The 54,157-nt window shown below is 69.1% G+C and carries 57 protein-coding genes and 1 other RNA gene (2 of these 58 running past the window's edge); 26 read left to right on the plus strand and 32 right to left on the minus strand.

Annotated elements, in window-relative coordinates; all coding sequences use genetic code 11:
- From C0481_RS04935 to C0481_RS04945, 3 genes are all read left to right on the plus strand, one after another.
- On the plus strand, positions 1 to 207 hold the 3' end of the coding sequence (locus C0481_RS04935; protein WP_293401252.1) for a molecular chaperone HscC. Its footprint begins 1,497 nt before the window's first position; 207 of the gene's 1,704 nt are visible here — the last part of the coding sequence; its start codon lies beyond the left edge, outside the window; it ends in the stop codon at positions 205 to 207.
- Complete coding sequence (locus tag C0481_RS04940) at positions 204 to 1,073, plus strand: J domain-containing protein (protein WP_293401254.1); 870 nt, start codon at positions 204 to 206, stop codon at positions 1,071 to 1,073. Before C0481_RS04935 ends, C0481_RS04940 begins: the two co-directional genes overlap by 4 nt.
- 107 nt (positions 1,074 to 1,180) lie before the next feature.
- Positions 1,181 to 2,911: an alpha/beta fold hydrolase gene (locus C0481_RS04945; RefSeq protein WP_293401256.1), complete on the plus strand. Its 1,731-nt coding sequence runs from the start codon at positions 1,181 to 1,183 to the stop codon at positions 2,909 to 2,911.
- Here C0481_RS04945 and C0481_RS04950 read toward each other — a convergent pair.
- Both C0481_RS04950 and C0481_RS04955 read right to left on the minus strand, forming a co-directional pair.
- On the minus strand, positions 2,908 to 3,456 hold the full coding sequence (locus C0481_RS04950) for a GNAT family N-acetyltransferase (protein ID WP_293401258.1): 549 nt from the start codon (positions 3,454 to 3,456) through the stop codon (positions 2,908 to 2,910). The genes C0481_RS04945 and C0481_RS04950 overlap by 4 nt on opposite strands.
- Positions 3,429 to 4,070 carry a metalloregulator ArsR/SmtB family transcription factor gene (locus C0481_RS04955; protein WP_293401260.1) on the minus strand — a complete coding sequence of 214 codons (642 nt, stop codon included), beginning with the start codon at positions 4,068 to 4,070 and terminating at the stop codon, positions 3,429 to 3,431. The genes C0481_RS04950 and C0481_RS04955 overlap by 28 nt, the downstream gene beginning before the upstream one ends.
- A gap of 71 nt (positions 4,071 to 4,141) precedes the next feature.
- Between C0481_RS04955 and C0481_RS04960 the strand changes: the two genes are divergently transcribed.
- Positions 4,142 to 5,554 (plus strand): MFS transporter, encoded by a 1,413-nt coding sequence (locus C0481_RS04960; protein WP_293401262.1) that lies wholly within the window; start codon positions 4,142 to 4,144, stop codon positions 5,552 to 5,554.
- On the opposite strand, the gene C0481_RS04965 is transcribed toward C0481_RS04960, so the two are convergent.
- The gene (locus C0481_RS04965) at positions 5,526 to 6,089 is read right to left on the minus strand and encodes a TetR/AcrR family transcriptional regulator (RefSeq protein ID WP_293401264.1); all 564 of its coding nucleotides are present in this window, start codon (positions 6,087 to 6,089) and stop codon (positions 5,526 to 5,528) included. The two genes, C0481_RS04960 and C0481_RS04965, sit on opposite strands and share 29 nt — an antisense overlap.
- A gap of 110 nt (positions 6,090 to 6,199) precedes the next feature.
- Between C0481_RS04965 and C0481_RS04970 the strand changes: the two genes are divergently transcribed.
- Genes C0481_RS04970 through C0481_RS04980 form a run of 3 tightly spaced genes read left to right on the plus strand, consistent with a single transcriptional unit; the run spans position 6,200 to position 8,759 of the window.
- Positions 6,200 to 6,847, plus strand: coding sequence for a GNAT family N-acetyltransferase (locus C0481_RS04970; protein ID WP_293401266.1), 648 nt, complete (start codon positions 6,200 to 6,202; stop codon positions 6,845 to 6,847).
- Entirely contained in the window at positions 6,844 to 7,824 is a 981-nt protein-coding gene (locus tag C0481_RS04975; protein ID WP_293401268.1) for a hypothetical protein, read from the plus strand. The genes C0481_RS04970 and C0481_RS04975 overlap by 4 nt, the downstream gene beginning before the upstream one ends.
- Positions 7,824 to 8,759: a zinc-binding dehydrogenase gene (locus C0481_RS04980; protein WP_293401270.1), complete on the plus strand. Its 936-nt coding sequence runs from the start codon at positions 7,824 to 7,826 to the stop codon at positions 8,757 to 8,759. Before C0481_RS04975 ends, C0481_RS04980 begins: the two co-directional genes overlap by 1 nt.
- On the opposite strand, the gene C0481_RS04985 is transcribed toward C0481_RS04980, so the two are convergent.
- Complete coding sequence (locus C0481_RS04985) at positions 8,756 to 10,006, minus strand: aspartate kinase (protein ID WP_293401517.1); 1,251 nt, start codon at positions 10,004 to 10,006, stop codon at positions 8,756 to 8,758. The two genes, C0481_RS04980 and C0481_RS04985, sit on opposite strands and share 4 nt — an antisense overlap.
- Before the next feature lie 176 nt (positions 10,007 to 10,182).
- On the opposite strand from C0481_RS04985, the gene ubiG reads away from it, so the two are divergent.
- From ubiG to C0481_RS05020, 7 genes are all read left to right on the plus strand, one after another.
- Positions 10,183 to 10,935: a bifunctional 2-polyprenyl-6-hydroxyphenol methylase/3-demethylubiquinol 3-O-methyltransferase UbiG gene (gene ubiG / locus C0481_RS04990; RefSeq protein ID WP_293401272.1), complete on the plus strand. Its 753-nt coding sequence runs from the start codon at positions 10,183 to 10,185 to the stop codon at positions 10,933 to 10,935.
- Positions 10,936 to 10,960: 25 nt separating this feature from the next.
- A complete protein-coding gene (locus tag C0481_RS04995; protein ID WP_293401274.1) occupies positions 10,961 to 11,764 on the plus strand; it encodes an FkbM family methyltransferase in 804 nt (267 codons plus the stop codon).
- A 151-nt stretch (positions 11,765 to 11,915) separates the two neighbouring features.
- Entirely contained in the window at positions 11,916 to 12,836 is a 921-nt protein-coding gene (locus C0481_RS05000) for an alpha/beta hydrolase (protein ID WP_293401276.1), read from the plus strand.
- 79 nt (positions 12,837 to 12,915) lie between these two features.
- Positions 12,916 to 13,314 carry a hypothetical protein gene (locus C0481_RS05005; protein ID WP_293401278.1) on the plus strand — a complete coding sequence of 133 codons (399 nt, stop codon included), beginning with the start codon at positions 12,916 to 12,918 and terminating at the stop codon, positions 13,312 to 13,314.
- 162 nt (positions 13,315 to 13,476) lie between these two features.
- Positions 13,477 to 14,559, plus strand: a complete 1,083-nt coding sequence (locus C0481_RS05010; RefSeq protein WP_293401280.1) for a Zn-dependent alcohol dehydrogenase — start codon at positions 13,477 to 13,479, stop codon at positions 14,557 to 14,559.
- A 164-nt stretch (positions 14,560 to 14,723) separates the two neighbouring features.
- Positions 14,724 to 14,918, plus strand: a complete 195-nt coding sequence (locus C0481_RS05015) for a hypothetical protein (RefSeq protein ID WP_293401282.1) — start codon at positions 14,724 to 14,726, stop codon at positions 14,916 to 14,918.
- Between the two features lie 25 nt (positions 14,919 to 14,943).
- A complete protein-coding gene (locus C0481_RS05020; protein WP_293401284.1) occupies positions 14,944 to 15,192 on the plus strand; it encodes a hypothetical protein in 249 nt (82 codons plus the stop codon).
- Positions 15,193 to 15,234: 42 nt separating this feature from the next.
- Here C0481_RS05020 and C0481_RS05025 read toward each other — a convergent pair whose 3' ends face one another.
- The 3 genes from C0481_RS05025 to arsC form a co-directional block, all read right to left on the minus strand.
- The gene (locus C0481_RS05025; RefSeq protein ID WP_293401286.1) at positions 15,235 to 16,464 is read right to left on the minus strand and encodes a TetR/AcrR family transcriptional regulator; all 1,230 of its coding nucleotides are present in this window, start codon (positions 16,462 to 16,464) and stop codon (positions 15,235 to 15,237) included.
- Between the two features lie 91 nt (positions 16,465 to 16,555).
- Positions 16,556 to 17,914: a M23 family metallopeptidase gene (locus C0481_RS05030; protein WP_293401288.1), complete on the minus strand. Its 1,359-nt coding sequence runs from the start codon at positions 17,912 to 17,914 to the stop codon at positions 16,556 to 16,558.
- 135 nt (positions 17,915 to 18,049) lie between these two features.
- On the minus strand, positions 18,050 to 18,409 hold the full coding sequence (arsC, locus tag C0481_RS05035; protein WP_293401290.1) for an arsenate reductase (glutaredoxin): 360 nt from the start codon (positions 18,407 to 18,409) through the stop codon (positions 18,050 to 18,052).
- Positions 18,410 to 18,583: 174 nt separating this feature from the next.
- Here arsC and C0481_RS05040 point away from each other — a divergent pair, with 174 nt between their 5' ends.
- The gene (locus C0481_RS05040; protein ID WP_293401292.1) at positions 18,584 to 19,183 is read left to right on the plus strand and encodes a YceI family protein; all 600 of its coding nucleotides are present in this window, start codon (positions 18,584 to 18,586) and stop codon (positions 19,181 to 19,183) included.
- A 6-nt stretch (positions 19,184 to 19,189) separates the two neighbouring features.
- Here C0481_RS05040 and C0481_RS05045 read toward each other — a convergent pair whose 3' ends face one another.
- Both C0481_RS05045 and ctrA read right to left on the minus strand, forming a co-directional pair.
- A complete protein-coding gene (locus tag C0481_RS05045; protein WP_293401294.1) occupies positions 19,190 to 21,565 on the minus strand; it encodes a M20/M25/M40 family metallo-hydrolase in 2,376 nt (791 codons plus the stop codon).
- A 115-nt stretch (positions 21,566 to 21,680) separates the two neighbouring features.
- Complete coding sequence (gene ctrA / locus C0481_RS05050; protein ID WP_056021847.1) at positions 21,681 to 22,376, minus strand: response regulator transcription factor CtrA; 696 nt, start codon at positions 22,374 to 22,376, stop codon at positions 21,681 to 21,683.
- Between the two features lie 321 nt (positions 22,377 to 22,697).
- On the opposite strand from ctrA, the gene C0481_RS05055 reads away from it, so the two are divergent.
- From C0481_RS05055 to C0481_RS05065, 3 genes are all read left to right on the plus strand, one after another.
- Positions 22,698 to 23,840 (plus strand): SDR family oxidoreductase, encoded by a 1,143-nt coding sequence (locus C0481_RS05055; RefSeq protein WP_293401297.1) that lies wholly within the window; start codon positions 22,698 to 22,700, stop codon positions 23,838 to 23,840.
- Between the two features lie 82 nt (positions 23,841 to 23,922).
- Entirely contained in the window at positions 23,923 to 25,260 is a 1,338-nt protein-coding gene (gene fliI / locus C0481_RS05060) for a flagellar protein export ATPase FliI (RefSeq protein ID WP_293401299.1), read from the plus strand.
- Positions 25,257 to 25,670, plus strand: a complete 414-nt coding sequence (locus tag C0481_RS05065; protein WP_293401301.1) for a flagellar export protein FliJ — start codon at positions 25,257 to 25,259, stop codon at positions 25,668 to 25,670. Before fliI ends, C0481_RS05065 begins: the two co-directional genes overlap by 4 nt.
- Positions 25,671 to 25,689: 19 nt before the next feature.
- On the opposite strand, the gene C0481_RS05070 is transcribed toward C0481_RS05065, so the two are convergent.
- Entirely contained in the window at positions 25,690 to 26,091 is a 402-nt protein-coding gene (locus C0481_RS05070; RefSeq protein WP_293401303.1) for a DUF4282 domain-containing protein, read from the minus strand.
- Between the two features lie 196 nt (positions 26,092 to 26,287).
- On the opposite strand from C0481_RS05070, the gene C0481_RS05075 reads away from it, so the two are divergent.
- Positions 26,288 to 26,794, plus strand: a complete 507-nt coding sequence (locus C0481_RS05075) for a GNAT family N-acetyltransferase (protein ID WP_293401305.1) — start codon at positions 26,288 to 26,290, stop codon at positions 26,792 to 26,794.
- A 7-nt stretch (positions 26,795 to 26,801) separates the two neighbouring features.
- Here C0481_RS05075 and flhA read toward each other — a convergent pair whose 3' ends face one another.
- The 11 genes from flhA to ssrA all read right to left on the minus strand — a co-directional run bounded on the left by flhA (position 26,802) and on the right by ssrA (position 38,673).
- Positions 26,802 to 28,901 carry a flagellar biosynthesis protein FlhA gene (gene flhA, locus C0481_RS05080; RefSeq protein ID WP_293401307.1) on the minus strand — a complete coding sequence of 700 codons (2,100 nt, stop codon included), beginning with the start codon at positions 28,899 to 28,901 and terminating at the stop codon, positions 26,802 to 26,804.
- An 11-nt stretch (positions 28,902 to 28,912) separates the two neighbouring features.
- Positions 28,913 to 30,280 (minus strand): sigma-54 dependent transcriptional regulator, encoded by a 1,368-nt coding sequence (locus tag C0481_RS05085; RefSeq protein WP_293401309.1) that lies wholly within the window; start codon positions 30,278 to 30,280, stop codon positions 28,913 to 28,915.
- Positions 30,281 to 30,309: 29 nt separating this feature from the next.
- On the minus strand, positions 30,310 to 30,648 hold the full coding sequence (gene fliN, locus C0481_RS05090) for a flagellar motor switch protein FliN (protein ID WP_183773317.1): 339 nt from the start codon (positions 30,646 to 30,648) through the stop codon (positions 30,310 to 30,312).
- A gap of 5 nt (positions 30,649 to 30,653) precedes the next feature.
- Positions 30,654 to 31,304, minus strand: a complete 651-nt coding sequence (locus C0481_RS05095) for a flagellar assembly protein FliH (RefSeq protein ID WP_293401312.1) — start codon at positions 31,302 to 31,304, stop codon at positions 30,654 to 30,656.
- The gene (fliG, locus tag C0481_RS05100) at positions 31,304 to 32,329 is read right to left on the minus strand and encodes a flagellar motor switch protein FliG (protein WP_293401314.1); all 1,026 of its coding nucleotides are present in this window, start codon (positions 32,327 to 32,329) and stop codon (positions 31,304 to 31,306) included. Before fliG ends, C0481_RS05095 begins: the two co-directional genes overlap by 1 nt.
- Positions 32,326 to 33,969, minus strand: a complete 1,644-nt coding sequence (fliF, locus tag C0481_RS05105; protein ID WP_293401316.1) for a flagellar basal-body MS-ring/collar protein FliF — start codon at positions 33,967 to 33,969, stop codon at positions 32,326 to 32,328. The genes fliG and fliF overlap by 4 nt, the downstream gene beginning before the upstream one ends.
- A 151-nt stretch (positions 33,970 to 34,120) precedes the next feature.
- Positions 34,121 to 36,337, minus strand: coding sequence for a serine hydrolase domain-containing protein (locus C0481_RS05110; RefSeq protein ID WP_293401318.1), 2,217 nt, complete (start codon positions 36,335 to 36,337; stop codon positions 34,121 to 34,123).
- Positions 36,338 to 36,447: 110 nt separating this feature from the next.
- A complete protein-coding gene (locus C0481_RS05115) occupies positions 36,448 to 37,230 on the minus strand; it encodes a C13 family peptidase (RefSeq protein WP_293401320.1) in 783 nt (260 codons plus the stop codon).
- Between the two features lies 1 nt (position 37,231).
- Positions 37,232 to 37,699, minus strand: coding sequence for a PaaI family thioesterase (locus C0481_RS05120; RefSeq protein WP_293401322.1), 468 nt, complete (start codon positions 37,697 to 37,699; stop codon positions 37,232 to 37,234).
- Positions 37,700 to 37,709: 10 nt separating this feature from the next.
- The gene (locus C0481_RS05125; RefSeq protein ID WP_293401324.1) at positions 37,710 to 38,201 is read right to left on the minus strand and encodes an SspB family protein; all 492 of its coding nucleotides are present in this window, start codon (positions 38,199 to 38,201) and stop codon (positions 37,710 to 37,712) included.
- Between the two features lie 108 nt (positions 38,202 to 38,309).
- Positions 38,310 to 38,673: a transfer-messenger RNA gene (gene ssrA, locus C0481_RS05130) on the minus strand.
- Positions 38,674 to 38,826: 153 nt separating this feature from the next.
- On the opposite strand from ssrA, the gene C0481_RS05135 reads away from it, so the two are divergent.
- Entirely contained in the window at positions 38,827 to 39,393 is a 567-nt protein-coding gene (locus tag C0481_RS05135; RefSeq protein ID WP_293401326.1) for a septation protein IspZ, read from the plus strand.
- Here C0481_RS05135 and C0481_RS05140 read toward each other — a convergent pair.
- Positions 39,390 to 39,830 (minus strand): universal stress protein, encoded by a 441-nt coding sequence (locus C0481_RS05140; protein WP_293401328.1) that lies wholly within the window; start codon positions 39,828 to 39,830, stop codon positions 39,390 to 39,392. The two genes, C0481_RS05135 and C0481_RS05140, sit on opposite strands and share 4 nt — an antisense overlap.
- A 244-nt stretch (positions 39,831 to 40,074) precedes the next feature.
- On the opposite strand from C0481_RS05140, the gene C0481_RS05145 reads away from it, so the two are divergent.
- A complete protein-coding gene (locus C0481_RS05145; RefSeq protein WP_293401330.1) occupies positions 40,075 to 40,728 on the plus strand; it encodes an aquaporin in 654 nt (217 codons plus the stop codon).
- On the opposite strand, the gene C0481_RS05150 is transcribed toward C0481_RS05145, so the two are convergent.
- Positions 40,712 to 41,614, minus strand: a complete 903-nt coding sequence (locus C0481_RS05150) for a hypothetical protein (protein ID WP_293401332.1) — start codon at positions 41,612 to 41,614, stop codon at positions 40,712 to 40,714. The two genes, C0481_RS05145 and C0481_RS05150, sit on opposite strands and share 17 nt — an antisense overlap.
- Positions 41,615 to 41,627: 13 nt before the next feature.
- Complete coding sequence (gene ilvN / locus C0481_RS05155; RefSeq protein WP_293401334.1) at positions 41,628 to 42,176, minus strand: acetolactate synthase small subunit; 549 nt, start codon at positions 42,174 to 42,176, stop codon at positions 41,628 to 41,630.
- 175 nt (positions 42,177 to 42,351) lie between these two features.
- Here ilvN and C0481_RS05160 point away from each other — a divergent pair, with 175 nt between their 5' ends.
- Complete coding sequence (locus tag C0481_RS05160; protein ID WP_293401336.1) at positions 42,352 to 42,711, plus strand: nuclear transport factor 2 family protein; 360 nt, start codon at positions 42,352 to 42,354, stop codon at positions 42,709 to 42,711.
- 43 nt (positions 42,712 to 42,754) lie between these two features.
- On the opposite strand, the gene C0481_RS05165 is transcribed toward C0481_RS05160, so the two are convergent.
- Together C0481_RS05165 and miaA are read right to left on the minus strand one after the other, a co-directional pair.
- Positions 42,755 to 44,551 carry an acetolactate synthase 3 large subunit gene (locus C0481_RS05165; RefSeq protein ID WP_293401338.1) on the minus strand — a complete coding sequence of 599 codons (1,797 nt, stop codon included), beginning with the start codon at positions 44,549 to 44,551 and terminating at the stop codon, positions 42,755 to 42,757.
- Between the two features lie 170 nt (positions 44,552 to 44,721).
- On the minus strand, positions 44,722 to 45,651 hold the full coding sequence (miaA, locus tag C0481_RS05170) for a tRNA (adenosine(37)-N6)-dimethylallyltransferase MiaA (protein WP_293401340.1): 930 nt from the start codon (positions 45,649 to 45,651) through the stop codon (positions 44,722 to 44,724).
- Here miaA and serB point away from each other — a divergent pair.
- Together serB and C0481_RS05180 are read left to right on the plus strand one after the other, a co-directional pair.
- Positions 45,650 to 46,543, plus strand: coding sequence for a phosphoserine phosphatase SerB (gene serB, locus C0481_RS05175; protein WP_293401342.1), 894 nt, complete (start codon positions 45,650 to 45,652; stop codon positions 46,541 to 46,543). The genes miaA and serB overlap by 2 nt on opposite strands.
- A 49-nt stretch (positions 46,544 to 46,592) precedes the next feature.
- On the plus strand, positions 46,593 to 47,258 hold the full coding sequence (locus C0481_RS05180) for an HAD family phosphatase (protein WP_293401344.1): 666 nt from the start codon (positions 46,593 to 46,595) through the stop codon (positions 47,256 to 47,258).
- Here C0481_RS05180 and C0481_RS05185 read toward each other — a convergent pair.
- Positions 47,242 to 47,991 (minus strand): trypsin-like peptidase domain-containing protein, encoded by a 750-nt coding sequence (locus C0481_RS05185; protein ID WP_293401346.1) that lies wholly within the window; start codon positions 47,989 to 47,991, stop codon positions 47,242 to 47,244. The genes C0481_RS05180 and C0481_RS05185 overlap by 17 nt on opposite strands.
- Positions 47,992 to 48,324: 333 nt before the next feature.
- Here C0481_RS05185 and C0481_RS05190 point away from each other — a divergent pair, with 333 nt between their 5' ends.
- On the plus strand, positions 48,325 to 49,167 hold the full coding sequence (locus C0481_RS05190) for a class I SAM-dependent methyltransferase (protein WP_293401348.1): 843 nt from the start codon (positions 48,325 to 48,327) through the stop codon (positions 49,165 to 49,167).
- A gap of 3 nt (positions 49,168 to 49,170) precedes the next feature.
- On the opposite strand, the gene C0481_RS05195 is transcribed toward C0481_RS05190, so the two are convergent.
- The 5 genes from C0481_RS05195 to hflK all read right to left on the minus strand — a co-directional run bounded on the left by C0481_RS05195 (position 49,171) and on the right by hflK (position 53,282).
- Positions 49,171 to 50,061 (minus strand): sulfatase-like hydrolase/transferase, encoded by an 891-nt coding sequence (locus C0481_RS05195; RefSeq protein WP_293401350.1) that lies wholly within the window; start codon positions 50,059 to 50,061, stop codon positions 49,171 to 49,173.
- A gap of 81 nt (positions 50,062 to 50,142) precedes the next feature.
- Positions 50,143 to 50,529, minus strand: a complete 387-nt coding sequence (locus C0481_RS05200; RefSeq protein ID WP_293401352.1) for a sulfatase-like hydrolase/transferase — start codon at positions 50,527 to 50,529, stop codon at positions 50,143 to 50,145.
- A 145-nt stretch (positions 50,530 to 50,674) separates the two neighbouring features.
- The gene (locus tag C0481_RS05205) at positions 50,675 to 51,217 is read right to left on the minus strand and encodes a GNAT family N-acetyltransferase (protein WP_293401354.1); all 543 of its coding nucleotides are present in this window, start codon (positions 51,215 to 51,217) and stop codon (positions 50,675 to 50,677) included.
- Positions 51,217 to 52,107, minus strand: coding sequence for a protease modulator HflC (gene hflC, locus C0481_RS05210; protein ID WP_293401356.1), 891 nt, complete (start codon positions 52,105 to 52,107; stop codon positions 51,217 to 51,219). The genes C0481_RS05205 and hflC overlap by 1 nt, the downstream gene beginning before the upstream one ends.
- Complete coding sequence (gene hflK, locus C0481_RS05215) at positions 52,104 to 53,282, minus strand: FtsH protease activity modulator HflK (RefSeq protein WP_293401358.1); 1,179 nt, start codon at positions 53,280 to 53,282, stop codon at positions 52,104 to 52,106. Before hflK ends, hflC begins: the two co-directional genes overlap by 4 nt.
- Before the next feature lie 123 nt (positions 53,283 to 53,405).
- Between hflK and C0481_RS05220 the strand changes: the two genes are divergently transcribed.
- A protein-coding gene (locus tag C0481_RS05220) for an Mrp/NBP35 family ATP-binding protein (protein WP_293401360.1) crosses the window boundary here: on the plus strand, positions 53,406 to 54,157 show its 5' portion. 361 nt of this gene lie beyond the right edge of the window; only the first 752 of its 1,113 coding nucleotides appear in the window; it begins with the start codon at positions 53,406 to 53,408; its stop codon lies beyond the right edge, outside the window.

A 54,157-nucleotide genomic window follows, 5' to 3' on the forward strand; every position in this document is an offset into this window, starting at 1 on the left:
CCGCGGGACGAAGCCTCCAACCGTGCGGCGATGGCGCGGGCCGGCCGCTGCTACGAAGACTTCATCGGCGAACGTCGCGACTACGTCGCGCGGCTGATCGGCCAGTTCGAAAGTGTACTGGACCGCCAGGATCCGCGGTCGGCGATCCTGGCGCGCAGCGAACTGCTGGCGGCGCTGGACCAGCTGGAAGGCGAAAGCTTCCTGTGAGCGGACTGTCGATCTGGGAGGTCCTCGGCCAGCCTCCGACCGACGACCAGCGGGCCATCAAGCGCGCCTACGCCCAACAGCTGAAGCGCACGCATCCGGAGGACGACGCCGCCGGTTTCCAGCTCCTGCGACAAGCATACGAGCGGGCGACGTCGATCGCCGCGCACGCGGCGGCTCGCGCGCACGCGGCCGAGCCCGCCCAGGAGTCGCATCCCGAGCCGCAAGCCGAGGTCGTCGAAGCGTGCGCGCCCGAGAAGGATCCCCACGAGGCGCACTGGCGCATCTGCGGACGGCTTGAGCAGCTGCTGGCCATGGAGCACGTCGATCCCGCCGCGATGACGGCGGCGCTCGAGGCGGTGCTGCAGACTGAGTCGATGGAGAACCTGGAGATCTTCGCCGACACCGAGGTGGGACTGGCGCGGGTGCTGCTGCATTTCGCCCCGCGCGGCGACCTGTTGCTGCCAAGGGCGATCGAGCACTTCGGCTGGTACGATCAGGAGGACCGCTGGGATCTGTCGCCCGAGATCCGGGGCGTGTTGTCGCGCGAGCGGGCGCTGGCCGTCATGACGCGGCTGAGCGACCGCCGCCACCAGCATCATGTCGGCTACATGACCTTGTGCGCCGGACCGTTGGAGACGATGGGGTTCTGGCGCCGGCTGCGGCTGGGCCGCCGCCATCGTCCGGTAGCCGCCTTTCTCAACTTCGCCGTCGGTCAGGCGCCCGGCGTGCTGCACATGCTCGACCAGGATGTGGTCGAGGCCTGGGATCGGCGGATCGCCCGGCGCGAGAAGACGCGGCAGGCCCGCACGACGTTCTGGGTGTTCGGCGCCTTCCTTGCGGTGGTGCTGCTGATGGCGCGCTGGTGACGATCCCGGTCACCTTTTCAAAGCCTGAAGGTTGACGCTCGGCAGGCGATTGCCTGATCGCCGCGGTCGCGCCCATAGTCGTCGCATAACAATGTTCGGGGTGGGCGATGGGTAAGGCATGGCTGGGGCTGGTCGGCGGCCTGGCGGTGATCCTGACGGGCGCGCTGCTGGCCTGGCTGGTGCAGACGGCGGGCGGGGTGAGCGTGCGCGACGTGCGCTTCGCCGGCGACCGCGGAACCACGCTGTCGGCCCTGGTCTACACGCCGAAGTCCGCCACGCCGGAGCGCCCGGCGCCTGGGGTGCTGCTGAGCCATGGCTACATCAACACCCGCGAAATGCAGTCGGCCTTCGCCATTGAGCTGGCGCGGCGCGGCTTCGTCGTGGTGGCGATCGACCAGCCGGGCCACGGCTATTCCGACGCCATCGTCGGGGCCAACGACTTCGGCGGGCCGGCGGCGCTGCGCTACCTGGAGAGCCTGCCGCAGGTCGACAGGGCCAATATCGGCTTGGCCGGACACAGTCTTGGCGGTGGGCCGGTGGTCGGCGCGGCGGCGTCCGATCCTGACGGCTATCGCGCGGCGGTGCTGGTCGGATCGACCCCGGCGATCGGGGCGGTGTTCGGCTCCAAGGCCAAGGCCGACCTGCGCAACCTGGCGCTGGTGTTCGGCGGGTACGACGAGTTCGCCGAGTTGATGTGGCAGGTCCCGCGCGGCTTCGACGTTCCGCGCTCGCGGGCCCTGCAGGCGCTGTTCAGGACCGCCGAACCCATCGTTCCTGGCCGGGTCTATGGCGACATCGGCGCAGGGACGGCGCATGTGCTGCACGTGCCGCCGGTCACCCATCCTTGGGAGCATTTCTCGTCGGGGGGCGTCGCGCCGACCGTCGACTGGTTCCAGCGCACGCTGGACGGCGAGGCGCGGCCGTTGCCGCCGGGCGACCAGATCTGGTTCTGGAAGGAGCTGGGAACCCTCATCGCCTTCGCCGGGATGGCGGCGGTGCTGCTGGCGACCTTCGAGATCCTGCTCAGCGTGCGCTGGCTGCATCGGCTGGACCGCCGCCCGCAGCCGTTGGCGCCGCTCGCGTCCGGCCGGGACGGACGCTGGTGGCTGTTCTTCGCAGTGACCGCCGCCCTGCCGGCGATCACCTACTTCCCGCTGATGAAGCTCGGCATGCTGTTCCTGCCGATGCCGCTCTATCCGCAGTGGATCACCAATCAACTGCTGGTCTGGGCGCTGGGCGGAGCGGCCCTGACCCTGGCGATCGGGCTGGCGACCAAGGCGCCGAAGCCGGCCGTCGCAGCCGACTGGCCGCGGTCGGCGGCGATCGCGCTGCTGACGGTCGCAGCGGGCTATCTGACGCTCGCGGTCGTGGCGCGGGTGCTGAACGTCGACTACCGCTTCTGGGTCGTGGGGCTGAAGCCGCTGGACCTGCGCCATCTGGGCTTCGCCCTGGCCTACTTGCCGCTGTGGACCGTGTTCTTCGTGATCGCGCTGCGCGGGCTGCATGGACGGCTGGCGGTGGCGGGCGAGGGGCGCTGGACGCATTACATCGCCGGCATGGCCGCGATGTCGCTCGGCTTCGTGGTGCTGCTGGCGATCCAGTACGGGGCGCTGTTCCTGACCGGCCGGCTGGCCATGGCCGAACCGCTGAACACCATCATCGCCATCCAGTTCGTACCGCTGCTGGCGCTGGTCGGGGTGGTTTCGGTGTTCACCTGGCGGCGCACCGGCAGCCACCTGCCGGGCGCGCTGATCTGCGCCTTGCTGCTGGCCTGGTACGTCAGCGCCGGCACGGCGACCCACTGGTCGCCGAGCTTCCAGCTGCCGATGCCGGGCTAAGGCCGCGCGACCCGCTTGGCCATCAGCAGGTCGGGCCGGCCAAAGCCGTTGGCGTCGGGCACCACGCCTACCGCCTCGTAGCCGAGCTTTCGGTAGAAGAAGAACGGGTGGCCGCTGGTCGGGGTGATCTGGGCCAGCTTGGCCAGGGCGTCGGGGAAGATGTCGGCGCCGAACAGGCTGGTGCCGCCGAATTCGTCGTCGGTGCCGAGATAGACCGTCAGCTTGCCCATGGCCGCCGCGCGGGCCTCCAGCGCCGCGGTCAGCGCCGCGCCGACGCCCTTGCCGTGGTGGCGGGGATCGACGGCCAGCGGATGTAGTTCGGCCGCGTGGCTGTAGGTGTCGATGCCGCCGATCACGCCCAGCACGGCCTCGCCCTCCAACGCGGCGATGGCGAAGCGTTCCGGTACGGTGAGGAAGGTCTCGACCTCGGCCTCGGCCTCGCCGTCCTCCTGATAGGCCGGAATGTGGGCGAAGGCCTCGCGCAGGATACGCGCGCACTCGGCGCGCTGGGCGGCGTTCAGGTGTTCGAAGGCGACGAGGTCCATGGCGTGACACGGTACGCGCACCGCCGGGCTCCCGCCAGGATGTGGTCGGTGCGCTCGACGCCGGCCGGCGCGAGCATGGCCCGGAACAGCGCCAGCTCCGATCGGCAGAAGCCCTGGCAGGCGCTGGCCGCCGCGCAAATCGGGCAGTGGTTCTCGATCAGCAGGTAGCCGCCCTCGGCCAGCGGCGTCCACTCGGCCATGTAGCCCTCGGCGGCGCGCACCGCGGCCAGGCGTTCCAGCTTCTGCTCGAGGCTGTCGGCGGCGCCGAGCGCCCGGCGATATCCGACTTCGACGGCCCGTTCACGCCGGCTGACCAGGCGGTCCAGGCCTTCCTCGCCAAACTCGCTGCGGACCGCCTCCAGCAATTCGACGGTCAGTTGGGCGTGGGTGTTGGGGAAGCGCTCGTTGCCGAGGGCGCTGAGCGACCAGGAGCGTCGCGGCCGCCCCACGCCCATGCGTTCGGTGACATGCTCGACCAGCCCTTCGGACTGGAGTTTTTCCATTTGCAGACGGGCGGCCTGGCGGGTGACACCCATGGCCTCGGCGATCGCCTTGGTCTGGGCCGGGCCCTTGCTCTTCAGCAGCAGGAGGATCTGGTCGGATGTGCTGTGCATTTGACAAATAGATGATTGCAAAACCCGCGCGCCGGGTCTAGCGCCTAATATGTAAAGTTGGAGATTGTCAAATGGCTGCTGCGGCGCGCGCGGACGGAAGTTGGGCCGATGTGGTGGGTGAGGGGCGCCTGCCGCGCTTCGTTCTGATCTGCCTGGGCGTGTGGATCAGCGCCGCCGACTCGATGGTCACGGCCACGATTATGCCCAGCGTGGGGGCCGACCTTGGCGGCTACGCCTATTTCGGCTGGGCGACGGCGGGATTTCTGCTCGGATCGGTGCTGGCGGGGGCGAGCTCGGGTCTGCTCGGCCTGCGCTTTGGCCTGCGACGGGCGACGGCCGCCGCCGCGGTGCTTTACGCGGTCGGCTGCGCGCTCAGCGCCGGCGGCCCCGACATCGCCAGCTTCCTGATCGGCCGGGTGCTGCAGGGCCTGGGCGGCGGCTGGGTGGTCGGGTTCTGCTCGGTGGCCATCGGGCTGATGTTTCCCGACCGGCTGCTGCCGCGGGTCTATGCGACGATCACCGCGATCTGGGGCGTGGCCAGCCTGCTCGGCCCGCTGATCGGCGGGATCTTCGCCGACCTTGGCGCGTGGCGCTGGGTGTTCTGGCTGTTCGCCATCCAAGGCGCTGGGGTGGCCTGGGCCGCCTACGTGATGTTGCCCAGCGACCGCGGCGACGAGGGCGCCAAGGTCGCCTGGCCGCAACTGGGCCTGATCGCGGCCGGGGTGATGGCCATTGGCTTGGCCGACATGGCCCGCGACTTCCTTCGCTCGGGTCTGCTGACGGCGCTGGGCTGCGCCTTGCTGGCCTTCACGGTCTGGTTCGACGAGCGGGCGCGCACGCGGTTGCTGCCGAAAGGAGCGAGCGACATGACCACCATTCCGGGGGCGGGCTTCGCCGCGATGTTCCTGCTCACCGTCGCCTCGATGGGATTTGCGATCTACGGCCCGGCGATCCTGCAGAAGCTGGCTGGGCTGTCGGCGCTGGAAGCCGGCTACGTGATCGCTGGCGAGGCGGCGGCCTGGACGGTGATGGGCCTGATGGTGGCGCACCTGACCGGCGCCTGGCCGCAGCGGATGATCCGGCTGGGGGCGATCGTCGCCACCCTGGGCGTCGCGTTCGCGGCCTTGACCATGCCGTCGGCCTCGATCGTCGGCGTGGTGGTCGCCGGGCTGTTCCTGGGCGGCGGCTTTGGTCTGTCCTGGGCGTTCATGAGTCAGCGCATCCTGGCTTCGCTGCCGGAGGGCGACGAGCGGGCGATCGGGGCGGCGGCCATGACCACGGTGCGGCTGACCGGCTCGGCTGTGGGCGCGGCGGCGGCCGGGGCGGTCGCCAATCTGGTCGGCTTCTCGGAGGGGCTGAGCGAGGCCAGCGCCAGGTCGGCAGGGCTGTGGGTGTTCGTCGCGGTGCTGCCGCTGGCGGTCGCCGGCGTCTGGGCGGCGTTCGGCCTGACCTCGGCTAAGGCTGGCGAAGCGCGCCCAGCATGATGCGCGACAGGGCCGCGATCGCCTCGTCGCGGCTCATCCGCCCAGCGGCGGCGGCCTGCGATAGGATGTCCGCAGCGCCGATCACGCCCAGCAGGACGGCGCGTCCCGCGGGTCCGGGCAATGGCGCATAACGGGCGAGCGCGGCCAGGTATTGGTCGACATAGCCCTCGCGCAGGGCCTGGCGGAAATCGTCCATCTCCTCGCTGGCCGACAGGGCCGCGGCGATGGCGCCGAACTCCGGTCCGGCCTGCAGCACGCAATCGACATAGGCGGCGCTGAGGATCGCGACGACGTCCTCCAGCGTCCGCGTCTGGGCGGCGAGGGCGGCCTCGACCGCCTGCGCCTGGCGGGCGTCGAAATGGCGATAGAGCGCGATCAGCAGCCCGGCCCGGGTGCCGAAATGCTCGTAGGCGATGGGCTTGGTGACGCCGGCCTGTTCGGCCAGCCGGGCCAGGGTGAGCGCATCGGTGCCCTCGGCGCGGACGATCGCCGCCGCTGTCTCCAGAAGCTGGTTGCGCCGCTGATCGCGCGGCATCCGCCTGCTCGACACGCCTGTCCTTTCACGCCGCTTGACAGCGATCCTACGATCCGTAACTTACGATCAGTAACTTACGGATCGTAACAACAGATTTAGCGGAGGCGGACGTGACAGCCAATACCCTTCAGCTCGCGCCGGTCGGTGCGGATCAGGTCGCGCGCTTCGCGCCGCTGATCCCTGGCCTGATCCGGGCGACCGGACCGGTCAGCTACGACTATCAGTTCGGCGTCGATGGTCTGCTGGAGCAGGCGGTGGCCGCCTCCTGGACCACGCCGGACACGCTGTTCTGCGCAGCCTGCACGACCGCGGTGACGCAGGGCGACGAGTTGCTGGGGATCGAACTCGGCTTCGCCGGGCCGAACTTCTACGTCTTCAAGACCAATCTGGCGGCGCTCGCGCCCGAGCTGATGGCGCAGGGCAAGGCCAGCTACGAGCAGTTCGCGGGCTTGGCGGCGCGGGCCGAAACGGCGAGCTATCTCAACGCCCATGTTCCGGACGACGTCTACTATCTGCACGCCCTGTCGACGCCGCCGCAGCATCGCGGCAAGGGCGTGGGACGCGATCTTCTGAAGGCCGCAATCATGCGGGCCAAGGCGGCGGGGTACCGCGAGCTGCAGCTCGACGTGCTGGCCGACAATCCGGCCGTCGGTTTCTACCAGGCGATGGGACTGCGTATCCTGGCCGAGCTGCGCTCGCCTGAGCTTTCGCGGGACCACGGCTTTCCGTCCGAGTACCGCATGGCGGTGACGTTGTGAGCCCGCGGGTCGTCATCGCCGGGGGCTACGGTCTGGTCGGAGGCATGGTCGCACGGCATCTGCGGGCGGCGGGGCATCAGTTGGAATTGGTGCTGGCTGGGCGCAATCCCGGGCAGGGGGAGGCCCTGGCGGCCGAACTGGGCGCGCGGACGGCGCGGCTGGACGTGGCCGATCCTGCGGCGGCGCTCGCCGAACTGGGTCCTGTCGACCTGGTGATCGCCACGCTGCAGGACCCGGGCGACAATCTGCTGGCCGCTGCCTTGCGAGCGGGAGCCGCGCACATCGGGATCGTCCGAACCGCCGACAGCATGGCGTCCAGCGCCGTCGCGGCGACCAATCTGGCGCAGAAGCCGGCCCTGATGCTCGGGCACTGGCAGGCCGGGGTGCTGACCCTCGCGGCCATGGCGGCGGCGAAGGCCTTCGTGCGGATCGACCGCATCGAACTGGCGGCGCTCTACGACTACGCCGATCCGATCGGGCCGATGACCGCGTCGGATTCGGGCGGCTTCGTCGGCCGTGCCCTGGTCCGAGAGCACGGCGCCTGGGCCAATCTCGACGCCGCGGCCAGCGCTCGTCGGATCGAGCGGGGCGACCTGCCGGGCTTCGACGCCATGCCGATGGGCGTGCTCGACACGCCTGGCCTGGCGACGATGACGGGCGCGCGCGACGTGCGGTTCGACCTGGGGACGGGAACGTCGATCGGGACGGCTGGCGGCGGGGCGGCCTCGCACGATCTCTACATCGACATCACCGGCGCCACCGCGGCCGGAGAGACGACGCAGCGGACCCTGATGAGCGATCCGAAGGGCCAGGCGCACCTGACGGCGCTGGGCGTCCTGATCGGCGCCGAGCGCGTGCTGGGGCTGGACGGCCGCCCGCCGCCGTCCGCGGGGTTCAGGTTGCCGGAGACGACGGTCGATCCCGACTGGGCCGTCGAGCGTCTGCGCACGGTCGGCGTGCGGATCGAGGCGGCGTGATGCGAGCGCTGAGCGTGGACGTGGCGCGGGGCCGCACGAGCGTGGTCGAGGCGCCGGTCCCGAAGCCTGGCCGCCGGCAGATCCTGGTCGAGATCAAGGTGTCAGCGGTCAACGAGATGGATGTGCAGGTGCGCTCCGGCGGCTGGGCCAGCCAGGTGAAGCGGTTTCGTCGCGCGGGCCCTGTGCTGACCGGCTTCGAGTTCGTCGGCGTGGCGCGCAGCGACGGCGCGCGCATCCGCTCGGGCCAGCGGATCATCGGTTACAGCCATGTGCTGAGCGGCCCGCGCACCCATGCCGAGTTCGCGTGTCTCGACGAGCGCGACCTGCAGGTCATCCCCGACGACTTGCCCGACGAAGACGCCGCCGCCCTGGTGGTGATGGGACTGACGGCCATCGAAGTGCTGGAGCGCATCCGGCGGCTCGAGCCGGGCGAGCGCTGCCTGGTGATCGGGGCGGCCGGCGGCGTCGGCGCCTATGCCGTTCAGCTGGCGGCGAGCCAGGGCGGCCAAGTCACGGCGATCGCATCGGCCGCCAACGCCGGCTGGGTGCGGGCGCAGGGCGCGGGCGAGGTGCGGGCTTACGAGGGCGAGGATCGGTATCGGCCCGAGGACCGGTTCGACCTGGTGATCGACGCGCCGGGCAAGTCGTCGTTCGCGCAGGCCGGGCCCTATCTGGCGCCAGGCGGGACCTATGTGACGACCAATCCGACCGCCGACATGGGCGGTTTCGTTCGAGCGGCGCTCTCAGACAAGCGGGCCGGCTGGCTGATGATGCTGCGCACCGACCCGGCCAAGCTGTCGCGACTGGTCGAGCTCTGGCGGGAAGGGGCCGTGCGGCCGGCGATCGACAGCGTCTACGACCTCTCGGACGCAGACGCCGCCTTTGATCGGTTCGCCGCCCGCGGCAAGCAGGGGCGGGTGCTCTTGAAGATCTAGAGCTGGTCGAGGCCGAAGCCGGCGTGCAGCGCGCGCACGGCCAGTTCGGTGTAGGCGGCGTCGATCAAGACGCTGATCTTGATCTCCGAGGTCGAGATGACCTGGATGTTCACGCCCTTGTCGGCCAGGGCCTGGAACATGGTCTTGGCGACGCCGGTGTGGCTGCGCATGCCCACCCCGATGACCGAGACCTTGGCGACGTCCTCGTTGACCTGGACGTCGTCGAAGCCGATCTGCGGCTGGTGGGCGCGGACGATCTCGACTGCGCGCTGGGCGTCGCGCTTGCCGACCGTGAACTCCATGTTCGCGGTGTCGGCGGTGCGAGCATGGCTCTGCACGATCATGTCGACGTTGACGTTGGCGTCGGCCAGCGCGCCGAAGATCTCCGACGAGACGCCCGGATGGTCGGGCAGGCCGAACAGGCTGATCTTGGCTTCGTCACGGCTATAGGCGACGCCGCTCACGATGCGCTTTTCCATGATCTCTTCCTCGTCGCACACGATGGTGCCTTGGCCGGGCGCTTCGCCGGGCTCAACAAAACTGGACAACACCCGCACCGGCACGTTCTGGGCCATGGCGAGCTCGACGGAACGGGTCTGCAGGACCTTGGCGCCCAGCGAGGCCATCTCGAGCATCTCCTCGTAGGAGATCTTGCTGAGCTTGCGGGCCTTGCTCTCGATGCGCGGGTCGGTCGTGTAGACGCCGTCGACGTCGGTGTAGATATCGCAGCGGATCGCCTTCACCGCCGCGGCGACGGCCACCGCGCTGGTGTCGGAGCCGCCGCGGCCGAGGGTGGCGATGCGGCCGTCGCGGGTCACGCCCTGGAAGCCGGCGATCACGGCGACCTCGCCGGCGTCGAGCGCCGCGGCCAGCTTCTCGGGCGGAATGTCGTCGATGCGGGCGCGGCCGTGCGCGTCGTCGGCGATGATCGGGATCTGCCAACCGAGCCACGACTTGGCGGGCAGGCCCATGTTGCGCAGGGTCATGGCCAGCAGGCCGGCGGTGACCTGTTCGCCCGAGGCGACGACGGTGTCGTACTCGTCGTCCGAAGAGGGCAGGCCCTGGGCGGCGGCGCCCGCGCCATCCGTCCAGGCGACCAGCTCGTTGGTCTTGCCGGACATGGCCGACACCACGACGGCGACCTTGTGTCCGGCCGCGACTTCAGCCGCCACCAGGCGGCCGACGCGTCGGATACGCTCGAGGTCGGCGACGGACGTGCCGCCGAATTTCATCACTAGCCGAGACAGCGCAGGAGCTCCGCTTGAGAGGGAAGGCTGCGCCTAATAGCGGGGCCTGCCGTCAGGGGCAATGTCTGCCTTCGCAGGCGCGAAAAGGACGCGCCCCGCGCAAGATGGCGCCCATTAACGGCCTCGCCGGGCGATAGGGGCTGGCGTAGCGCGCCGCTCGGTAGGAAAAGGCTTTCATGTCGTCCGCGTCCGCATCTTCGATCGACCCGAAAGAGGTCGAACAATTCTCGCGCATCGCCGCCGAATGGTGGGATCCGAAGGGCAAGTTCGCCCCGCTGCACAAGTTCAACCCGGTGCGGCTGTCGTTCATCCGCGACCAGGTGCAGGCGCGGTTTGGCCGCGACGCCAAGGCGATCCGGCCGTTCGAGGGGCTGCGGCTGCTGGACATCGGCTGCGGCGGAGGGCTGCTCTGTGAGCCGATGACGCGGCTGGGCTTCCAGGTGACCGGCGTCGACGCCTCGGAGCGCAACATCGGCACCGCCAGCGCGCACGCCGCCGAGCAGGGCCTGGCCATCGACTACCGCGCCACCACCGCCGAGGACCTGCTGGCGGCCGGCGAGCGCCCGTTCGACGTGATCCTCAACATGGAGGTCATCGAGCACGTCGCCGATCCGGGGGCTTATCTGCGCGACTGTGCGCGGCTGCTGGCGCCGGGCGGTCTGATGATCGTGGCGACCCTCAACCGCACGCTGAAGGCGTTGGCCCTGGCCAAGATCGGGGCCGAGTACGTGCTGCGCTGGGTGCCGGCCGGAACCCACGACTGGAACAAGTTCCTGAAGCCCGAAGAGCTGCGTGGATTCCTCGACGGCGAGCCGGTCGCGGTGCAGGGGCCGTTCGGCGTGGCGTTCAATCCGCTGACCGACCGGTGGGTCCGCTCCTCGGACTGCGACATCAACTACATGGTGACGGTAACGCGGGACGCAGCGTAAAGAGGCCGGCCACGAGGAAGTACCCATGCCGTCTATCAGGGTGCTCGGTCACGCCTATCGCGCCTGGCGCCGTAACAGGGCATGGGCCAAGCACGAGCCCGAGACCCCGTATCTCGCCGACCTGCTCAGCGGTGCGCCGGTCTGCCTGCACGTGGGGGCCAGCGACGGGCGTCACTGCTACGTCATGACCCAGGTTGCGCCCGCCGCCCGGATTCACGCCTTTGAACCGTCGGCCTTCGCTTTCGAAGTTCTCAAGGTTTGTCTCGCCTGGCACGGGATCGCCGGGCATGTGACCCCGGTGCAGGCCGCGGTCGCCGACGTGCCCGGGGATCTGCTGCTGGTGACCCCGATCAAGACCTCGGGCCGCATGGCGCGAGGCTATGCCTATGTGGCCGCCCAGCGGCCGCAAAGCCCGGTGCGCCCGGACTTCGAGGACATGGGCGCAGAGGTCGAACCGACCGCGGTCACCACGCTCGACGGCTACTGCGAGGCCCAAGGCCTGAGCCGCGTCGACTTCATCCGCATGGACATCGAGGGCGCGGAACTGAAGGCGCTGAAGGGCGCTGAGCAGATCATCGACCGCGACCGGCCGCACGTGCTGATCGAGATCCACCCGCTGATGCTGGAGACCCACTTCGGCGGCACCGCCGGGGCGGTGCTCGAGGTCTTCCTGTCCCGCGGTTACCGAATGTTCGCGCTCAACGGCGACCGTCTGGAGGAGTGCGCCGACCTCGACGTCGAGGCGCCGTGGAAGGACTATTTCTTCGTGCACCCGGAGCGGGCGGCCGACCTGCCCGACGGCGTCTTCAAGGCGCGCATGGCGGCCTGACCATGGACTTCGCGGGCCTTGGCCCCTTCGTCTGACGCTTCGCGCGCCAGGCGAACCTGTCCCGCCCTGGTTGAGATGTTGCGACGCAACGAAACTGCCGTCGCTTCAAGGCGTTCAGCTCCTATCAGGTATCCGAGTTGGGAGCTGAACCTTGCATAAGAGACCCAAGGGCGTGTTGTCCGTGGGCTGGGCGTGCTTCACATCGGCCGCGAGCGGTCGCACCGAACACGTGCCGACGTCGGACGACTACCCCGACAGCGTCGTGCGACGCTTTCGCTTCGAGGCCGGCGGCGGCCTCGGTTGGAAAATTTCGGCGCTCACCACCCCGCGCGCGCGACCTGCCCCCTGGAAGATCGTGGTCGTGACCGGAGCGCCGTCCTGGGCCGAGTACTGGTCGCCGGTGCTGGCGGGACTGCCCCAGGACCGCGAGATGGTGGTCGTCGACCGCCCGGGCTACGCCGGGTCCGAGCCGGTCGAGTACGTCGGCGACATCCAGGTTCAGGCCCGAGCCTTGGCGCCGCTTCTGCAGGCGCGGCCGGGCCAGAGGGTGCTGCTGGTCGGCCAGTCTTATGGCGCGGCGATCGCTTCGATCATGGCCGAGCAGAATCCGCGCCGGGTGGCCGGCTTGGTGATGCTGTCGGGCTACTTCGGCGAATCCGGCCCGACCGCGCGCTGGCTGGTGCACCTGGGCACCAAGCTGCTGAAGATCATCCCGCGCGACCTGCGCCACGCGGTGCTGGAAGTGTCGAACCAGCCGAGCCAGCTGGAGCATCTGTACGCGGCGTTGGCCCGGCTGCGCATTCCGGTGCACGTGATCCACGGCGACAGGGACGACTTCGCGCCGATCGAGATCGCCGAGCGGCTCGCCGTCCAGACCCAGAGTTGGAAGCCCATCCGCTTCGAGCGCGTGGCCGGCGGCAACCATTTCATCAGCGACGGCCCGGTGGAGCCGCTACTTGCCTCGCTGGAGGCCTGCATCCCGGCCCGCAGCCCCTGGCGGCTGCAACTGCCGGCCTTGCCGCGCCCGGCTTGGCCGAAGCTACGCTTGAGCGGGCGGACGGCGCAGGCCTGATCACGATTAGCCCCTGGGCGGAACTTCACGCGGGGGCCAGGGTTGGGTCGCCGCTGGGCGGGCCTCTGGAGGACCCACGATGAACATCAAGCTCTTGCCAGCTCTTGCCGGCGTTGCGCTGGCGGCGCTCGCGGCTTCGGCGGCGGCGCAGCAACCGTCGGCCTACGACCAGGGCCGCGGGCTCTATCCGCCGATCGACACCCCGGCCAACCAGCCGGCCAGGGACTATGAGTCTCCTCCGGTCGCCGACACCGGGCGAGCGGTGAACACCGCCGCCACCACCTCCGACGTGCGGGCCGGCTCGCGCGTGAAGGACGCCGCCGGGGCCGAGATCGGCCGCGTGGTCAAGGTCGACGGCGGGATGGTGACGCTGTCCTCGCAAGGCAAGACGACCAAGGTGCCGATGTCGAGCCTCAGCACCTCGGGCTCGGACATCATCTCGTCGTCCAGCCGCGCCGACGTCTGGGCGCCGAAATAACCCCAGCGAGCTTTCCTGCGCCCGATCGGCCGCCTCGGGTCAAAAACGCCCTTGGCCGCGGCCATCTGAACAGCGATAAGGTTGGCGTGACGAGCGCCGCGGCCATACCGTGGCTTCGATAAACCGCGCCCGATCGGGCGTCGCTTGGGGAGATCGCCGTAGATGAAAGCCGCAGTGCTGCGCGAAGTGGGCAAGCCGCTTCAGATCGAAGACGTCCTGATCAACAAGCCGGGTCCGCACGAAGTGCTGATCCGCACCAAGGCCGCCGGCCTTTGCCACTCCGACCTGCACTTCATGCAAGGCTCCTATCCGACCGCGCTGCCGGCCGTGCTGGGCCATGAGAGCGCCGGCGTCGTCGAGCAGGTCGGATCGGAAGTGCGCACCGTGAAGGTGGGCGACCACGTCATCACCTGCCTCTCGGCCTATTGCGGCCACTGCGAATTCTGCCTGACCGGCCACCTGTCGCTGTGCGTGTCGCCCGACACCAAGCGTGACGCCGACGAAGAGCCGCGTCTGAAGGCCACCACCGGCCCGATGCAGCAGTACCTGAACCTGTCGTCCTTCGCCGAGCAGATGCTGATCCACGAGCATGCCTGCGTCGCGATCCGCAAGGACATGCCATTGGACCGCGCCGCCCTGATCGGCTGCTCGGTCATGACCGGCGTGGGCGCGGCGATCCATACGTCGAGCGTGCGTCCCGGCGAGACCGTGGCGGTCATCGGCTGCGGCGGCGTCGGCCTGGCGGCGATCAACGGTGCGGCGATCGCCGGCGCCGGCCGCATCATCGCCATCGACATGGTCGCTTCGAAGGGCAACCTGGCCCACCAGTTCGGCGCCACCGACTTCATCGACGCCTCCAAGACCGACGCAGTTAAGGAAGTGCTCGAGATGACCAAGGGCGGCGTGCACCACTCGTTCGAAGCCATCGGCCTGTCGAAGACCGCCGAGCAGGCGTTCGGCATGCTGCGCCGTGGCGGCACCGCCAACGTCATCGGCATGATCCCGATCGGCCAGTCGATCACCCTGCCGGGCTTCGCCCTGCTGGGCGAAAAGAAGCTGCAGGGCTCGATGATGGGCTCCAACCGCTTCCCGGTCGACATGCCGCGCCTGGTCGACATGTACATGAACGGCAAGCTGAAGCTGGACGAGATGATCTCGCAGCGCATCAAGCTGGAGCAGGTCAACGAAGGCTTCGAAGAAATGAAGAAGGGCGAATTGGCCCGCTCGGTCATCGTCTTCGACTGATAGATCCAAGCCGTCGCAAGACGCTGGAAGCCCTCCCCTCGGGGAGGGCTTTTTCGTGAGCCGAAGGTCGCTCAACTATTTGTAAGACGCGCGCCCGAACCGCGTCAGATGACGGGACGAGGCTTGCGGACAGGCGGATGTCCCCGCCGTTCGGAGCAAGTCCCATGAAGCCCACCCTCATCGTCGCCGGTTCGCTGGCCGCCTCGCTCGCCCTGGCCGGCGTCGCCATGGCCGCTGCGCCGACCGCCGCCCCCGCGACCCAGACCGCGCCGGCCAAGCCGGCTGCCCATCACAAGAAGCACAAGTCGCACCACAAGGCCGCCCCGACCGCGACCGCGACGACCCCGGCCGCCAAGTAGCCGGAGCCCGCTAGGGAGAAACGCCATGTCCCGCAGTCTGTCCTTGATGACGGCGCTGGCCCTGGTCGCCGGCCTCTCGGCCGGCGGCGCGGCCTCCGCCGCCACCCAATGCCGTGACGCCCAGGGGCACTTCGCCAAGTGCGCTTCCGCGCCGGCCAAGCCCGCCAAGTGTCGAGACGCCAAGGGCCACTACGCCAAGTGCTCGTCGGCCTCGGCGACGACGAGCGCGATGGCCGCCAAGACGCCTCCTGCCGCCAAGCCCCCGACCAAGTAGGAGGCTAGGAGCCCCCGGGCGGATCGCACCCGTCCGGGGGTTCTATTTCACGAAGTAGCCGAGCAGGGCTGGGCGGAGGTACTCCTCCATCACCCCGTCCGTGACCACCGGGCGCCGGCGCGGCTCGAGCGGCAGGCAGGCGTTGAAGGTCACCATCATCGCATGCGCCGCGAGCAGCGGGTCGACCGGACGGATCGAACCATCGGCCACCCCGTCGGCGATGATGCCGGCGAACGAATTGGTGGTCTGCATGAAGCGCACCAGCATCTGCCGGCGCATGGCGTGCGGCACCGCGGCCATGCAGTGGTGGCGCAGCAGTCGCCCGCCCGCGCTCTCGGCCTGCAGCATGCCGAGCGAGGTCACCGCCAGCCACAGCCGCGTCCAGTTGCTGCCGGCCTTGGCCGCCTCGCGCTTGGCCTGGTCAATCAGGTCGAAGGTGGCGCCGAAGCAGGCCACGGCCAGTTCGTCCTTGTCGGCGTTGTGGTGATAAAACGAGCCTTTAGTGACCTTGAGTTCGGCCGAGATCTTGTCGACCGAGGCGCCGCGATAACCCTCGCGGTTCATGAGCTTGGTGGCGGCCAGTAGAAACCGGTCGCGCGTGACCTCGTCGTTCTCTGCACTGGGCGTGCCGAGCGCCAGCAGCGGGCCATCGGGCCAGGGCTGCCCCGCGGCCGGCAGGCCGTTGATCATCAGGTCGCTGAGCCGGGCGGCGACCCGCGGATAGTCCTGCGGCTCGTACGTCGACAGCCAGGTGTCGGCCCAGGTCAGCTGGTTGACGACCAGTCGCGCCAGCCCCTGGCGGCGCGGAGTGCTGACCCAGGGCGTCTCGTCGGACTTCAGCAGCCGTCCGATACGGACATAGAGCGCCTCGAAGCTCTGGATCACCGGCTGCTTCTGCTCGCCCTCGATCAGATAGACCTCGCTGAACGGCGCGAGCACGTCCTCCTCGCCGACGGCGATGCGGCGGCGGGTCTCGAAATAGGCGGCGACGAAGGCGGTCAGACGCTCGGCCGGGGTGGCGTGGGTCTCGGCCTCGTCGAGCATCTTCGCGAAGCGGGCGATGGTGTCGTGTAGCACCGCCGCGGCGAGGTCTTCCTTGCGCTTGAAGTAGTAGGTCAGGCTGACCGGATGCAGGTCCATCCGCTTGGCCACGGCGGCCAGGGTGAACCCGCTCATCCCGTGATCGGCGAACACCTTGGTCGCGGCCGCCATGATGGCGTCGCGCTTGGCGGCGTACCGTGCGCGGGGCTTGGGTTTGACGGCTGCAGTCAAGGCGACTCTCCGCGCGGGCAGGGTTCGATCTGCCACATTAGTGCGCAGGAAGGCCGGTTGGAAGCCGCGTGGCGGCTTCCCCTAGGACAACCTAACGTCGCAGCGCGAGGGGCGGAGCGGTCTCGGCCACGGCCAGGCGGGCAGGGGCCTCGTCGGCGCCCTGGCTGCGGACCAGCGAGTCGATGCGGGACTTCTGGGCGCGGAACGCGGCCAGCTCGGCGCCGGCCAGGACCGTGCCCTGCGGCACCTTCGCGCCGATCGGGTTCACGCGCTTGCCGTGCTGCCAGATCTCGTAGTGCAGGTGCGGGCCGGTGGAGGCGCCGGTCGAGCCGACATAGGCCACAACCTGGCCCTGGCTGATGCGAGCGCCTGGCTTGATGCCTTTGCCGAACCGCGACAGGTGCGCGTAGCCGGTCTCGAAGCCGCCGGAGTGACGGACGCGGACCCAGTTGCCATAGCCGCCCCAGCGGCGGGCTTCGACGACCACGCCGTCGCCGGCGGCGAGAACCGGGGTGCCCGATCCGGCCCCAAAATCGATGCCTTGGTGCATGCGGTTGTAGCCGAGGATCGGATGGCGGCGCATGCCGAAGCGGCTGGTCATCCGAGCGTTGTCGACCGGGGTGCGCAGCAGGAAACCTTTGATGTTCTTGCCGGTTTCGTCGAAGTACTGGACGTCGCCGTTAGCGCGCTCGAAGCGGTAGAACTGCACGCCTTTGATCTGGGCGTATTCCAGGTCGCCGGTCTCGATGGTGCGGCCGCTTTCGGTGACCTTGCGGTCGAAGACCATGGTGAACTCGTCGCCGGCCTTCAGGTCGCGGTCGAAGTCGACCTTGTGCGAGAACAGCTTGACCATGCCGGCGACGATCGTCGGGTTGGCCCCGATGCGCGAGGCGCTCTCGTAGAGCGAGCCGGTGATCTCGCCGCGGGCGACCATCTGCTCGTCGCGGATCTTCTCTTCCATCTCACGCAGGCGCAGGGCGCCGTCGAAGGTGCGCGAGAGAGTGATGGACTGGGCCGGGCCGGTGCGCAGCGACAGGCCGACCAGGCGGGCAGGGCCGCGCTCGCCGCGCGGCATGGCGACCGCGGCGTCGAAGGCCATGCCGGCCTTGATGTGGACGGTGTCCATCGCCTCGGCCAGGGTCTCGACGGCGCGGCGGGCCTCGTCGCGCGGCACGCCGGCGCGCTCGACGGCGGATTCCAGGGTCTCGCCGGGCAGCACCTTGACCGGGACGCTCTGCGGTCGGCCGAAGCCGGGCTGGGCCTCGGACTGGGTGAAGGCGGCGTGTTGCAGGGCGGTGATCGCCGCCGGATCGAGCGGGGCCTTGGGCGGGGCGGCGGCCTGATCGGCGGTGAGCTTCCAGCCCACCGCCAGGGCGGCGACGCCGGCCATGCCGATGGCCAGGCGCGGTGTCAGCCGAAAGGTCGGACGTCGCGGATCGAACTCTTGCATCGTGCCCCCGTACTCGCGATGCCACACGGCCTACCGACCATGCGAAAGCGGCGTCGTAGCTGGTGAACGGCTTAACCGTTCTCTACCGATATGGTTAATCGCCGGTAACCATTCCGGCGACCCCCATAGCTCCGGTTAGAGCAGACCGAGGACCAGTTCGGCAGGACGGCACAGCGCCGCACCCTTCGATGTCGAGACGATAGGGCGATTCACCAGGATCGGATCGAGGATCATGGCCGCGATAATGGCCTCGTCCGAGGCGCCCGGATCGGTGAGGCCGAGCTCGACGGCCTTGGTGCCGCGCTCGCGCAGAATTTCGCGGGCGGGGACGCCCATCCGGGCTGTCAGGTCGAGCAGCTGGTCCTTGGTCCAGCCGGTTTTCAGATACTCCACGACCTTGGGCTCGAGGCCCTTTTCGCGCAGCAGGGCCAGGGTGTTGCGCGAGGTCCCGCAGGCGGGATTGTGATAAATGACGATGTCGTCCTGCGCGGTCATGCGGGGTCCTCCGGGCCTGGCTGGGCTAAGCGGGATCGGCATAGCGCGTTCGCCCGGCGGTGCGCCAGACCTGCGACGGTCTTGTGAAAACCAGCGCTTGTTCTTGACGGACGGCAGGAGCGGTTCGATCTAGGTCCGATCTGGGCCATTTCGATATTCGGAGAACTGCAGACGATGAAGAAGCTTCTCGCGGCCGCGAGCCTGGCGATGGTGATCGCCACCCCGGCCTTCGCCCAGATGCCCGGCGCGGCCGACACCTCGCGGATCGCCGCGGCGACCTACAAGGTCGACGGCCACCACACCCAAGTCGTCTGGTCGCTGAGCCACATGGGCTTCTCGGTGCTCTACGGCATGTTCGGCGAGATGACCGGCAGCCTGACCCTCGACCCGGCCAACCCCTCGGCCGCCAAGGTGGTGATCGACATCCCGATGTCGGGTTCGACCACGACCTCGCCGGGCTTCACCAAGCACCTGGCCAGCAAGGACCTGCTCGACGTCGAGAAGTTCCCGACCGCCAAGTTCGTCTCGACCTCGGTCGTCGTCGACGGCCAGACCGCCAAGATCAATGGCGACCTGACCCTGAAGGGCGTGACCAAGCCGGTGACCCTGGACGCCAAGCTGACCGGCGCCGGGACCAACCCGATGAGCAAGGCGGCCACCGTCGGCTTCGAAGCCACCGCCAAGATCAAGCGCAGCGAATTCGGCCTGGGCTACGCCCTGCCGGTGGTCGGCGACGACGTCGATCTGAAGATCACGGCCGCCTTCGAGAAGTAAGGCGTCCTACCAAGTGAACCTACGGGCGCCGCCGACGATGGTCGCGCCCGAGGTTCCCGAGGCCATCAGGTCGGCGGGGCGAGCGGGCAAGGGCTTCGCCTCCGCCGGCCATTGGTCGATCACCGTGGAATACTTGACCTCGATCGCCCCCGGGCTGGGGGCACGGAAGGTCAGGGTGAGGCCCTCGGTCGGGGCCTCCCACGCGATCCGGGCCGAGCCGCCGGCGAGCGGCTTGAGCGGGCGGCCGTTGAGCGCCGCATCCTCCAGCTTGGTCTTGGCGTCGAGGCGCAGCGAGAGCGTGCGCGCGCCGGGTGCGTCGAGGTGCAGGCGGTAGGCGCCGTCCGGCTGGCGCGTGAACTCCAGGCCGCCGGGCGGGGCGGCGACGGGCGCGGCCGGGGCCGCCCAGACGCCGTCGCGGCGCAGGCCCGGCAGCTTCAGCTTTTCCACCGCGCCGCCGTCGGCGCCGAGCACCTTGCGGGTCCATGCCGGCAGGGCCGGCGCGTCGCTGATGCGATAGGCGCGGCCATCATCGCGGTTCAGATAGTAGGCGACGTGGGTGATCTGCGGGTGGCGGGCGGTCCAGGGCGGGTCGAGCCGCACCACGGCGACCGCGACCACACCGAGCAGGACGACGGCCAGGGCCGACATCCGCGCGCCCTTCTGGTCCTCGGCCGGCTGCGCCAGCGGCCAGAGCCCGAGGGCGGCGAGCCAGACGATCACCGCCAGCAATTCTGGCTGGTCGAGGCCCTGGTAGATGCCGTGCCCGAACGCCAGCAGCCACGACAGGCCGAGCGCGCCGGCGATCGTGAGGGCGATCAGCACCGGCAAGCTGCGGCGCGCGCCGAGGGTGGTCAGCACGGCCGTCAGGCACGCCAGAACGAGCGGCCAGCCGACAAGAAACGCGGTGGTCGGGGCCGCATATTGCAGGGCGACGGCGATCAGCAGGCCGGTGGCAAGGACGCCTGCCCAGGCGCCGGCCGGGCGGGCCGGACGTCCGAAACTCAGCACCGCCAGCAAGGCCGCGCTCGCGCCTAGCGCCAGGCCAATGACATCAAGGTGTCCGAAGGCTGAGCAGGCGCCGCCGGCGATCAGCGCCAGGGCCGCGCCGGCTAGACGGGTGCGGCCGCGGCCGGCCGCGGCGGCGGCCAGCAGCAGCGCCCCGACGCCCAGCAGGGCGAGCGCGGTTTCCCAGCGGCCGGCCTGGGCCAGCAATTGGCTCTGCTCGAGGAAGCCGAACTGCGCGCCGCTGGCCCGCCGGGCGAGCCGGAAGATTGTCGCGGCGAACGTCAGGGCGAAGAGGCCGGCGCCGGCGCCCTTCAGGACGTCGATGAAGGACAGCGCGCCGGCCCGCCGTGCGCGCAGCATCGCCAGCGTCAGCAACAGGCCCGAGACCGCGACGACGATCCAGCCGGCGGCCTGGGGATAGGCGAGGATGTGGCCGCCGAAGGTGTTGGCGTAGACGAGGTTTGGTCCCTTAACCGGCAGCGCCTTGGCTTCGGCGGCGGCGGTCGTCGCAGCCAGCACCTGCTCGCCGATGTGCTGCAGCGAGCCCTTGTCGAGGTTGGCCGGAGTCGAGGCGGGCATGTGATAGTCGAACTGGCTGCCGATGAAGGCGTAGTTCAGCCCGGCGATCCCCTTGGCTTTGGAGACCGAGAAGTCGGTGTCGTTGGGCATGTGTTCGTAGAGGAACACGGTGAGCGATGAGGCGACCGGCGCGACGGCGCTCTTGCGGAAGAGTTCGATCGTGCCGGCGTTGTCGGCCCCAGTCTGGAACATCTGGGCGCGGCCGCCGCCGCCGCGGGCCTCCATGTTGAGCAGGAAGCCGATGCGGCCGGCGAGCGGGTGCTGGTCGAAGAAGGCTTGGGCGCCGAGCAGGCCGCTCTCCTCGCCGTCGGTGATCAGCAGAATGATGTCGCGGGCCGGCTGGCCCTTGGCTTTGATCGCCCGGGCGATCTCCAGGGCGGCGGCGGTCCCGGTCGCGTCGTCGGCGGCGCCTGGCGAGCCTGGGACGCTGTCGTAGTGGGCCATGATCGCCACGGCCGGGACGGCGCGGTCACGACCCGGCAGCACGCCAATGACGTTCTCGACCGTCCCGCCGGCGATCCAGCCGTCCTCCTGGCGCAGCACCTCCGCACGCTGGATCTGTGGTGAGAGGCCAAGCGCGGTCATCCGCGCAACGAGGTGGTCGCGGACGACGACGTTGGCTGGGCTGCCGATCGGGTGCGGGGTCTTGGCGATGACCTCGACGTCGGCCATGGCGCGGGCGGCGGAGAACGCCGTGACGGGCGCGTTGGCGGGCAGGGGAGCTGGCGTGCGCTCCTGCGCCCAGCCAAGCAGGAACGCGACCGCGAGGCACACGACCAGTGCGATAGTTCTTCCCAACGCCGCCTCCCCGCGAACTGTTGGCGTGGAGCCTAGCGCGGAACCTGCGCAAAAAGAAAACGCCCGCCGGAAGGAGCGGCGGGCGTTCGGCAGTTCAGTGAAGCGTCGGGCCCGTTCAGGCGGCGACGGCGCTCTCATGCGGGTCGCGCAGCACGTAGCCGCGGCCCCAGACGGTTTCGATGTGGTGCTTGCCGTCGGCGGCGGCCGCCAGCTTCTTGCGCAGCTTGCAGATGAACACGTCGATGATCTTCAGCTCGGGCTCGTCCATGCCGCCGTAGAGGTGGTTCAGGAACATTTCCTTGGTGAGCGTGGTGCCCTTGCGGAGCGAGAGCAGCTCCAGCATCTGGTATTCCTTGCCGGTCAGGTGGACGCGGCTGTTGTTCACTTCGACGGTCTTGGCGTCGAGGTTCACAGTAATGTCGCCAGTCTTGATGACCGACTGGGCGTGGCCCTTGGAGCGACGGACGACCGCGTGGATGCGGGCGACCAGTTCGTCCTTGTGGAAGGGCTTGGTCATGTAGTCGTCGCCGCCGGCGCCGAACGTCTTGACCTTGGTGTCGATCTCGGCCGTGCCGGACAGGATCATGATCGGAGTGTTGATCTTCGCCACCCGCAGGGTGCGCAGAACGTCCATGCCGCTCATGTCGGGCAGGTTCAGGTCGAGCAGGATCAGGTCGTAGTCATAGATCTTGCCCAGATCGACGCCTTCCTCGCCGAGGTCCGTCGTATAGACGTTGAAACCCTCGGATTTGAGCATCAATTCAATGCTCTGCGCCGTGGCGCTGTCGTCTTCGATCAACAGTACGCGCATCAGTTCCTCCTCGAACGGTAGCGCTAGAAACCTAAATTCGGGCAATCCGCTCCGATCTTCGCGGTTAACTTGCCAGCGAGTTAATTTATGACCGGTTAATGGTGAAGCCCCTTCGGACGAATCGTTAACTCGGTTCGGGAATCGGCCACAAGCGCTGGCCTCCGGGGGCGAGTCGCGCGGCCGTTGAATCTTTTGTGATTGGACTTGATGGGCGAACAGCGGCTGCCGCCGCGCCCCGATGTTAACCGCGTGCAGCGAGCGGAACGGTCGCGTCGGCGGGTCGTTTGGACCTGGAACTGTTTCCCAGCCCAAAGGATCGTCATGGCCGTGAAATTGAAGCCGCTCGCCGACCAGGTCATCGTCATCACCGGCGCATCGTCGGGCATCGGCCTGGCGACCGCGCGTAAAGCCGCCAAGGCTGGAGCGGCCGTCGTGCTGGCCGCGCGCAACGGCGAGGCGCTGCGGGCGATCTGCGATGAGATCAACGCCCAAGGCGGCCGCGCCCATGCGGTGGTCGCCGACGTCGGCGCGCCGGAGGACGTCGAGAAGATCGCCCGGGCGGCGATCGCCCGATTCGACCGCTTCGACACCTGGATCAACGACGCCGGAGTCGGCCTCTACGGCGAGTTGGCCGACACCTCCGCCGAGGATCACGAGCGGCTGTTCCGGACCAACTACTTCGGGGTGGTCAACGGCTCGCTGGAGGCGGTTAAGCACTTCCGGGAGGGCCGCCGGCCCGGCGCGGTGATCAATGTCGGCTCAGCGTTGTCGGACGTCGCCGCGCCGCTGATGGGCGCCTATTCAGCCTCCAAGCATGCGGTGAAGGGCTTTACCGATGCGCTGCGGCTGGAGGTGCTGCGCGAGAAGATCCCCGTCTCGGTGACCCTGATCAAGCCGTCGAGCATCTCGACGCCGTTCGCTGATCACGCCCGCAACCTGATGGACGCGCCGGCCTCGCTTCGGCCGCCGCGCTATGCCCCGGAGGTCGTCGCCGACGCGATCCTGCACGCCACGGTCCATCCGGTGCGCGACATCGTGGTCGGATCGGGCGCGCGGCCGATGGCGATCGGTTCCGCCGCCGCTCCGATCATCGTCGACAAGGTGCTGGCGCGGATGTTGCCGCCGATGAGCCGCGGCCGCGGCGACAAGCCGGCGCACGACAGCCTCTACGAGCCCGGCCGTGACGGCCAGACCGAGAGCGAGCACCTCAAGGGCCGGCGCTTCAGCGTCTACACTGAGGCCCAGAAGCGGCCCGGCCTGACCCTCGGCCTCGGCGCGCTCGCGGTCGTCGGCCTGGCCGCTTTCCTCGGCCGCGAGAGCCTGGCCAAGAACGCCCGGCCGATGCTGGCCAAGGCGGCGCGGCCGCTCCTGCTGCGGGCGGCCATGCAGCGTCCCGGTACGGCGGCCAAGCTGGTGGCGCGTCATCCGGCCAAGGCCGCACGGCTGGCCGCCGCCCTGCGCTGACCAGCGGGAAATCTTCATCGGGAGTTAACGGCGGCGGGCGGATTCTCCCAGGCGGTCGAATCTGACCGCCGGGGTGCTGTCCTTGCGTAGCCTTGTCGCCGCTGTCGAGCGGATCGATCCGCTTACCGTGTCCGGCCGCGTTGCGGCCGTGAACGGCCTCCTGATCGAGGCCCGCGGCGGGCTGACGCGACTGGCGGTCGGCGCGCGCGCCGAGATCGAGCGCCGGGCCGACAAGCCGCTGGCCGCCGAGGTGGTCGGCTTCCGCGAGACCCGCGCCCTGCTGATGCCGTTTGGCCCCGTCGAGGGCGTCGCGCCGGGCGCCGAAATCCGGATCGAGCCGCAGGGCTCGGCGGTGCGGCCGACGACGGCCTGGCTCGGCCGCATCGTTGACGCGTTCGGTGAGCCGATCGACGGCCTTGGCCCGCTGCCGCAGGGCACGGCGGCGTACCCGCTGCGCGCTGCGCCGCCCGCCGCCCATGCGCGCGGCCGGGTGGGCGAACGCCTGGACCTGGGCGTCCGCTCGATGAACGTCTTCACCACCTGCTGCCGAGGCCAGCGCCTGGGCGTGTTCGCCGGTTCGGGGGTCGGCAAGTCGGTGCTGCTGTCGATGCTGGCCAAGCAATCGGACTGCGACGTTGTCGTGGTCGGTCTGATCGGCGAGCGGGGCCGCGAGGTCCGCGAATTCATCGAGGAGACCCTGGGCGAGGAGGGGCTCAAGCGCGCCATCGTCGTGGTCGCCACCTCCGACGAGCCGGCGCTGAAGCGCCGACAGGCCGCCTATATGACCCTGGCCATCGCCGAGTTCCTCCGCGACCAGGACCTCGAAGTCCTGTGCATGATGGACAGCGTCACCCGCTTCGCCATGGCCCAGCGCGAGATCGGGTTGGCCGCCGGCGAGCCGCCGACCACTAAGGGCTATACGCCGACCGTCTTCACCGAGCTGCCCAAGCTGCTGGAACGCGCGGGGCCGGGGCCGATCCGCCCGGACGGCACGACGGCCGGGCCGATCACCGGCATCTTCACGGTGCTGGTCGACGGCGACGATCACAACGAACCGATCGCCGACGCCGTGCGCGGTATCCTGGACGGGCACATCGTCATGGAGCGGGCCATCGCCGAGCGCGGCCGCTTCCCGGCGATCAATGTGCTGAAGTCGATCAGCCGGACCATGCCCGGCTGCCATCTGCCGCATGAGCGCGAGATCGTGAAGTCGGCCCGCCAGTCGCTGTCGGCCTACGCCAACATGGAAGAGTTGATCCGCATCGGGGCCTATCGGGCCGGGGCCGATCCGCAGGTCGACCGGGCCATCGCCCTCAATCCGGCGCTCGAGGCGTTCCTCGGCCAGGACAAGGACGAAGCCACCAGCCTGGACGACAGCTTCAACATCCTCGCCCACATCCTGAACGGTGAAGCCGCATGAGTTGGGCGCAGTCCCTGATCAAACTCGCGACCTATGAGGTCGAGGTCCTGCAGAAGCGCTTGGGAGAGATCGCAGACCGGCGTCTGCAGTGCGAAATGAAGCTCGCCTTCCTTGAAGCCGAAGGCGAGGCTGAGGCCGAGCGCGCGCGCCACGACGTCGAGGCCGGCTGGTATCAAGTCGGGTTCTGGGAAGGCCTGCGCGCCCGCAAGGCGTTGATCCAGGCCGACATCGCACGCATCGCCATCGAGGAGGCCGGCGCGCGCGACGCCCTGGCCTTGGCCTTCGAAGAGCAGAAGAAATACGAGCAGGTGGCTGAGGGCATCCGCCTGGCCCGGGTCAAGGAGGCTGCGCGGCTGGAGACGGCCGCCCTCGACGAGTTGGGCCTGCGCCGGGCGGCCGGCGGCCGGTGATCCCGGCGCTCTCGCGGCGTTAGTTCAGCGGGCCGGGCGTCGGTTGACGCGGCGCGGCGCGGGCGGGCGCCTCATCGGCGGCGTCGGCCGCCTGGCGCAGCGCGTGCAGGTCGTCGCTGAGGCGGAACAGGGCGACATAGAGCTCGCAGAACGAGCGCCACAGCAGCACCAGGCCGCCGACCACCAGCAGACCGGCGACCAGGACCGGGATCGCCAGAATCACGCCGATCCAGCTTTCCTCGCGCAGGGCGACGCCGACCGCGGCGCCGACCGTGCCGAACGCGATCAGTGCGATAACCCCCAGGCCGGCCCAATAGATGAGATGAATCACCTGGTTGGTCATCAGCCGCTCGAAGGTCAGCAGATCCCAGAAGATCGTGCTGCCCGGGCCGCGCCGGGTCGGGGAAGCAGGTCGCCGCATTCGATTTCCAACGCTTCGCGGCCCAATCGACCGCGCCAGGGGCAAATCGCTATCAGCCGGGGCGCGCGCCTGCAACGCCCGTCGAGCCGCAAGGCCGGCTGGGCCGCTCGCAGCGGCGAGGATTTGAACGCGCGCCCGGCCGCCTGGCGAGCGCTGGGATGACAACATTCGCTGAATGCGTGTTAGCCTTCGAGGTATGGGCACGACGACACAAGCTGCCGACTGGAGACTCGAGCCGATTTCGGGCGCCGACCGCGACGTGGTCGAGGTCATCGGCTTGCCGCCGGAACAAGAGGCGTTCGCCGGCAGTCTGGACGAGGTGTTCGGGCGCTTGAACGAGGCCGACGCCGTCGGGCTCGAGCAAGGCTTCGCGGTGATCGAACCCAGCGGCGAGGTGGTTGGCTTCTTTGTGCTGCGCGAAGGCCTGCGCCGCCCGTCATGGGCGCCGCCCGGCACGGTCAGCCTGCACAATTTCCGGGTCCGCCCGGGCTTCCAGGGCAAGGGCGTCGGACGCCGCTGCATCAGCCTGCTGGAAGAGTGGTTCGTGCGCGAGCGACCGGTGCAGCCGCAGCTGATGTTGGCGGTCAACGCCCGGAACGTCGCGGCGATCGAGGCCTACCGCAAGATTGGCTTCATCGACACCGGCGAACGCCACGAAGGGGGCTTCGGCGCCCAGCTGATCTTCGCCAAGCCGCTGGGCTGACCCGCAGCTAGATCTGCCCGACCGTCTTCAGCCGCGCCTTCGGGTGGATCTCGTTCTGGCTGAGCACCGGGGTCTGGCCGCGGAAGCGTTCGATGATCGAGCGGACATACGGACGGATCTGCGGGCTGGTCAGCAGCACGGCGCTGTCGCCGGCCAGGGCCGCGCGCTCGAAGCTGTCGCGGACGGCGCGGATGAAGTCTTGCAGCCGCGACGGGGCCAGGGCCAGCTGCTTTTCCTCGCCGGCGCCGATCAGCGCGTCGGCGAAGGCGTTCTCCCACTCGCCCGACATGGTGATGATCGGCAGGGCGCCGTCGTCGCCGCGATAGGCGAACGACAGCTGGCGGGCCAGGCGGCCGCGGACCTGTTCGACCAGCAGGGTGATCGAGGACGTGTGCGGGGCGGCCTCGCCGATGCCTTCGAGGATCGCCGGCAGGTCGCGGATCGAGACGCGCTCGCGCAGCAGGGCCTGCAGCACGCGCTGGATGGTGGTCGCCGAGACGACGGACGGGACCAGGTCGTCGACCAGCTTCTTCTGCTCGGTCGGCAGTTCCTTCAGCAGCTTCTGGACTTCGGCGTAGGAGAGCAGGTCGGGCATGTTCTCCTTGAGGATCTCGGTCAGGTGCGTGGTCAGCACGGTGGCCGGATCGACGATGGTGTAGCCGCGGAAGGTCGCTTCCTCGCGCAGGGAGTCGTCGATCCAGGTGGCCGGCAGGCCGAAGGCCGGCTCGCGCATGTGTTCGCCGGGCAGGTCGACCTGGCCGCCGGACGGGTCCATGGCCATCAGCGAGCCAAGCCGGACCTCGCCGCCGCCGCCTTCCATCTCCTTGATGCGGATCATGTAGCCCTGCGAGGGCAGGCGCATATTGTCGAGGATGCGGACCGCCGGCATCACGAAGCCGAAGTCCTGGGCCAGGGTGCGGCGCAGGGCCTTGATCTGGTCGGTCAGGCGGCGGCCTTCGAGGTCGTTGATCAGCGGCAGCAGGCCGTAGCCCAGTTCGATCTTGATCTCGTCGATGGCCAGGGCCTGGCTGATCGGCTCTTCCTGCTCCTGGCCGGCTGCGGCCGCGTCGACCGGCGCCAGTTCCACGGGCGGCGGCGCCAGGGCCTCCTGCGAGCGCTTCCAGGCCAGGAAGCCCGAGCCGGCGGCCAGGGCCGCGAACGGGATGATCGGCATGCCAGGGATCAGGGCGATGACGCCCGCCGAGGCCGAGACCATGCCCAGGCTGATCGGGTTCATGGCCAGCTGGGCGACCAGGGCCTTGTCGGCCGAGCCGTCGACGCCGGCCTTGGACACCAGGAAGCCGGCGGCGATCGAGATGATCAGCGCCGGGATCTGGCTGACCAGACCGTCGCCGATGGTCATGATCGTATAGGACGATGCGGCCTGGCCGATCGGAACCTTGTGCTGCACGACGCCGATCAGGATGCCGCCGATGATGTTGATGGCGACGATGATCAGGCCGGCGACGGCGTCGCCGCGCACGAACTTGCTGGCGCCGTCCATAGCCCCGAAGAAGGTCGATTCCTGCTCCAGCTCCTTGCGGCGCTTCTTGGCCTCGTTCTCTTCGATCAGGCCGGCCGACAGGTCGGCGTCGATCGCCATCTGCTTGCCGGGCATCGAATCCAGGGTGAAGCGGGCGGCGACTTCGGCGATCCGGCCAGAACCCTTGGTGATGACCACGAAGTTCACGATCACCAGGATGATGAACACGATCACCCCGATGACGAAGTTGCCCCCCATCATCAACTTGCCGAAGCCTTCGATGATCTTGCCGGCCCCGTGCGCGCCTTCGTGGCCGTGACCGAGGATCAGGCGCGTCGAAGCGATGTTCAGCCCGAGGCGGAACAGGGTGGTGACCAGCAGGACGGTCGGGAAGGCGGTGAATTCCAGCGGCTTCTTGATCAGAAGCGAGGTCATCAGGATCAGCACCGAGGAGGTGATCGAGATGGCCAGCAGCATATCCAGCACGAACGGCGGGATCGGCAGGATCAGCAGGATGACGATGCCGATGACGCCCAGCGCCAGGGCGACCTCGCCCTTCATCAGCCAGCCCAGCATTTCGCGGGGCGAGGGACGGGCCGAGGAGGAGAACGAAGCGTCGGACATCAGTTACTCGTTCAGGCCGCGCTGGCGCCCATCTGCGGGGCGGGCACCGAGACGCCGGCCTCGGTGTATTCCTTGAGCTTGTTGCGCAGGGTGCGGATCGAAATGCCCAGGATGTTGGCCGCATGCGTGCGGTTGCCCAGGCAGTGCGACAGGGTGTCGATGATCAGCCGTTGTTCCATGTCGGCGACGGTCTGGCCGACGAAGGTGCGGGTCACCGCCTCGGCGGCGTCGGCCGCGGTCTGGGCGGCGCGGGCGGCCGGATCGGGAGCGGCCAGCGGCTGACCGTCGGGCAGGCGGATGGCGTTTTCCTCGATCTCCGGGCCGGAGGCCAGCAGCACCGCGCGGTGCATGGCGTTCTCCAGCTCGCGGACGTTGCCCGGCCAGCGGTGGGCGGCCAGGCGGCGCTTGGCCTCGGCCGAGAGCGGCCGCTCGGGCATGCCGTTGGCCTTGGCGTATTTGCGGATGAAGAACTCGGCCAAGGCCACGACGTCGCCGGGCCGCTCGCGCAGGGGCGGCAGGCGCAGGTTCACGACGTTGAGGCGATAGAGCAGGTCCTCGCGGAACGTGCCGTCCTTCACGGCCTGGGCCAGGTCGCGGTTGGAAGTGGCGAGGATGCGGATGTCGACCTTCACCGGCTTGGCGCCGCCGACCCGGTCGATCTCACGCTCCTGGATGGCGCGCAGCAGCTTGGCTTGCAGGCGCGCGTCCATTTCCGAAATTTCGTCGAGCAGCAGCGTGCCGCCGTTGGCTTCCTCGAACTTGCCGATGCGGCGCGCCAGCGCGCCGGTGAAGGCGCCCTTCTCGTGGCCGAACAGCTCGCTCTCCAGCAGGTTTTCCGGGATCGCGGCGCAGTTGACCGAGATGAACGCACGGCTGGCGCGGCGTGACTTCTGGTGCACGTAGCGGGCGATGACTTCCTTACCCGAGCCGCTTTCCCCGGTGATCAGGATGGAGGCTTCCGACGGCGCGACCTGGTCGGCCAGGCTGATCACCGACTGCATGCCGGGATCGCGCACGACCATCGGCTTTTCGTCGTCGGACACGGCGGCCAGGACGGCGGCGATCATCTCGGCGTCCGGCGGCAGCGGGATGAATTCCTTGGCGCCCGCGCGGATGGCGTCGCCGGCCTTCTGCGCGTCCGGATCGACGCCGCAGGCGACCACCGGCACGCGGATCCGCTCGCCCTCGTTGGCGGCGATCAGCCCGGCGATGTCGAGGTCGTAGTCGACCAGCAGCAGGTCTGCGCCCTGACCCGCGCGCAGGGCGTGGGTGGCCGCTTCGATGGTCTCCACGTGGCTGACCTTGGCGCCCGCCGTCATCGCCATCTTCACGGCGTTGGAGAGCTGTCCGTTCAGTTTTCCGACGACCAAAAGCCGCATAACTCTATCTCCTACAGACCCTCAGGCGATCAGCCCTGAGTGTCGCCGTCCTTGATGATTTCGGTCATGGTCACGCCCAGGCGGTCGTCGACGATGACGACCTCCCCACGGGCGACCAGCCGATTGTTCACGTAGATGTCGATCGCCTCGCCGACCTTGCGGTCCAGGTCGAGGACGCTGCCCGACTGCAGCTGCAGCAGCTGAGCCACCGACATCGTGGCGCGGCCGAGCACCGCCGAGATCGAAACCGGCACGTCGAAGACCGGAGCCAGGTCGCTGGCGGTCTTGTCCTCGATCTCCATGCCCATGTCGGCCATGGGCATGTCGGAGGGACCGAATTCGTCGAGTTTGAGGTCGTTGTCGGACATGGCGGTCAGCTTTCGCTTCCGGGAATGAGGGGTTCGGCGTGCAGACCTTCGGCGGCCAACGCCGCTTGAAGCGCAGCGGCCACGCGCGCCGCGGCAGCGGCGGGGTCGAAGGCGGCCGCGCCGTCGCCGAAATCGAGGGTGAAGGCGGCGGGGCCGACGGCGGGGGCCGGGCGGACCTGAATGGCGCCGGGGTAGCCGATCGCCTGGGCGGTTTGTTCAAGCGCCGCCTGGGCGCCTTCGGCCAGGTCGGCGCCGACGCTGACGATCAGCCGCGGCGCGGCTTCGATTTCGCGGGCCAGGTTCTCGAGCGCGGCCTGGATCGGCGCTTCGGGGAACTTGGCGAGCGCGGCGTCGGCGATCGCGCGGGCGCAAGCCAGCGCCAGTTCCGCCGAGCCGACGCGATGCTCGTGGGCGACGCCGGCCAGCCGCGGCAGGGCCTGACCGACGCTGGCGGCGATCTGCGACAGGGCCTGGGCCTGCAGCGCGGCCATCGAGGCCAGGGCCTGGCGCTCGCCCTCGGCGAAGGCCTGGGTGCGCAGGACCTCTACCTCTTCGGCGGGGAACAGGCGCTTGGGACGCTGAGCGGCGTAGGCGACGTCTCCGGCGTTGTCGAACACCGTGTCGAAGCCGAATTTCTGGTGAGGGGGGCTGGTCATCAGTAGATCAGCTCATCATCGCCGCCGGCGCCGGCCAGCATGATCTCGCCCTTGGCGGCCAGGTCCTTGGCGACCTGGACCATGGCCATCTGGGCCTGGTCGACGTCGCGCAGGCGCACTGGGCCCATGCCCTCCATGTCCTCGCGCATGATCTTGGCGGCGCGCTCGGACATATTGGAGAAGAACATTTCGCGCAGGGAGTCGGACGCGCCTTTGAGCGCCAGACCCAGCTGGTCCTTCTCGACGTTACGCAGCAGGGTCTGGACGCCGCCCGGATCGAGCTTCGACAGGTCTTCGAACACGAACATCAGAGCGCGGATGCGCTCGGCGCTCTCGCGGTTGCGCTCTTCCAGGGCGGCGATGAAGCGGGCCTCGGTCTGACGGTCGAAGGCGTTGAAGATGTCCGCCATCATCTCGTGGCTGTCGCGCTTGGAGGTCCGCGCCAGGTTGGACATGAACTCGGTGCGCAGGGTCTGCTCGATCTTGTCGAGGATCTCCCGCTGCACAGGCTCCATGCGCAGCATGCGGGTGACGCACTCCAGTGCGAAGTCCTCGGGCAGGGCGGCCAGCACGCGGGCGGCGTGGTCTGACTTCACCTTCGACAGCACGACGGCGACGGTCTGCGGGTATTCGTTCTTCAGGTAGTTGGCGAGCACCGCCTCGTTCACGTTGCCCAGCTTGTCCCACATGGTTCGGCCGGCGGGACCGCGGATCTCCTCCATGAGGGAGTCGACTTTGTCGGGCGGCAGGAAGGCCTGCAGCAGGCGCTGGGTCTGCTCGAACGAGCCCATGATCGCGCCGGCGCCGGACATGCCGGATATGAAGTCGACCAGCAGCTGCTCGACGGCGCTGGACGAGACGGTGCCGAGGCCGGCCATCGCTTGGGAGATCTCCTTGATCTCCTCCTCGTCGAGGTGCTCCCAGATCGTCTTGTGCTCTTCGCCGAGCGCAAGCAGCACGACCGCCGCGCGCTCGGGACCGCTGAGCTTCGATGCGTCGTTGATGGACTTCACGCGGCTGCTCATGTCGTTTCGTGGAGCCAGCTACGCAGCAGCGAGACGGACTCTTCTGGGTGTGTCTCGACGAACTCCGAGACGCGCTTCACCGAGGAGGCCTTCACCTGGCCCTCGATGCGGGCGATGTCGATGCGCTGCTCCAGCTCGTTGCCCGGACCGGGCAGGGCCAGCGCCTGGCCGGTGGCCGGATCGACCTGGATCTGCATCGGCTGGCCGTCGGCGGTGGTCACCAGCCGGGTGATGGGCGGGCCGCCGGCCAGGGCGGGCATGCCGCCGCCGCTCGACGGCTTCAGCAGCGGGCGGACCACGAAGAAGATCAGCAGCACTGCGACGAGGCCGAGGATGGCGATCTCGACGGCGCGCATGATGTCGTTCTTGTCGAAGCCCATCAGCGGGTTGGTCGCCTCGACGCCGCCCTCGGCGTCGGCGGTCGGGAAGCGGACGTTGACGACGGTGACCTGGTCGCCGCGGTCGGCGTTGAAGCCGACGGCGGTGCGGACCAGCTGCTCGATGCGCTGCATCTCCTCGGCCGTGCGCGGGGTGTAGGCGCCAGGCTTGCCGTCCTGCCCCGGGGCAGTCGCGCCGTCGACGGCCACGGCGACCGACAGGCGCTTCATGTCGCCCGGTTCCTGGACCTCGGTGCGAACGGTCTTGGAGATTTCGTAGTTGGTGGTCGATTCCGTGCGGCCGCTGGCGGACTGGTTCATGGCCTCGCCGTTGGCGCCGACGCCGCCGGGGATGTTGGCGCTGGCCGACACCGCGCCGTTGGCGTCGGGTTGGTTCTCGCGCGAGGTCTCTTCGTTGGTGGTCTCCGAGCGGACGACCTGACCGTCGGGGTCGAAGGTTTCCTGCTGAACGGTGACGCGGGCCAGGTTGAGGTCGGCGGTGACGTTGACCCGCGCCTTGCCGGGGCCGACGACGCCCTCGACCAGCTTGGTGACGGTCTTGGCGATGCGCTGCTCGACGTCGCTGCGGCGGCCGTCGGCGGCCTGGGCGCCGAAGCCGTCTTCACCGGCCGAGAGCGTCTTGGCGTGTTGGTCGACGACGGTCACGCGGCCCGGCTTCAGGTTCGGCACCGCGCTGGAGACCAGGTTCTGGATCGCCTGCACCTGATCGGACGACGGCGCGCGGCCGCCGACGCCGATGGTGACCGCCGCGGAGGGCTGCTCGGCCTCTTCCTCGAACAGTTGGCGCTTGGGCAGCACCAGGTGGACGCGGGCCGAGGTGACGCCGTCCAGCCCCTGGATCGTGCGGGCGAGTTCGCCTTCCAGCGCGCGCTGGCGGTTCAGCTGTTGGACGAAGTCGGTCTGGCCGAGGGCGTTGGCCTCGTCGAAGATCTCGTAGCCGACCGAGCCGGAGGTCGGCAGGCCCTTGGACGACAGCATCAGGCGTGTCGAGGCGACCTGGTCGCGCGGCACCATGATGGTCGAGCCGTCGCCCTTGACCTCGTACTTCACGCCCGCCTGGTCGAGAGCGGTGGTGATCGAGCCCGCTTCCTTCAGGTCCAGGTTCGAATAGAGCAGGGCCTTGGGCTCGCCCAGGTTCATCGTGAGGGCGATCAGCGCAGCGGCGACGCCGACCCCGATCCCGAGGATGGCCGCCAGTCGTCCAATTCCGAACCTCTGCAGGGCGGCGACGAAGTTGTTCAACGCGGGCGTCCTTCCCGGGGTACGCGGGACGGACGCTCACTCGCCCGCCGCTAGGCAGGATTTACCCAGTGCTTGGTAAACGACGCGTTTACATTTGGGGCGTTAACGCCTCAATTCGTGGAAGAATCTTGTTCTCTATGGTTGAGAAAAATCAACCACTCCAAGGGGTAAGCGCTCCCCAGAGGCCAAGCAGCACCGTGAAGACGCCATAGAGCAGGGCGGTAAAGGTAAACGCGCCCTTGCGCAGGGCGGTCCACGAATCAACTCGCCGCCCACCGCGCCAGATCGCCGGCATCAGGATCAGCCCGCCCAGGGTCAGGGCCGCAGCGACCAGCACACAGGCCGAGGCGATGATCAGCGTGGCGCCCGGCCAGCGGTACATGACGTTGGCGATATCGGCGGCGCTCGCCGCCCAGGCGCCGAACAGGGCCAGGGCGGTCAGCCACAGCACCGCCTGGGTGGTTTGCAGCAGGCTGGCCTGGCGTTGAATCGCGGTCTCGCGGAAGTCGCGACGGTTGCGCAGGAAGAGGCCGCCGATCGTGGCCAGCGCCGCCAGGCCGACGAGGATCGCGGCGCCGGCGAGGACGCCAGGGCGTTTCCAGAAGCCGGTCCGCTCGTAGGTCTGATCGCCGCCGGCGTTTTGGAAGCTGTGCGCCCGGCCGCCGTCGATGGCGAAGGCCAGGTGGTCGGCGCCGGTGGCGGAGATGAAGCGGCCTTCCGACAGATCGCCTTGCGGGACGAAGCGCTTGGTCTTGCCGTTAGACGTGACCAGCAGGTAGCCGTCAGGCGTCACGCTCACCGATGCGCCGCCGATCATCAGGCCGACCATCCCCTCCAGGCCGCGATAGGCGCGGCGGGAGCCGACATAGTAGCCGGCGAAGTCGCCGCCGCGCTCGACCAGCGCGCGCGAACCCTTGCGGGGGAAGGCTTCGGGGGCGACGTAGAACTGCTGCACGACGTTCCCGGCCAGACCGATGGCCAGGTCGCCGCCGGTGTCGGTGTTGGTGCTGATGAACACCCCGAGGTTCAGGTCGGGGATCACCACCATGTTCGACAGGAACGACAGGGTGCCGCCGGAATGGCCGAACCCGACCCGGCCGCCCGGCAAGGCGTATTCGACGAAGCCATGCCGCCAGCCGTTGATCCCGGGCGCGGTCTTGCGGATCGGGGTGTTGAAGGCTTTAGCCGCGCCGGGGCCGTAGATGACGGCACCGTCCAGCGTGCCGCCGTTCAGCAGCAGCTGCATGTAGCGGGCCATGTCGGCGGCGGTGGACGAGGCCGAGCCGGCCGGCGCCACCTGACTGATATACTCGAACGGGCGGGCGACGTAGCCGCCGGGGGTCCAGCGATAGCCCTCGGAGATGTTTTCGCCCAGGCGCTCTGGGATCGCCCCGGGGATGCCGGCCTTGGGCGGATGCGGCTCGCGGAAGCTGGTGTTGTTCATACGCGCAGGCAGGAGGATGCGCTCTTCGATCAGCCGTTCGAACGGCTTGCCAGCGACATAGGACACCGCCTGGCCCGCCAGGGCCGCGCCGTAGTTGGAGTAGGCCGAGGCCGAGCCTGGCGCGCGCACGCGGCGGGGCCGCTCCTGGCGCAGATAGTCGGCCATGGGGCGCACGCGGTCGAAATTGCGTTCGAACAGGTGGCCGAGCGCGCGGTCCTCGAAGCCCGGCGAGTGGTCCATGAGGTTGATCACCCGGACCGGCGTGCGGAAGCCCTGGTCGCGGATCTGCAGGCGCTCGGGCAGGTAGAGATTGACCGGCGCGTCCTGGCGGATCCGCCCGGCCTCGACCTCGTTCATCAGCGCGATCCAGGTGAAGGTCTTGGAGATCGAACCGATGCGGAACAGGGTCTGGTCTGGATCAACCTTGCGAGCCGGAGACAGGCTGGCCAGGCCGTAGCCCTTTTTCAGCACCACCTGGCCGTTCTGCACGACCGAGACCGTGACCCCGGCGATATGGTCGCGGGCCATGGCGCTGCGCACCACGCCGTCGACGTAGGCCTCGAGCTCCGCAGCGGGAATTGTCTCACCGGGCGCCAGGCGCGCCCCGGACGGCGCGGCCGGCAAGGCTGCAGCGGCGGTCAGCGGCGCTCCCGGGGCCGCTGTCGCGGCCGTTGCGACCGTCGCAGCGACGGCGGCGGGGGCTGCCGCGGCGGCCGGCCGCGAAGCCGGGCGCGGGCGCTGCGGGCGCTGGAGGCTGGTGTAGGGGACCGGGCCACGCGGGTTGACCGCGGCGGGCGCCGTGGCCGGCGGAGGGCTGGCGGCGGGGGGCGAAGCGGGGGCCGACTGGGCCGTCTCCTGGGCCGTCGCGGCAGTGGCCGCGCAGGCGAAGGCGGCGGCGAAGACAGCCTTGAAGATCAAACGCATGGTTGATTACCCGCTGGCCCCTGTTGCCCCACGATTCCTCTTGTAGGGCGCCTGGCGCGCGGGGCGCTAGAGCGGTTGCAGCCTGCGACGATCAGGCCGTGGATCGCTGTTCAATCACCGCCCGGCGGACCGGTGGGAAAGGCGTAGAGCGGCAGCATCGGGCGCAGCTCGCCGCCGATCCAGATCTGGGGTTCGGAGGGCGGCCGCATGCCCTCGGCGATCTCGCGCAAGGCGACGCAGCTCTTCACCGCGTTGGCGAGGGCGGCGAAGTCGCGGACCGCCGGGCTCGACTTCAGCACGCAGTCGTCGAAGAACGGATAGACGTTGTCCTCGCCGCACCCAAACGAGGTCCGGTCGGGCCGCGCGGCGGTTAGGATCATACGGTTGGGATGCGCCAGCGGCCGCACGAACACGCCCGAGAAGCAGGCCGACATGATCACCACGGTCGGGCGGCTCTGGCAGGTGGTGTCAAGGATCCGCCGGAGCAGGCCGGGCGTGAGGATCTGCTGGTCGACCACCACCCCTTGCGGCGCGCCGTGCGAGGTGAAGTAGACGAGGCACCCGGACTTGGTCTTGGCCGACAGGTCGTTCAGCGAGCGGTAGATCGCCACCGTCTCCGACTTCAGCGGCTTGTCCTTGTAGCGCTCGGGCCGGACCGAGAACTGGACGATGTTGTCGCGGGAAAAGCCGAGCCGCTGCAACTCCTTGGACACGTCGCGGCGGGCGTTGTCGAAGGCCTCGGTCGGGCCGCCGCCCGCGCCATGAAAGTCGCCGGCGATGACCACCGCGGCCCAGTCGCCGAACGTCCCGGTCTGGGCTGCCGCTACGGAAGGCGCCGCCATGGCCAAGGCCCAAATGAAAAACGCGCCGACGATGCCAGCGCGTTTCAACATGTCAGCTCTTGTACCGCTGGAAGGGCGTGGGCACCGCCGTTCCCGTTGCCTTCGCTAGGAGCCGGCCGTCGGCGTCGTAGAGCTCCCCCTCGGTGAAGGCGATGGTGCGGCCCCATTTGGCGACCTTGCCGATTCCCTTGAGCTTTCCAGGCGCCGCCGGCCGGAAGAAGGTGGTCTTCATCTCGGCGGTGGGGGCGACGTGGGTCATGCCCGAGGCGACCATGCAGGCCACCGACATGCACTCGTCGAGCATGGCGCAGAGATAGCCGCCTTGGATCTGCTTCATCGGGTTGAGCAGCAGTTCCGGCTTGGCGTCGAACTCGACCTCGACCGACTTCTCGGCCTGACTGACCGCAACGATCCGGAAGCCTAGGGTCTGAGACCCGGTCGGCTGGTTCTTCGAGCGCTGGAAGCGCGCCAGGATGGCTTCGTCCGTCAGGACTTCGGGTTCGGCGGCGACATCGGTCATCTGGGCGCGGTCACTTTTTGCGAAAGGTGTCGAGCGAGACCACGTTCGGCGCATTGGGATCGGTCGGTTCGGCCGGATCCGATGCTGCGGGCGGTTCGGCCGCGGCCGGCGATAGCGTCGCGGTGGCCGTCGGCGCTTCGAACTGCAGCAGGAACTGGACGCTGGGGTCGTAGAAGCGGGTCACCGCCGCATACGGCACCGAGACGCGCTTGGGCTGGCCGCCGAACTTCAGGGTCACCGAGAAGAAGGTCTCGCCGGGCGCCAGGTCCCAGTACTGGTGCTGCAGGACGATGGTCATCTCGTCGGGGTACTTCGACAGCAGATCGTTGGGGCCCGAGACGCCCGGCGCCTCGGTTTTGAACGTGATGTAGAAGTGGTGCGCGCCCGGCAGGCCTTCCGGCGCCGCAGCTCGCTTCAACGCGGCCTTCACCACGCCGCGCAGGGCCTCCTGGGCCATGGCTTCGTAGTGCATCTGATCTTGGGCCGGCGGGTCTTGGGCCATCGAAACTCCGGGGGTACTGAACGTGGTGCGGAGGGTAGCGTTTCGGCGTGCGGGCGCAAGGCGGCTCTCGCCGTAGGCGGCGTTGAATCGCAGGATAGGTCAGGTGAAGGTGGAGGGGTTCTGTTGCAAGGCCCCCTCCGGGCCCCGCCTAGCGCTGCTAAGACGCTAGGAGTTTAGGTCGAAATCTATCGAACCGCTTACGCGGCCAGACGGACTTCTTCAGCGAAGTTATCGTTCGCATTTAGTTTAAAGCCCGAAACGGTGGGCCAAGCCGAGAGAAAGCAACACCTTTAGACGTCTGTCGATGCTGATCGGCCCCATGCTTTCCGGCGATAACGACCGGGGAAGATTGGTGGAGCCGCCGGGAATCGCACCCGGGTCCAGTCCGCTTATTACGTGCGCGTTTATCTCCATAGTCAGGGCGAACCCCGACACCGCCAATATAGGGGCTGCGCGCCGGTTTTAGAAGGACTTCCGGCCGCGGAACGGTGGATGACCGTTCGCGAAGCGCGAACCGACAGGTGGATTTCGCGAACGACCGCGCTGGCTGCGCGGGCGGGTTCGTCGGTCGCCAGCCACGGCCGCTAGGCTCTGCGCACGCTTTCAACGCCTGGAGTTTCCGCCCGTGAGCCCGCTCGTCTACGCCGCCCGCCCGATTCTGATCGACATGGCCGCGACCCTGGTCTTCTACGCCTTCCTCGCCGCCACCGGCGACGTGGCGCTCGCCACCGGCGTGGGCATCGCGCTGGGCGTGGCGCAGGTGGCGGTGATGAAGCTGCGGGGGCGCAAGATCGCGGCCATGCAGTGGACCGCGCTGGCGCTGGTGGTGATCATGGGCGGGGCCACCCTGATCACCCACGACGCGCGGTTCGTGCTGTTCAAGGCGAGCATCGTCTATGCGGCGATCGGGGCGGCGATGCTCGAGCGCGGCTGGATGGGCCGCTACATGCCGCCGGTCGCGCAGGGGCGTATCCCGGCGTCCTATGTGAACGGAGCCGGATACGTCTGGGCGGGGCTGATGTTCGTCAGCGGGCTGCTGAACCTGGGCCTGACCTTGCTGGCCGACCCCAAGCTGACGGCCAGCATCATGACGCTGTGGGCGCCGGGGTCGAAGCTGGCCCTGTTCGCCGCGCAGTACCTGCTGTTCAGGTCGGTTGCGCGGCGCAATCTGGCGGCCGGCGTGAGCGTCTAACGGACGACCAGCACCGGGACCGGCGCGTGGCTGAGCACCTCGGAGGTCTGGCTGCCCAGGATCAGACGGCCCAGGCCGCGGCGGCCGTGCGAGGCCATGACGATCACATCGACGCCCTGCGACTTTGCGGTTTCGATGATCGCCTCGGCCGGCGGCGAGTTCGGCACATGCAGCGTCTTGGCGGCGACCCCAGCCTTGTCGGCCTCGGCCTTGGCCAGGCCGAGCACGCGGTCGGCGAACTCTTTCTGGATCTCGTCATAGTTCCCCATCTCGGTCGGGACCCAGCCGCCGGCGGCGCTGGCATAGACCGGAAATGGCTCGGTGACGGTTATCAGGGTGACCTGCGCACCCAGCGCCTTGGCGAGGGCCAGGCCTTGATCGACGCCCTTCTGGGCGACTTCGGAGCCGTCGGTGGAGATGAGGACGTGCTTGTACATTTTGTCTCCATGCACTGGGCCGGGCCGCGTCAGCTGCGACCCAATCGAGTATTCGCTTCTGAACTGCGCAGTTCCAATTCCGCGAAACTACATAGGTTGCACGCGGGCCCGCATTCTAACAGCCAGGCTTGACGCGGGTCAGCCGCTGGGCGCTCAACTCTGAGTGAGCATCCCCGTGTTCGTAGAGCGACGCTATCTCAAGCTTCAACCATGGGTTAGCCTCCGCTCAAACGGGAGGCATCTCATGCAGAAGTTTGTAGCTGAATTCATCGGTACGCTTACGCTTGTGCTCTTCGGGTGCGGCGCCGCCGTCTTGGGCGGCGACAACGTCGGCCAACTGGGCATCGCCCTGGCCTTCGGCTTCGCGATCGTCGCGATGGCCTACGGGATCGGCTCGATCTCCGGCTGCCACGTCAATCCGGCGGTCAGCTTGGCGGTGTTCATCGCCGGGCGGATGAACGCCCGCGACCTCGTTCTCTACTGGATCGCGCAGTTTCTCGGGGCGCTGGTCGGCGCCGGCATACTGGCGGCCATCGCCGGCACGGCCGGGGGCCTGGGCCAGAACGGCTGGGGGCCGGGCTACAACGGCGAATTCAGCATGCAGTCGGCGCTGATCTTCGAGGTGGTGATGACCGCCCTGTTCGTCATCGTCATCCTCGGCTCGACGTCGACGGCGGCCCCAGCTGGCTTTGCGGGCCTGGCCATCGGCATCACGCTGGCCGTCATCCACATCGTCGGCATCCAGGTCACCGGCGTCTCCGTGAACCCCGCGCGGAGCTTCGGGCCGGCGGTGCTGGTCGGCGGCCAGGCGCTGTCGCAGCTCTGGCTGTTCTTCGTCGCCCCCGCGATCGGGGCGATCATCGGCGGGGCGATCTATCGCCTCAACGTTCTGCGCTAGGCGAAGGCGGAGCCGCCGGCTCGTCCTCGGGCGGCGGCGGCTCTGCGAAGCTCGGCGGCTGGGCGCGGGCGTTGGGCGAGGGCTTCAGCATCCCGCCCGCGGCGATCAGGTCGCGATAGGCGGTCCGTGCGGCCGAGTAGTCAGCGCCGCCCGGATAGATCACGTCGATGCGCGGCTCGTGGCCGAGAGCCAGGCCGAGCACGGTCTCCAGCACGTCGGCCGCCTGGCCGATCTCGGCGCTGTCGCAGGCGCGGCGCACGGCGCGCACCTGGCCGGGCTGGGCCAGGGTCAGATCATACGACGTGCCGTCGACGCACAGCGCGTCGGCGGCGCCGGAGCTCTCCACCACTCGGACCTCGCGCGGCGAACTCCAGAGCGGATCCTGGGCCAGGGCGGTCAGCCGCGCCGCCGCGTCCGGCGGCGCCTCGACGTCGAAGCCCACGCGTCGGGCGATGCCTGGTTCGCAGCAGCCAAGGCCGGCGCGGGCTTGGATGAAGGCTTTGCCGTCACGGCGCACGATGGCGCGCACCAGGGTCTGGCGCGTCGAGGTCGCCGGCCGGACCGCGACCTCGATGATCAGCTCGCCCGATCGCAGCACCTGGTTCTGCAGGGGCGGCAGCCCCCACAGCCGGTAGAGCAGGGGATCATAACCGTTGGCGACGATCAGCGGCCGCTCGCCGCGGGACGGCCGACGACCGCCGAGCGGATCGGCGGTCTCGTCGGGCTTGGGGCGCTTGTCGTCCCACCAGGATTTCGGATCGGGATCGGGCCAGGGCCAGTCGAGGACCGGCCCCGGCGGCGATGGTCGCGGCGCGGCCTGGGCCTGGGCCAAGGCCGGCGCGGGCAGGAAGGCGAGGGCGAGAATGGTCGCGGCGATGCGGACCATCTGATCCTCCCTCCTACATGGCGTCGGGGCCCCGGGTGATGGAAAGCACGCCGGTGCGCGACAGTTCCACCAAGCCGAGCGGGCGCATCAGCTCGATGAACTTGTCAATCTTCGACGAGGCGCCGGTCAGTTCGAAGATGAAGCTGTCGATGGTGGTGTCGAGCACCTTGGCGCGGAAGATATCGGCGATGCGCAGAGCTTCGACGCGGTCGGGACCGGTCCCCTTGACCTTGACCAGGGCCAGCTCGCGCTCCAGGCCGTTGGGGTCGCGGGTCACGTCCTGGACGTGGCGGGTGGCGACCATCTTTTCCAGCTGGGCCTCGATCTGCTCGAGCACGTGCGGGGCGCCGCGGGTGACGATGGTGACGCGGCTGGTGTGGGCCCGGCGGTCGGTCTCGGCGACGGTCAGGCTCTCGATGTTGTAGCCGCGGGCCGCGAACAGCCCGACCAGCCGGTGCAGCACGCCGGGCTCGTTCTCGACCAGGATCGCGAAGGTGGCCAGGTTCTCGGCTTCCTCGGCGTGGCTGAGGTCGTAGACGGAGGCGGGCTGGGCGTCGGACATGCGGGGCTCTCTAAACGTCGGTCGCCGAGCAGGTGTCACATGCGCGCGCGGGGGGCAAGCCGCGACTGCGGAACGAGCGTGAACAAGTCATGAACATTTCACTTGCGAAGAACGCCGTTTGGTGAAGTGAATGCCGCGCCGGGCACTGCGCCCGAACCCCCTGGAGCTGACAGTCATGAGCACCCAAGAGATCGCCGACGATCTGGTCGCCCTCTGCAAGGCCGGCAAGTTCGACGAGGCGGGAGAGAAGTACTGGGCCGACGACGTGCTGAGCGTCGAGGCCGCGCCCGGCGACATGGCGCAGATGCGCGGCAAGGAGGCCCTGCGCGGCAAGGGCGAGTGGTGGGCGAGCGCCCACGAGGTGCATTCGACGGAGGTCGAGGGGCCCTATGTGAACGGCGACCAGTTCGTGGTGCGGTTCAAGATGGACCTGACGCAGAAGGAATCCGGAAACCGGATCCAGATGGACGAGGTCGGCGTCTACACGATCAAGAACGGCAAGATCGCCGAGGAGCGTTTCTTCTACGGAAGCTGACGAGGCGGGCGGCGCCAGGTGACCCTCGGCGCCGCCGCTCGACCTAGACCAGACGCTTGCCGGCGTCGTCGATGATGGAGCCGAGGTCGCGGGCTTCCTCGGCCATGATCATTTCGTTGTGGGCCTTGCCGGACGGGATCATCGGGAAGCAGTTCTCTTCCTTGGTGACCCGGCAGTCGAACAGCACCGGCTTGGGGCTGGCGATCATCTCGCGGATCTTGTCGTCCAGTTCGTCCGGGTGCTCGGCGCGGATGCCGACGCCGCCGAACGCCTCGGCCATCTTCACGAAGTCCGGCAGGCTCGACGAGTAGGAGTGGCTGTAGCGCTCGCCGTGCAGCAGCTGCTGCCACTGGCGGACCATGCCCATCCATTCGTTGTTCAGGATGAAGACCTTGATCGGCAGGTCGTACTGAATGGCCGTCGAGATCTCCTGCATGGTCATCTGAACCGAGGCGTCGCCGGCGATGTCGATGACCAGGGCGTCCGGGTGCGCCATTTGCACGCCGACCGCGGCCGGCAGGCCGTAGCCCATGGTGCCGAGGCCCCCGGAGGTCATCCAGCGGTTGGGCTTGTCGAAGTGATAGTACTGGGCCGCCCACATCTGGTGCTGGCCGACCTCGGTGGTGATGTAGGTCTCACGGTCCTTGGTCAGCTCGTACAGGCGCTCGATCGCATACTGCGGCTTGATCAGCTTGGTGTCGGGCCGATAGCGGAACGATTGGCGGGCGCGCCAGGCCTCGATCTGACGCCACCAGTCGTCGAGCGCGGCCTTGTCGGTCGACAGGTTGCGCGACTTCCAGGCGGCGATCATGTCCTCCAGCACGCTGGCGGCGTCGCCGACGATGCCGATGTCGGCGCGGACGTTCTTGCTGATCGACGAGGCGTCGATGTCGATGTGGATCTTCTTCGAGCCAGGGGCGAAGGCGTCCAGACGGCCGGTGACCCGGTCATCGAAGCGCGCGCCGACCGCCACCATGACGTCGCAGTCGTGCATGGCGTTGTTGCTCTCGAAGCTGCCGTGCATGCCGACCATGCCCAGCCAGGCCGGATCGGAGGCCGGGAAGGCGCCCAGGCCCATCAGGGTCGAGGTGACCGGCGCGCCGGTCAGCTGGGCGAGCTCGCGCAGCAACTCGGCGGCGCGGGGGCCGGCGTTGATGACGCCGCCGCCGGTGTAGAGGATCGGACGGCGGGCGCCGGCCAGCAGCGCCACGGCCTCGGCGATCTTGTTCGGCTCGCCCTTGGTGCGCGGATTGTAGTTGTGCGCGTGGGTGACCTCGGTCGGGCCCTGGTAGACGCCCTTGGAGAACTGAACGTCCTTGGGGATGTCGATGACGACGGGGCCGGGGCGGCCGGACGTGGCGATGTGGAACGCCTCGTGGATGATCCGCGGCAGGTCGGCGACGTCCTTGACCAGGTAGTTATGCTTGGTGATCGGGCGGGTGATGCCGATCGTGTCGCACTCTTGGAACGCGTCGGTGCCGATCAGGTGGGTGGCGACCTGGCCGGTGAACACGACCATCGGGATCGAGTCCATCAGGGCGTCGACGATGCCGGTGATGGCGTTGGTCGCGCCGGGGCCGGAGGTGACCAGGACCACGCCGGGCTTGCCCGTCGAGCGGGCGTAGCCCTCGGCCATATGGGTCGCGCCTTGCTCGTGGCGGACCAGGACGTGCTGCAGGCGCTGCTCTTCGAAGAGCGCGTCATAGATCGGCAGCACTGCTCCGCCCGGATAGCCGAACAGCACTTCGACGCCCTGGTCGATGAGGGCGCGGACCACGATCTCGGCGCCGGTCAGGGTCTCAACCGTCGTTTCGGCAGCTATCGTCTGGTGGGCTGTCATTTCAGCAAGGCCTTGATTTTCGGCAATAAAAAAGGCCCTCGAGGGGCCTGGGCGAGCGACCTTCAGCGGTCTGACACGTGGTCAGTCCGCGAGAGGTCGCACAGAGAGTACAAGAAGCTCACGCACGAGCATTCTCCAAATGAAGTCGCCGAGGTCATGACATGCCCCGTTCACCCCGTCAAGGCAGGGTGTAGCGCAATAAACTGCCTCCATTGGTCCTCGTGGGCGACGGCAGTGAGGCGCGGCCAGTCGGCCATCTGACCACGCAGCCAGGTGGCCTGGCGCTTGGCGTATCGGCGGGTTTCGCGCTGGGCGTTCTGCAAACCTGCCGCAAAGCTGACCTCGCCCGACAGCGTGGCCGCCAGCTCGCGATAGCCGACCGCCTTCATGGCCGGCAGATTGGGATCAAGGCCGCGGGCGGCGAGGGCGGCGACCTCGTCCAGCGCGCCCGCGCCGACCATGATCTCCAAACGCCGGTCGCAGCGATCGAACAGCGCCTCGCGCGGGGGATCGAGCGCGACGCCGGCCCAGCTTCCCGGAGCGATGGCGGGATCGGTGCGCGCTTGCCAGTCGCTGAGCGAGGTTCCGGTGGCGGCGAACACCTCCCAGGCCCGGGTCAGGCGCTGGCGGTCGGCCGGCGAGATGCGGCCCTCGGCGGCGGGATCGGCCTGCGCCAGCCGCTGGCGGAAGGCGGCTTCGCCCATGGCCTCGAACTCGGCGGCGGCCTGGACCCGGATCTGCGGCGGGGTGTCGGGCACCTCGGCCAGGCCGTGGGTGAGGGCGCGGAAATAGAGGCCGGTGCCGCCGACGATCACGGTCGGGCGGCCGCGGGCGGCGATCTGCTGGATCAGCGCGAGGGCCGCACGCAGCCAGCGGCCGACGGACCAGCCCTCGGCGGCGTCGACCACGCCGAAGAGGTGATGCGGGGCGGCGGCCTCTTCCTCGGGGGAGGGGCGGGCGGTCAGCAGACGCAGGTCCGCGTAGAGTTGGAGCGCGTCGGCGTTGACGATCTCGCCCCCGATTTCACGGGCCAGGCGCAGGGCCAGGGCGGACTTGCCGCTTGCGGTCGGCCCGGCGATCAGCCAGATGCGGGGCTCCATGCAGATCGCCCTTACCCTTGTCGGTCCCGATTCAGACGCCGCCGCGAAGGCGCTCGCCACACTGGCTCCAGCGCTCGCAGGCGTGCACGCCCGCGTCAAGGAGCCGCGCACCCTCGGCCCCGGCGCGCTCGACCTGCTGGTGGAGGGCGCTGATGTAGCGACCGTCCGCGCCGCGGCCGAGGCGGCCCTGGCTGGATCCGGGGTCGACGCCTGCGCCCAGCCCTGGGACGGCCGCAAGAAGCGGCTGCTGCTGGCCGACATGGATTCGACCATCATCAACGTCGAGTGCATCGACGAACTGGCCGACTTCGCCGGCGTGAAGGACAAGGTCTCGGAGATCACCGAGCGGGCCATGCGCGGCGAACTGGATTTCGAGGGCGCGCTGCGCGAGCGGGTCGGGATGCTGAAGGGCCTGCCGCTGGGCGACCTGCAGCGGGCCTATGACGAGCGCGTGCGGTTGAACGCTGGGGCGCGGACCCTGGTGCGCACGATGTCGGCGAACGGCGGCCGCGCGGTGCTGGTCTCGGGCGGCTTCACGTTCTTCACCTCGCGGGTGGCGCAGGCGGCGGGCTTTGCGGCCAACCGGGCCAACACCCTGAACGAGGACGGCAGCGCGCTGACCGGCACGGTCGGCGAGCCGATCCTGGGCAGGGAGGCCAAGTTGGCGGCGCTGAAGGAAGAGGCGGCCGGCATGGGCATCGAGCTCGCCCAGACCCTGGCGGTCGGCGACGGAGCCAACGATCTGGCGATGATCGAGGCCGCAGGCCTGGGCGTGGCCTACCGCGCCAAGCCGATCGTCTCGGCCCAGGCCGACGCCAAGGTCGACAGCGCCGACCTGACGGCGCTGCTCTACTTCCAGGGCTATCGCGCCGACGAATTCGTAACGGACTGAAGCCGGGTTTGAATTCCGCTCATGGCCGCCGCGCGCTAGAAGCCCGGCCATGAGTTTGCCCCGCATCCCCAAGGCCGTGATCTTCGACATGGACGGCCTGCTGGTCGACACCGAGTCGGTTTATCGCGAGGCCATGACCGCCACGGCGATCGCCGAGGGGCTGGAGTTCCCGAACGAGCTCTTTCTCAGCCTGATCGGCCTGTCCTGGCCGGCCAACGCCCAGATCCTGCAGACCCACTATGGTCGCGGCTTCGACCCCGAGGCGTTCAAGGTCGCCAGCGTCACGCGGTTCCGCGAGCTGGTCGCGGCGGAGGTGGCGCTGAAGGCCGGGGTGCGCGAGATCCTCGACCTGCTCGACGTGCTGAGTCTCCCCCGGGCGATCGCGACCTCGTCGGGCCACGAGTCGGTCAAGCATCACATCGGCGGCCACGGGCTGCTGGACCGCTTCCACGCCGTGATGGCGGCCGGCGACTACGCCAACGCCAAGCCGGCGCCCGATCCCTATCTGCGCGCCGCCGAGGCGCTGGGCGTCGCCCCGGTCGACTGCCTGGCGCTGGAGGACAGCCACAACGGCGTGCGCGCCGCGGCGGCGGCAGGGATGATGACCATCATGGTGCCCGACCTGCTGGACGCGACCGAGGAGATGCACAGCCTGTGCATCCGCATCGCCCGCGACCTGCACGAGGTCGAGGCGCTGATCAGGGCTGGCGCGTAGGCGGCGCGGCGGCCGGCGGCGGGCCGGCCTTCACCTCGTCGACCATCGCCTTCACGACATTGGCCGGGATGGCGAAGGCCAGGCCGGCGCCGGGCTCGCCGCGCGACTCGCGGGCGCTGGCCATGCCGATCACCTGGCCGGCGCTGTTCAGCAGCGGGCCGCCGGAGCCGCCGGCGGTCAGGGCCGCGTCGGTCTGCAGATAGGCCTTCACCGGGCCGCTGAGCGCCGCGCCGGCGAAGGGATCGTCCTCGTCCATCGGCGCGCCGATCTGGCGGTTCACCGCCGAGATGATGCCCGAGGTGGCGGTGCCGACCAGGCCGTAGGGCGCGCCCATCAGCACGACCGGCTGGCCGGCCTTGACCTGATTGCTGTCGCCGAACGAGAGGGCGGCGAGCTGGCGCCCGGGGGTGGCGCGATAGACGGCGACGTCGGCGGCCTCGTTGGCGCCGGCCAGCTCGGCGCGGGCGACCGAGCCGTCGGCGAACACCAGATTGACCACCGGCAGGCCGCCGGTGACGTGAGCGGCGGTGACCACCAGCCCGTCGGCCGAGACCACGAAGCCCGAGCCCATCTGCATCGGCGCGCCGCCCCCGCGGCCGTCCGAACCGGAGACGGTGAGCATGACCGTGGCCGCCTGGGCGCGCTGAACCGCGTCGACGAAGTTGGTCCCGCCGCGCGCGGCGGGGGCCTGGTCGCCGCGATGGCTGAGGCCCCAGCCAATCAGCAAGAGCATGAGGAAAATAACGACGCCGGCCGCGGCGTAGAGAAGCTGTTGAGTGCGCAAAATGCAGGCTCCGACGTAGTGACTCACGCCGGAAAGCGGCCAAGGCGCAGCTTGGTTCCCTTTGGGGCGTGCTGCGGATGGCCGCAGTTTGGGGCGCTTTCGGGGCGAGTTTGCCCAGGAATCGTCCAGGCGGCGACGCCGACGCTTCGACCGAAAGGTCGATTTCAACTAGGTCTTGTCTTCGCCAACCCCGCGTTGCGGCGCAGGCGGCTTCGGCGCTACTGAGTGTGTCCTGGCGGCGACGCGGCCGAAGGGCCGGACCGCGGGGGGAGACTGAGCGCCATGACGCTTTACGCCAAGCTGATGCCCGCGCCGCTTCGGCGGCGACTGCAGCCGCACGTGCAACGAGCGCTGGAGGTCAGCGGCCTGATCGCCGTGCTGCATCGCCGCCAGGAGCGGCGGCTGGCCCAGGCGCCGGCCGCGCCGTTCGACGACGGCCTGCCGATGCCGCCGCCCGAGCTGCTGGTGCTGGTCGGGGCGAGTTCGGACGGGCGGTGGTTCTCGGAGGGCGGACAAAAGCACGCCGCGATGTTCGAGGACCTGGCCGCCGCGCACGGCGTCGACGTCGGCGCAGGCAAAGACGTCTGGGACCTGGGGAGCGGTTGCGGACGGATCGCCCGCCGGCTGGCGCCGAAGGTGATCGCCGGCGGCGGCGGCTTCACGGGCTCGGACATCAATCGCAAGCTCGTCGACTGGACGAGCGCGAACCTGCCGGGGCGCTATCTGCTGAACGGGCTGCGGACCCCGACGCCGCTGGAGCCGAAGTCCAAGGACGTCGTCTATGCGTACTCGGTGCTGACCCACCTGCGGGAAAAGGCGGTGCGCGCCTGGCTGGAGGAGGTTCACCGGGTGCTGCGGCCGGGCGGCCTGGCGCTGCTGACCTTCCACGACGAGGGCTATGCGCGCGCCTGGGGGCCGAAGGGCGTCGCCGAGCGCCTGGAGCGGGAGCCGTTCATCGTGCTGAACGACGCTATGGAAGGCTCCAACTACCTATCGTCCTGGACGACGCGCGAGCAGTTCACGGCGATGGCTTCGCCGCTGTTCGAGGTGCTTGAGATCGTGGCCGGGCGGGCGGACAATCCGACCCAGGCCATCGCGGTGCTAAGGGCGCGCGGCATGATCTAGGACTCACCGCTTCGGTACGTGATCGAGCGGGGCGCCGGCCGGAATGAGCGGTTCGCGAGCCACGCTGGCGGCATGGTCGGCCAGCAGCCGATTGAAGTGGCCGACCGTCCAGGTATGCAGGTAGGGCAGACTGTTGGGTTCGCGCTCCTGCGGGTCGACAGTGAGATTGATCAGGTGCGGCGTGGCCAGTTTGGTCGGGGCGTCGGTCAGGTACTTCTGAGCGACCATGATCAGTTTGAAGTTGCGCCACTTCGCGCCGTAGATTTCCTGGCCCATCCAGTAGATGTAGCCCTCGCGCGCCGAGGCGGGGTTCTTGCCGGTCAGCCAATCGAGCTGGTTGAGGCCGTCGATCACTCGGTCGTCTGGTGGCTCAAGGCCGGCGGCGCGCAGCAGCGTCGTGAACCAGTCGGTGACGTGCATGATTTCGTCGCTGACGCCGCCCTCGGGAATGCGGCCGGGCCAGCGGGCGATGCAGGGGGTGCGCAGGTTGCCTTCGCCGCCGGCGAAGTACGACCCCTGCCAATAGCCGGGCGAGCCGCGCCAGAGCAGCACTTCCTCCGGGCCGTTGTCGCCGGCGAACACCACCAGGGTGTCGTCGGTCAGGCTCAGTTCCTCCAGCAGGTCGAGCAGGGCCCCGAAGTCGGCGTCGAGTTCGAGCAGGCTGTCGGCCCAATCGCCCTGCCGTGTGCAGCCCTTGAACTCCTGCCGCGGGATCACCGGCATGTGCATCAGCGAGTGGTTGAAATAGACGAAGAACGGCGTCTGGGCGGCGGCCGAGCGGCGGATGTGGTCGGCCGCGCGCCGTAGGTACTCGCGGTCGCAGTCGCGGCGGACCTCCAGGGTGAGCTGGTCGCCTTCGGTGACGTCGGTTTCGCCGCGCCGAATCTCGACCATGCGGCTGACAGGATCGCGGGCCGGATCGTACCAGGGATCGTCCGGCCAAAGCGCCTCGTCATAGGTGCGCGGCGGTCCGTATCATTCCTGAAACCCCTTGTCGGTCGGCCAGCGGCCGAGGCCCTCGCCCACATGCCACTTGCCGTAGGCGGCGCAGGCGTAGCCAGCCTCGTCCAGCAGATCAGCGATGGTCCTTTCCCAGGCGACAAGGCCCCAGCCCTTGGCCGCGCCGAGCGGGACGCTGTGGGTGCCTGAGCGAACCGCGTGGCGTCCGGTCAGGAAGGCCGAGCGGGTCGGGGTGCATTGCGATTCCGGGCAGTAGTTGGTGAGGCGCAGGCCCTCCCGCGCAAAGGCGTCGATACGGGAAGTCGTGGCGCCGCGGAACGGCCCGCCGGAATAGCAGCTGAGTTCGCCGAACCCGAGGTTGTCGACGTGGAAGAACAGGATGTTCGGCGTCGCCTTCGTCATGACGGCCTCAAGTTGTCTTAGGCCATCATTGCAACACGACTGGGGAGGGCGGGGCGATCAGGTGACCACCTAACTCGGGTCGTCGGGCGGCCCCAGACCACCCTTTGTTGCGGACGCTGACAGCGACCGTTCGGCGCCGCGTATCCTAGAGCTCGATCCAGTAGTGGACCGAGGTTTCGCCGGGCAGCCAGATGTGCGGGATGGCGGCGGTGCGCACGCCGCCGTTCTTTTCGATGACGCGGATCGAGGCGGCGTTGCTGGCGCTGACCGTCAGCAGCACGCGGGTCAACGGCAGGTGGGCGCGGATGTGGTCGAGACCGGCGGCGAGGATGGCGCTGGCGTGGCCCTGGCCGCGGGCGCCGGGGCGCACGGCGTAGCCCACGTGGCCGCCGACCTTTTCCAGGTTCTCGTTCAGGTGATGGCGGATGTGCAGCGAGCCGAGGAATTCCTCGCCCTCGACCCACCAGAGCACGGTGTAGGGCACGGCCGGGCCGTGGCTGCCGTCGGGCAGGACGACGTGGGTCGGCGGGGTCAGCTGGCTGGCGACGAAGGCGGCCGGGTCATCGGCGACCTGCGCAATGCTCTCCGGCGTCTCGGGCCGGAGGGTGTCGCGGGCGTAGCCCTCGCGCATCGCCGCCACGAAGGACGGCATATGCGCGAGGTCAGGCCGGACGAGACGCGGCGCCATCAGCGGGCGTTGGGGCCGCGTTCGAAGTACTTGAAGAAGGCGCTGTCGGGCGAGAGCACCATGGTCGTGTCGCCCTGGCCGAGCGAAGCCTCGTAGGCCTGCATCGAGCGGTAGAACGAGGCGAAGGCCGGGTCTTTGCCGAAGCCCTGGGCGAAGAGGCGGGTCCGCACGGCGTCGCCTTCACCTCGGGTGGTCTCGGCCTGCTCGCGGGCGGTGGCCAGGGTGATGGCCACTTCCTTGTCGGCGCCGGCGATGATCTCGCGCTTTTCCTGCTCGCCAAGCGCCCGTTCTTGTGCCGCTGCCTGCTGGCGGCTGGTCTGCATGCGGCGGAACACCGATTCCTGGATCTGCGGCGGGTAGTCCGCGCGCTTGATGCGGATGTCGATGATCTGGATGCCCAGGCGCGAGGCTTCAGCGCGGGCGACGACGTCCTTCTTGGTCTGAGCCAGCAGCGCCTCGCGGCGGCCGGAAATGATCTCGCTGGACGTCGCGGTGCCGAGCACCTGGCGCAGCGAGGAGTTCACCAGCCGCTCGATGCGGTCGCTGGCGGTCTGCTCGTCGCGCAGAGTGCGGTAGTAGAGCAGCGGATTGGAGATCCGGTAGCGGACGAAGGCGTCGACCACCAGGCGCTGCTGGTCGGACGCGGTGATTTCTTCCTGCGCGGCCTCGATGGCGAGGTTGCGCTTGTCGAACATGACCACGTTCTCGACGAACGGGACCTTGATCTTCAGGCCCGGATCGGGATCGCCGGGGGCGTTGATGACGCGGACGGGCTCGCCCAGCCGCACGATCACCGCCTGCTTGCGCTGGTCGACGATGAAGAAGGTCTGCGAGGCGACGATCAGGGCGCCGGCCAGCAGGATGCCGAGAACGGGAAGGCTGCGGGTCATCGGGCGGCTCCCGTCGACGGAGCGACCGTGGGCGGCGCGGGCTCCGCGGCCGGAGCCGGCTGAGTGCGCGGACGGAAGACGTCAGGCGGCAGGATGATCGGCGCGCTCGCGCCCTTGCCGTCGATGACGACCTTGTTCGACTTGGCCAGCACGCGTTCCATGGTCTCGATGTAGAGGCGGTCCTTGGTCACGCCCGGAGCGCGGCGGTACTCGTTGTAGATCTGGTTGAAGCGGGCGACGTCGCCGGTCGCTTCGCGGACGGCCTGCTCGCGATAGCCCTGCGCCGACTGGACCAGCTTGGCCGCGTCGCCCTTGGCCTCGTTGACCACCCGGTTGCGGTAGGTGTTGGCCTCGTTGCGCGCCGATTCACGGTCCTGAGTGGCGCTGTTCACGTCGCGGAACGCGGCGGCCACTTCCTGCGGCGGGTTGGCCGAGCGGATCTGGACTTCGACGACGCTGATGCCGGCGCCCCAGGAATCCAGGGTCTTCTGCATCAGTTCGGCGGTCTGGGCCTGGACCTGGCCGCGGCCGGTGGTGAGGATCGGCTGCAGGTCGGACTTGCCGACCACTTCGCGCATGGCGCTTTCCGCCGCAGCCTTCACCGAGGCGTCCGGGTCGCGCAGCGTGAACACGTACTTGCTGGCGTCGGCGACGCGCCAGGTGACGCTGAAGTTCAGGTCGACGATGTTCTCGTCGCCGGTCAGCATCAGGCTTTCTTCGGCAACCTTGGCGTCGCCCACCCCGCCGATGTCGATGCGGTTCAGGGTGGTGACCGGCACCTTCTCGACCCGCTCGATCGGGGCGGGGAGATGGTAGCGGATGCCCGGGGCCTCGGAGCGCGAATAGGCGCCGAAGGTGGTGACCACGGCCTGCTCGTTCGGCTGGACGATGTAGACGCCCGACAGCGCCCACAGACCAACGCCGACGCCGGCCACCGCGGCCACCGCCGCGGGACGCACGCCGTCGCCGCCAGGACCGCCGAAGAAGTCGCGCAATTGGCGTTGCAGCCGCTCGAAGGCGGCGTTCAGTTCGGGCCCTTCGGGGCGGCGCGGGCCGCGCGGGCCTCCGCCGCCACCGCCCAGCGGGCGGCGGGGTCCGGGTTTCTTGTCGCCGTTCCCTTCGTTGGGCGGCGGCGCGCCCCAAGGGCCGGGGTTCGCGTTGTCATTCCAAGGCATGGTCGCGTCGTCTTGCTTTCGTCTCGGCGCGGCCGCGTCGTTAGGCCCGTGCGTGGGCTTGTAAACCGGCGCTGTGAGCCGGATATGTGGCTCAACACCGGTTAAAGCAAGTCAAAGGGCCGTATGGAGCCGACAATCCCCGACCGCGACAGCGTCCTGGCAGCGCTTGATCGTATCCTCGATCCGAAGACCGGCAAGGGGTTGGCGAGCGCCGGGCTCGTCCGTGGGCTGACGGTCGGTCGCGGACGCGCCGGCTTCATGCTCGAGGTGCCGGCCAGCGAAACGGCGCTGTACGCCCCGGTGCGCGACGCCGCCCAAGAGTTGCTGGCGACCTTGCCGGGCGTGGAAAAGGCCCAGGTGGTGCTGACCGCCGAACATGCCGCCGAGCCGCCGGCCGAAGGCGTCACCCGGGTGCGCAAGGGCGCGCGCGTGGCGCAGGACCCGCAGGCCGCCCCGGCTCCACCGGCCGACGCCCAGCGCCCGGCCCACGTGCGCCGGGTGATCGCGGTGGCCAGCGGCAAGGGCGGGGTCGGCAAGTCGACCGTCTCGGTCAACCTGGCGACGGCGTTCGCCGCCCAGGGGCTGAAGGTCGGGCTGCTCGACGCCGACGTCTATGGCCCCTCGGCGCCGCGGATGCTGGGCATCGACCAGGAGCCGGCCTTCGTGGACGGCAAGCTGCAGCCGCTGGAGGCCTGGGGCCTGAAGGTGATGTCGATCGGCTTCATGGTCGACGAGGGCGCGCCGATGATCTGGCGCGGGCCGATGGCCAGCTCGGCGGTGCGCCAGATGATGAACGACGTGGCCTGGGGCTCGGAGTCCGAACCGCTGGACGTGCTGGTCGTCGACCTGCCGCCGGGCACCGGCGACATTCAGCT

Source organism: Phenylobacterium sp. (assembly GCF_013822795.1).
GTDB lineage: Bacteria > Pseudomonadota > Alphaproteobacteria > Caulobacterales > Caulobacteraceae > Phenylobacterium.

What these genes read in the sequence shown, in the direction of transcription:
- arsC (WP_293401290.1), bottom strand. Translation starts at nt 18,409, where the DNA reads ATGACCGCGCAGGACGACATCGTCATTTATCACAATCCCGCCTGCGGG.
- ilvN (WP_293401334.1), bottom strand. Translation starts at nt 42,176, where the DNA reads ATGTCCGACGCCCAGCCCGCCTCCGTCTACGACCTCAGCCACGCCGAG.
- C0481_RS05010 (WP_293401280.1), top strand. Translation starts at nt 13,477, where the DNA reads ATGAAAGCCGCAGTGCTGCGCGAAGTGGGCAAGCCGCTTCAGATCGAA.
- ubiG (WP_293401272.1), top strand. Translation starts at nt 10,183, where the DNA reads ATGTCGTCCGCGTCCGCATCTTCGATCGACCCGAAAGAGGTCGAACAA.
- C0481_RS05145 (WP_293401330.1), top strand. Translation starts at nt 40,075, where the DNA reads ATGCAGAAGTTTGTAGCTGAATTCATCGGTACGCTTACGCTTGTGCTC.
- C0481_RS05015 (WP_293401282.1), top strand. Translation starts at nt 14,724, where the DNA reads ATGAAGCCCACCCTCATCGTCGCCGGTTCGCTGGCCGCCTCGCTCGCC.
- C0481_RS05075 (WP_293401305.1), top strand. Translation starts at nt 26,288, where the DNA reads ATGGGCACGACGACACAAGCTGCCGACTGGAGACTCGAGCCGATTTCG.
- C0481_RS05205 (WP_293401354.1), bottom strand. Translation starts at nt 51,217, where the DNA reads ATGGCGCCGCGTCTCGTCCGGCCTGACCTCGCGCATATGCCGTCCTTC.
- C0481_RS04965 (WP_293401264.1), bottom strand. Translation starts at nt 6,089, where the DNA reads ATGCCGCGCGATCAGCGGCGCAACCAGCTTCTGGAGACAGCGGCGGCG.
- C0481_RS05125 (WP_293401324.1), bottom strand. Translation starts at nt 38,201, where the DNA reads ATGGCCCAAGACCCGCCGGCCCAAGATCAGATGCACTACGAAGCCATG.
- C0481_RS04995 (WP_293401274.1), top strand. Translation starts at nt 10,961, where the DNA reads ATGCCGTCTATCAGGGTGCTCGGTCACGCCTATCGCGCCTGGCGCCGT.
- C0481_RS05150 (WP_293401332.1), bottom strand. Translation starts at nt 41,614, where the DNA reads ATGGTCCGCATCGCCGCGACCATTCTCGCCCTCGCCTTCCTGCCCGCG.
- C0481_RS05140 (WP_293401328.1), bottom strand. Translation starts at nt 39,830, where the DNA reads ATGTACAAGCACGTCCTCATCTCCACCGACGGCTCCGAAGTCGCCCAG.
- C0481_RS04945 (WP_293401256.1), top strand. Translation starts at nt 1,181, where the DNA reads ATGGGTAAGGCATGGCTGGGGCTGGTCGGCGGCCTGGCGGTGATCCTG.
- C0481_RS05160 (WP_293401336.1), top strand. Translation starts at nt 42,352, where the DNA reads ATGAGCACCCAAGAGATCGCCGACGATCTGGTCGCCCTCTGCAAGGCC.
- C0481_RS05055 (WP_293401297.1), top strand. Translation starts at nt 22,698, where the DNA reads ATGGCCGTGAAATTGAAGCCGCTCGCCGACCAGGTCATCGTCATCACC.
- C0481_RS05185 (WP_293401346.1), bottom strand. Translation starts at nt 47,991, where the DNA reads ATGCTCTTGCTGATTGGCTGGGGCCTCAGCCATCGCGGCGACCAGGCC.
- C0481_RS05180 (WP_293401344.1), top strand. Translation starts at nt 46,593, where the DNA reads ATGAGTTTGCCCCGCATCCCCAAGGCCGTGATCTTCGACATGGACGGC.
- C0481_RS05085 (WP_293401309.1), bottom strand. Translation starts at nt 30,280, where the DNA reads ATGCGGCTTTTGGTCGTCGGAAAACTGAACGGACAGCTCTCCAACGCC.
- C0481_RS04960 (WP_293401262.1), top strand. Translation starts at nt 4,142, where the DNA reads ATGGCTGCTGCGGCGCGCGCGGACGGAAGTTGGGCCGATGTGGTGGGT.
- C0481_RS05030 (WP_293401288.1), bottom strand. Translation starts at nt 17,914, where the DNA reads ATGCAAGAGTTCGATCCGCGACGTCCGACCTTTCGGCTGACACCGCGC.
- C0481_RS05115 (WP_293401320.1), bottom strand. Translation starts at nt 37,230, where the DNA reads ATGTTGAAACGCGCTGGCATCGTCGGCGCGTTTTTCATTTGGGCCTTG.
- C0481_RS05020 (WP_293401284.1), top strand. Translation starts at nt 14,944, where the DNA reads ATGTCCCGCAGTCTGTCCTTGATGACGGCGCTGGCCCTGGTCGCCGGC.
- C0481_RS05070 (WP_293401303.1), bottom strand. Translation starts at nt 26,091, where the DNA reads ATGCGGCGACCTGCTTCCCCGACCCGGCGCGGCCCGGGCAGCACGATC.
- C0481_RS05095 (WP_293401312.1), bottom strand. Translation starts at nt 31,304, where the DNA reads ATGACCAGCCCCCCTCACCAGAAATTCGGCTTCGACACGGTGTTCGAC.
- miaA (WP_293401340.1), bottom strand. Translation starts at nt 45,651, where the DNA reads ATGGAGCCCCGCATCTGGCTGATCGCCGGGCCGACCGCAAGCGGCAAG.
- C0481_RS05165 (WP_293401338.1), bottom strand. Translation starts at nt 44,551, where the DNA reads ATGACAGCCCACCAGACGATAGCTGCCGAAACGACGGTTGAGACCCTG.
- C0481_RS05005 (WP_293401278.1), top strand. Translation starts at nt 12,916, where the DNA reads ATGAACATCAAGCTCTTGCCAGCTCTTGCCGGCGTTGCGCTGGCGGCG.
- hflC (WP_293401356.1), bottom strand. Translation starts at nt 52,107, where the DNA reads ATGACCCGCAGCCTTCCCGTTCTCGGCATCCTGCTGGCCGGCGCCCTG.
- C0481_RS04955 (WP_293401260.1), bottom strand. Translation starts at nt 4,070, where the DNA reads ATGCACAGCACATCCGACCAGATCCTCCTGCTGCTGAAGAGCAAGGGC.
- C0481_RS05065 (WP_293401301.1), top strand. Translation starts at nt 25,257, where the DNA reads ATGAGTTGGGCGCAGTCCCTGATCAAACTCGCGACCTATGAGGTCGAG.
- fliN (WP_183773317.1), bottom strand. Translation starts at nt 30,648, where the DNA reads ATGTCCGACAACGACCTCAAACTCGACGAATTCGGTCCCTCCGACATG.
- C0481_RS05120 (WP_293401322.1), bottom strand. Translation starts at nt 37,699, where the DNA reads ATGACCGATGTCGCCGCCGAACCCGAAGTCCTGACGGACGAAGCCATC.
- C0481_RS05200 (WP_293401352.1), bottom strand. Translation starts at nt 50,529, where the DNA reads ATGACGAAGGCGACGCCGAACATCCTGTTCTTCCACGTCGACAACCTC.
- C0481_RS05195 (WP_293401350.1), bottom strand. Translation starts at nt 50,061, where the DNA reads ATGGTCGAGATTCGGCGCGGCGAAACCGACGTCACCGAAGGCGACCAG.
- flhA (WP_293401307.1), bottom strand. Translation starts at nt 28,901, where the DNA reads ATGTCCGACGCTTCGTTCTCCTCCTCGGCCCGTCCCTCGCCCCGCGAA.
- hflK (WP_293401358.1), bottom strand. Translation starts at nt 53,282, where the DNA reads ATGCCTTGGAATGACAACGCGAACCCCGGCCCTTGGGGCGCGCCGCCG.
- serB (WP_293401342.1), top strand. Translation starts at nt 45,650, where the DNA reads ATGCAGATCGCCCTTACCCTTGTCGGTCCCGATTCAGACGCCGCCGCG.
- C0481_RS05040 (WP_293401292.1), top strand. Translation starts at nt 18,584, where the DNA reads ATGAAGAAGCTTCTCGCGGCCGCGAGCCTGGCGATGGTGATCGCCACC.
- fliG (WP_293401314.1), bottom strand. Translation starts at nt 32,329, where the DNA reads ATGAGCAGCCGCGTGAAGTCCATCAACGACGCATCGAAGCTCAGCGGT.
- C0481_RS04980 (WP_293401270.1), top strand. Translation starts at nt 7,824, where the DNA reads ATGCGAGCGCTGAGCGTGGACGTGGCGCGGGGCCGCACGAGCGTGGTC.
- C0481_RS05190 (WP_293401348.1), top strand. Translation starts at nt 48,325, where the DNA reads ATGACGCTTTACGCCAAGCTGATGCCCGCGCCGCTTCGGCGGCGACTG.
- C0481_RS04950 (WP_293401258.1), bottom strand. Translation starts at nt 3,456, where the DNA reads ATGGACCTCGTCGCCTTCGAACACCTGAACGCCGCCCAGCGCGCCGAG.
- ctrA (WP_056021847.1), bottom strand. Translation starts at nt 22,376, where the DNA reads ATGCGCGTACTGTTGATCGAAGACGACAGCGCCACGGCGCAGAGCATT.
- C0481_RS05110 (WP_293401318.1), bottom strand. Translation starts at nt 36,337, where the DNA reads ATGCGTTTGATCTTCAAGGCTGTCTTCGCCGCCGCCTTCGCCTGCGCG.